We start from the raw sequence: 57671 nt of genomic DNA, 5'->3' as shown, positions 1-57671 counted from the left end.
CCAGAACAGCAATTACTTCCAACCAGAGTGAATCATTTCACTACTGATTCGACTTCTTCTTCTGTTAAGAATCGGTAATCACCCGGCTCAAGCGATTCATCAAGCACAATTGAACCAATACGCTCACGGTGAAGGTGTTCAACCTTGTTGCCGAGCGCAGCAAACATACGCTTCACTTGGTGGTATTTACCTTCCACAATCGTTAACAGCACTTCGTTTTCAGCTTCGTTTACAATTTCAAGGTGGGCAGGCAATGTTGGTTCGCGTTCATTACGTAACTCAATACCTTCGGCAAACTTTTCAACGTAATCAGGTTGAATCGCATCCACAAGCCATACGCGGTACGTCTTTTCACATTTGTGTTTTGGCGACGTAATACGGTGGGACCATTGACCATCGTCAGTGATCAACACAAGACCAGTAGTGTCCACATCCAAGCGACCAGCAAAGTGTAGGTTTTCTACCTTTGGCTCATCAAGCAACACGAATGCGGTTGGGTTATGCCCATCTTCATGTGAACACACAAAGTCCGCAGGCTTGTACAACATAATGTAACGAGGACCAGGAGCACCAACTTCGCGCCCTTCCCACTCAACCACACCACCTTCTGGCACTTTGAAAGCACCACTCTTTTGTACTTCGCCATCAACGGTCACTTCGCCACTTTTGATGATCTTCGTTGCCTGCTTGCGAGTCGCACCCAGCCCATCACACAAATATTTATCTAAACGCATGAATACCTCTAATGTTTAAGGTCGGGTATTATAGCGATCCTAATTCGAATAGTTGAGCAATTTCACAGATTTTCATGTACACCCTTCGACCATACCAAGCCGACTCTGTTAAAGCGGTGATTCACTATTTTCGTAAACACACCACACCAGCAGTCATTGTGCTGCCTACAGGTGCAGGTAAAAGCTTGGTCATTGCAGAGCTAGCAAGACTTGCCAAAGGGCGCGTCCTAGTACTTGCTCATGTAAAAGAGCTGGTGGAACAGAACCACGCTAAGTACGAAGGCTATGGACTGAAAGGCTCAATATTCTCAGCGGGTCTTGGACGTAAAGAAACCGATCAGCAAGTGGTGTTTGCTTCTGTACAATCAGTAGTGCGCAATCTGGACTCTTTCAAGAATCAATTTTCCTTGTTAGTGATTGATGAATGCCATCGCGTGCCAGACGAAAAAACCAGTAGCTACCAAAAAGTAATCACGCACCTAAGAGAACTCAACCCAGGCATTAAAGTTTTGGGGTTAACCGCAACCCCATACCGCTTAGGCATGGGCTGGATCTATCAGTATCACACCCGTGGACAAGTTCGCACGGAAGAGTCACGCTTTTTCCGTGACTGTATCTTCGAACTCCCTATCCGTTACTTACTGGATGAAAACTTCTTAACACCCGCTCGCATGATGGACGCGCCAGTCCTATCTTATGACTTCTCACAACTCAAACCAGCAAACACAGGTCGATACAAAGAAGCTGAGATGGACATGGTGATCGACAAAGCTAAGCGAGCGACACCACAGATCGTTGAACAAATCATTCAATACGCCAAAGAACGCAAAGGCGTAATGGTATTTGCAGCTACAGTTCGCCATGCACAAGAAATCCATGGTTTATTGCCTGAAGGCGAAACCGCGATTGTGATTGGTGACACGCCAACACCAGAGCGCGATGCCATTATTCAGTCGTTCAAGAATCGTGAGATAAAGTACTTAGTTAACGTGTCCGTTTTAACCACGGGCTTCGATGCACCACATGTGGATTTAATCGCGATTCTGCGCCCAACCGAGTCGGTCAGCTTGTATCAGCAAATTGTTGGTCGTGGTTTGCGTCTGTCGGAAGGCAAATCAGAATGTCTCGTACTGGATTACGCTGGCAACAGCTATGATTTATATCAGCCTGAAGTGGGCGATCCGAAGCCAGATTCCACTAGCGAAATCATCACCATCCCTTGCCCCGCTTGCGGCTTTAATAACAACTTCTGGGGAAAACTGGATAGCAATGGCTTTTTGCTGGAACACTTTGGTCGTCGTTGCCAAGGATATTTTGAGGACGATGAGACCGGAGAACGTGAGCATTGTGGTTATCGATTTAGAGCTAAATATTGCGGCGAATGTGGCGCTGATAACGACATTGCAGCGCGTATTTGTCATGAGTGTGATGCCACGCTGGTTGATCCAGACAAAAAGCTCAAGGAAGCATTGAACCTAAAAGATGCGCTGATCTTTGAATGTACCGAGATGGACTTGTCAGTATTTAAGTCCAGTGATGGCAAATCACAGTTGAAAGTGACGTATTCCGGTGAAACCTATCAAGGAGAAGGAAATGCATTGGTTCACGAATTCTGGTCACTGAATACCAAAAAACAGAAGCAAATCTTCAAAGACCAGTTTGTACGCCCTCACCTTGCTGACAAACATCGTCCATTTGAAGAGGCGTCGCCAACCAGAGTCGTGGCAAACCAGCATCGTTTCCGTCTGCCACAATTCGTGATTGCTAGAAAGTCAGGGCGTTTTTGGAAACTGCGCGATAAGATCTTTGACGACGAACTAAGATAAGCGAATGCTCACGAATTCACTTTCTGTTCATGTACAGCACGATATAATCGTCGTAACTCATTGAAAAAGGCTTTGCTATGTCTACCTCCTTCACTCCGCGCAAACTTCCCGTGCTGCTAGGCTTAGTGCCACTTTTATTGTCAGCACCAAGTTTTGCATCTCACCATGATCATCATGATGAAAAAGATGGTCATGCCATCGTTCGTGACGTTGAGAAACCGGGAACTCGAATTGAATTCGATGAAGATCAAGATGAAGTCTATCGTGCCGTTCAAAAAGGTTATATTCGCCCATTCTCCGATATGTACGCAGCAGTGGAGAATGATTTGTATGGGCGTATTATTAAAGTTGAACTTGAAGAAGACGATGACGAATGGGTTTACGAGCTGAAAATCTTGTTCAATGACAGTGTGATAAAAGTGGAATACGACGCTGCCACACTAGAGATGCTCGAGATCAAAGGGCGTAACTTCAATAAAGCTCTTAAGCCGCAGTAACCGATATCCAAACATAATTAGAAGAAAGAATATGAAAATACTTGTTGTCGAAGATGAACCTCGCCTAGGCGAACAGATTTTAGAAACGTTGGAAAACAATGGCTGGGTACCAGAACTTTCCCAAGATGGTATCGACGCGCTTTACCGTGCGACCTCTGAAGAATGGGATGCAATTGTGCTCGACCTAGGTTTACCAAAACTAGATGGTCTAACGGTCCTTAAAGGTATTCGAGACGAAAACATTAATACGCCAGTTGTTATTTTGAGTGCCCGTGACACATTATCTCAACGTGTTGAGGGTTTGAATGCCGGAGCCGACGATTATCTAACCAAGCCATTTGAAATGGTTGAGCTAACGGCTCGCCTTCGCGCTCAATTACGCCGTGCTTCAGGTAACGCCTCACCTGTCATGCAGATTGGTGATTTAAGTTTAGATACGCGCTCATCAAAAGTGCTGTGGCAAGGGCAAGCAGTAAGCTTAACCGCGTTAGAATATAAAGTGGTCGCGTACTTCATGCACAACCCAGAAAAAGTCATTTCTCGTACCGAGTTGGTAGAACACATCTACAAGCAAGACTTCGACCGTGACTCAAACACCATCGAAGTGTTTATCGGTCGTATTCGCAAGAAGATCGCCCCAAAAATCATCAAAACCGTCCGCGGTTTAGGGTATCAATTGAATGCGGAATAGAAGCAAACTTCCCATGCACATTCTTAAGCGGCTGAGCATCAAAAGCCGCTTAGTGCTAGCGGCGGTCGTTTGGCTCACAGCGATGATCCTCGCGGCGGGCGTCACGATCCCAACCCAAGTTTACAGCTATATGGTGGACGACACTCGCTCCCAATTGAATGTCTACATGGACGAGATTGCCGCCCAGCTCGAAGTCGACAGTAAAGGTCAACTCACCCTTCCTACTCAACTTTCCGACCCAAGATTTAATCGTCCATACAGTGGTCTTTACTGGAGCGCATCAACGGACACAAGCCTAGAACGTTCGCGTTCACTATGGGATAAGAAAATTGAGTACAAAGGATTGGATAAAGACGCCTTTGGCGCACGTGATGAAAAACTTATCACGTTGAAAAAGACCCTTTATCTACCGGATTACGATGGTCCCATTGATGTCATCATCGGCATTGACGAAGATCCAATTGAAGGCACGATTCAGTCTTTAACTGGGCAGCTTTGGATCATTTTAGGATTGCTCTTTGCTGGTGTTCTTGCGGTTATCTTGCTGCAAATCGCCTGGTCATTGAGTCCGCTAACCAAGCTGCAAAGAGAGTTAGCCGAACTGAAATCAGGCAACAAGAAAGGCTTGGAAGAAGACTATCCGAAAGAAATCTCACCTTTGATTTCTGACCTTAATGCCCTGCTCTTTCACTATCAAGAGCTACTTGAACGTGCACGCAATCATGCAGGAAACTTATCTCACGCGCTGAAAACACCACTTTCGGTTTTAAAAAACGAAGTACAAAACTTCACGCCTGAAGAACAAGAACGCTTGAACGCGCCAATCACACAGATCCAACAACACATCGATTACCACTTAGGTCGCGCTCGTATGGCTGGTTCAATGAACATTCTTTCGGTGAAATCGAACCCTTCAGAGCGCGTTGATGCCATATCCATGGCGTTTGACAAGGTCTACGCACATCGTGACGTCACACTGATTAACGAGCTTGATTCTGAATTGAACGTCGCCGTAGAGAAAACCGATCTGGATGAAATGGTGGGAAACTTACTGGAAAATGGCTACAAATGGGCGAACAGCATCATTCGTGTTCATTCAACGTTAGATAAAGACAACATTCATATCATTGTTGAAGACGATGGTCCGGGTATTCCTCCTGAGCAATTATGCCAAGTAATAAAGCGTGGCTACCGTCTGGATGAAACAACGCCAGGATCCGGTTTAGGTTTAAACATTGTCAGTGAAATGGCGCACAGTTACCGCGGTCAACTTGAATTATCAGAGAGTAAAATGGGAGGGTTAAAAGCCACCTTGATTCTGCAAAAGAGCCGCGCTTAAGTCAGCTTACATCAGTCACTCACAGTATTACTTTAAAATGGCACTTATCGATTTATTCGCTAGGTGCCATTTTTATATACCCAAGTAACCTCAAGATGCTTGGGTATATCTAAATAGCGCTTTGATTGGGTAAGTTTAATGCTAGTGATGGTTCACTAATCAACAGCACATTCCCATCCGAATAATAGTCGTGCTTACTATCCATTGCGACAGGTTGCGCTAACGAATGTAACTCTCCGACTAGCGCTAAATGACTGACTTCAATTTGATTCGCTAGACGGTCTCTTTCGCTGTCCACATTAGGATCTATTCGATGCAACACCGTCACAATACCCGAGTAATGCGCCAACTTGAGACCGTCATCGTAGCTAATCGCTCCAACCCAAATCGGTTGACCAGACTTTGATTCTAACCCTGCTTGCCACCAGCGAACATGAGAGCGTTTTAACAAACTTCCGGGCTCTTGGAATGCCATCGACTGTGGCTTGCCATTCCAAAACAAATCAGAAACGGGCGGCAGCTTCTGCTTCAATAAGCTCACATAGTCTGCCAATTCAATGTCGTTTCTTGAAAAGGTTTGATTCTCTAGCCAGCCGAGCTCTTGCATTAGGCTTCGCGGGGATGCTCCGACGTACACCAAGTTGACTGCCTGAGCGTCAAACACATTCGAGCGCCCCGGATAAACCTTAAAGCCGATATCATTAAGGACTATCGATTGATTTTCAGTAACGCCGGGTTGTTCAATATTGTCATCTGCTAGATAGAAAAAGTGTCCATAATTCGCAGCAACTAAACATAACACTAAAGCCGTTAGGGATTTTGTCCATTTACGTGACCAGTTTTTCTTCCAAGCCACAAGAGCGAATACAGAAGCGATGAGTACTGAGGCAATAAGAAGCTTATGCTCAACAAGGATGAACTTTATGGAATCAAGTGGAATCCATGTGTTAAGACCCGCAGCAAGCAAATACCCAGCAACGACAAATTGCCCAACACCAAGTATCAATCCAATTGATGAACAGACAGTAAAACGCTTCCAACTAACATTCGCAGTACCCGCCATAAATGGCACGACCCAAGCAACAGGTCCGAGTAAGCGTGCAAAGATCAAAATGGCATTGCCGCGTTTTTTCATCAACAAACGACAACGAGCGATTGGACGCCTTGTCTTGGCTTGCCAACGAATCAGCTTCTTCTGTGCTTTAGAGCCAGAACGCTTACCAATAAAGTAACTGAGTTGATCGCCAACCCAACCGCCCAACAAAACGGCGACAACGCCCCAAATCACACCTTGGTGCAATTGATAGCCCGCAGCGAGCAAAAACGGCTCGCCCGGGACAAAGAGATTAGGTCCAATCGTCGCATCCAGAAATGCTCCGAAAAACAGACTGATTGCTTCCAGCATGCAGCCTCCGACGATTACGAATGTTGATCTTTGTAGTGACCGAATTTGTATTCCATTTCGTTGTTACGCATCTCGCCAAAGAAGAATCGACGTACATTGGCTTTGAAATAGGTCATGCCCATCTTAAAGAAGCCGTCTTGCTCAAGGCGGCGCGGATCGAATTCAAACGTCATCGGTAAGAAGCGGAAACGCCATGTTTTAGAAGCGCGTTTTACGTAATCACAATCTTCGCAAAGTGTAATAGACTCATCAAAGCCGTTGATCTCTTTGTGTGCGCGTTTGGTAGAGAAAATACAAGCACCTACCGCCGTTGGGAATGTGTACTGAGTAATAAACAGTCCCGCGTTAAACATGCCATAACCCAACTTATGTGCCATTGGCAGATTTTTTGAGCCCATGTAAACACCAGCAACTTCCAACTTCGCATCCTCAAGCTTACTCATTGCACGGCTCAGAAAATCACTTGGTAAGCGCACGTCCGCATCTAAGAAAAGAATACGTTCATACTTCGCCAGTTCTGCACCTGTATTACGACCTAAGCTGACACCACGCGTATCCATGCGGTGCACTGTCAGTTCTGGCAATGAGCTTTCGTAAGCTTGTGCAACTTCACGTGTCGAATCTTCGCTGTTCGAATCCACCACGATCACTTCAAAGTTCTGGTGGGTTTGTTTGGTTAAGTCTTCAAGTAGTCGACCAATACGTTTTTCTTCATTGAGGGTAATAATCACGATACTGATAGGATTCATAATGTGCTCCATTGAGGTTGTCCGTTTATGTACGATGGAGAATAGAACCGACTGACTTAACGGTTACTGAGGTCAACATTCATTTTGCGTTCATTTTGTGAATAACAGATGTCGTTAATGAATGAATTAACTTGGAAAGAGGATTGAGTCCTAGGCAAATAAAAACGTACTGACAAAAAGCCAAATAGGTTAAAATCAGCGCAATGCGGACAAAGTTTTGCCGACACCACAAAACAGACACTCTTCTTGACGAAGAATTACTGGCTTTTTGGTGATTTAGGTACAATTTTGGTTGCTGAATGTAGAGCAGGATGATAGTATCCGCGCTCGCTTGAACAGTTCCTGTTTCAAGCTTTACTACGAACACAAGGTCGCATTGTGTTTGTAAAGTTTTATTTTTTACTAATTTGAGAGTAAATACTATGAAATTCGAAGCAGTAGTACGTACTGAACTAGGTAAAGGTGCGAGCCGCCGCCTACGTCACGCTGGCAAATTCCCTGCAGTTGTATACGGCGGTGAAGAAGCAGCAGTTGCTATCGTTCTTAACCACGATGACATCGTTAACCAAATGGACAAGCCTGAGTTCTACGAAGGTATCGTTCTAGTGATCGACGGCGCTGAAGTTAAAGTTAAGCCACAAGACGTTCAACGTCACGCTTACAAGCCAAAAGTTGAGCACATGGACTTCATCCGTATCTAATTCCCTACCAAGGAATTAACGGATAAAATCCAAACCTTTTGCATAAAGATTATCGGACTTACCAACCGAGACATCTAAAAAATTTCAAAACCCCGGAGACTTACCACCTCCGGGGTTTTACTATTTAGGACAGAAGTAAATCTCCCCAATTCTCTTTTCATTATCGATAGTGCTTTTCTGCAAACACCGCATTAAACACTCTCATCAGTAAGTTATGTTCGTGCTATGTACTTCACCAGCGTCACGTCGTTGAGCGTCATATCATCGATAACCTCCGACTCTTCCTCTCCAGATCGCACAAAGCCACACTTCTTATAGAAATTAAGCCCTTGTTTATTGGTGTCTAACGCCTTAAGGCTAATTTGCATCACTGGTGTCGAGAGTAAGCGAGTTTCTAATTCATCAATCAGAGCACTGCCAGCGCCCTGCCCGAAGTATAAAGGCGAAACATAGCAACAAGTAACCGTTGCCGTCTTGTCTTCGCTGGTGTGATCAGGCAGTTCATAACTTAGAAAGCCAACGATCTCTTTCTGTTTCTCAACAACAATGAGATTGGCCAGTTGCTCCGTCATTACTCGCGTCCACATACGCTCTCGACGTTCTCGAGTAAATTGGTCAATGTAACTCTGCGGCATTAATCCTCGGTAAGCGACTTGCCATGAATCAACGTGTATTTTGGCGATCTGATCCGCTTCATCTCTCACTGCATTTCTAACTGTATATCCCATTGCTTGCCTTTCTCATTACTCCGGAGTAAACACTCTTTGACGACTGTACGCTTCAAACCCCAAAGACTGGCAGAGCCTTATTGAAGGCGTATTTTCACTATTTACTCGATACCTAATTTTGCGCTGCCTCGATTTCACTTCATTGATTAAATGACTGAGCAGGCGTTTTCCATACCCTTTTCCTCTTGCTTCAGGAGAAACCAATATGGATAAAGACTCAAACGGCTCTTTCCCTTTATAACAATAAGAAGCAAGCACAGCGACCAGCTCATTTTTGTCAAATATGCCGTAAAAAAAATGGCTATCGAGGTCAAAGTCCGCTTTAAGGATATCTTCTTCGCTCATTCGGCTGACAAAAGATTCAAGTAATTCGAGATCAGATTCGATCGAGAGAGGAATTATCCCATCGTCTTTGTTGACGTTGTCGTCATTAAATAAATAGTAGTCGACATCATCATATTCACAGAACATTTGTTTATTATTGAGTTTTCTCTCCAGCTCACTTGGTTGAAAATGTTTAATTCGTTCCCATAATTGAGGGGGACAAGATATAAACGTAACGGCGTCTGATTGATATAAAAATACAGCACAAAGATCGGAGAACTTTTGCCAATAGTGAGGGTCATAAGAATAGCCATTGTACAAATTACAGCTCACACTGAACTGCTTTTGCCATGAGCAATCGATTTCCGCGGCAAGTGCGGTTGTTTTTTTGAGCATCCTTACTCCTCAACACAGCGTACAGAAAAATCTTAACTATTTGTTTCGTAGAGAGTAAGAAGACATTAATCTGGCAAAATAATCACCAAAGTTTGCTCCATATCTCACCAAAATGCGTATTGATTCACATTAGAAAATTGAAATCAATTAAGCGACTCACAAATTTAACTAGTAAAAACATTAAATCCTTTCTAAATACGGTTTCTGTTTATTTGTCGACGCGGTTTGCAGCCCTGTTATTTCCTGTATTCAACAAAACTGTAAATAAGATATAGATCACTAAAGTTTCACATTATTTCCGTATATTTCACGCCGTAATAAAATCAAAATCACAAAGAAAGGATCCCTTATGAAGTTTTACAAATCCCTTTTGGTACTTTCAGTCGGCGCTGCGCTAGCAGGATGTGGCTCAGACAGCGACAACTCTCCAGTCACTTGTGACACTGCAGATTCATGTACCAAGTTCACAATTCTACATACCAATGACAACCACGGTCGCTTCTGGCATAACGAAGACGGCGAGTATGGTATGGCTGCGCGTAAAACACTGATTGATCAAATGCGCCAAGAAGTTGCAGCAAATGGCGGCTCATCCCTACTACTCTCTGGTGGTGACATCAACACTGGTGTTCCTGAATCAGACCTACAAGATGCAGAGCCTGACTTCTTAGGTATGAGCGATATTGGCTATGATGCTATGGCAGTTGGTAACCACGAATTTGATAACCCTCTTAGCGTTCTTGAAAAGCAACGTGTTTGGGCAAACTTCCCAATGCTTGCTGCCAACATTTATGATAAAAATGGCGACCGCTACTTCAAACCTTACAAAATCTTTGAGCTTGGTGACCTTCGTGTAGCTGTTGTAGGTATGACAACAGAAGATACAGCAAAAATCGGTAACCCTGAGTTTATCTCTGACCTGACATTTACCAAACCAACAGAAGAAATGCCGAAGGTAATTGCAGAAATCAAAGAAACCTACAAAGATGACCCTGTCGATTTCATTTTCGCTACGACACATATGGGTCACTATGAAAATGGCCAGCACGGTTCAAATGCACCTGGCGATGTAGCGATGGCGAAAGCAGTCGAAGAAGGACAGCTTGCAGCTATCTTCGGTGGTCACTCGCAAAACCCTGTTTGTATGGAACCAGATGGTTCTGGATACGCTGACTTCGAACCTGGTGATGACTGCAAACCAGACCAACAAAACGGTACTTACATCATGCAAGCGCACGAGTGGGGTAAGTACGTTGGTAAAGCAGACTTCGAATACTACGACGGTAAACTTCACCTTGCTGGTTATGAGCTAGTTCCTGTAAACCTAAAACGCAAAAACGAAGCTGGTGAGCTAGAATTCATTGGCACAGAAATCAAGCCAGACCTTGCTCTTCAAGGACGTCTTCAATACTTCCAAGATAAAGGACAAGATGAGCTAGATAAGGTAATTGCTACCTCTGATGACAAGCTGGAAGGTGACCGCGCAGTAGTTCGCTACCAACAAACTAACTTAGGTCGTTTGATCGCAACTGCTCACCAAGAAAATCAAAAAGCCGATTTTGCGGTTATGAACTCAGGTGGCGTTCGTGCATCAATTGAAGCAGGTCCGATTGCTTACCGCCATGTACTAACAGTTCAACCATTTGGCAATATGGTAACTGTAGCCACGATGACTGGCGCTCAAGTAGTCGATTACTTGAACGTGGTTGCTACAATGCAACGTGGATCGGGTGCGTACGCACAACTGGCAGGTCTAAATATGACTGTAGACTGTACTGCCAAGAAAGTTGAAATCAGCAAGATCAATGGCAAAGATTTCGACACAGCGGCAACTTATAAGTTTACCGTACCAAGCTTCAACGCGGCGGGTGGTGATGGTTACCCTGCACTTAACGTAATTAACACTGGTAACGTTGACGCAGAAGTAATGTACAGCTACCTAGAGACTCTTGGTACAGTACAAGTAAGCAACTACGAGCCACAAGGCGAAATCGTCTACACTAACTCAGACAGCCCACTTGGTTGTGAAATCGCAGCTGAGTAAATAAAAGGCGTGTCAGACTGACTCTAAGACCAACCGGAGCCCAAGTGGCTCCGGTTTTTTTATTTGCGCTAAATCTCTGATAAAACGCCACCTTCACAAATCGTTCAAAAAATGTTCATTTACGTTGTTGACGACCATGTGTAGGGCTTCTATGTTTGATAAGGTCTTTCGAATATGAAGATTCATCAACTGTGTTTGAGCAATTAACTTTTATTCACACAGTCAATGATTCTGAGAAAGATGCGAATGGCGTTACAAACACTGCTCTCAAACAATTTGTCTCTCAGACTTCAAACGAAGGCGATGGGCTTCTACGCTCCCGCCAATGAGCAGCGATCTGAACGCCAATGTGTTCAAACTGCTGCCATCGAGTTCTGGAGGTCAAAAATGAAACGAGCCAGCAACAGCTATAGACTGCAGATAATTAAAGAAGTGGTCACTCGCAGAGAGCGTGAAGCATGTACTGATCCAATGGCAAGATACATTCATCAAATGATGGATGAATTACCCACCAGTAAATTAGACGTGGAACAAAATCACCGCTTTGCCGGTAGTCACTTCGACGAACAAGCAGGAGGCTGGGTAAGCGACCAATGGTCTTTAAAGTAACGCCAAGTGCTCATCACTTTGAGCACGAAAATGGATAGGAGCTTCCCGGCTCTTATGGATAAGTAGTTCAGACTGGGCCGGGAATAGTTAGTCATAAGTAATAAAGCGTAAACAACACTAAAACAAATCCTGTTGCGGGGATGAGTCATCTTGAGGCAGTTCTGCTTTCCCCTTCCCTGCTAGCACCTTTCTTCTGTACCTCTGACGACACAGCTTAATCACGTGCAACTGTTGTGCAGGAGTAAAACTCAGCCAATTAAACCGCTCTTCTCGTTTACGCATGCATCCCTTGCAATAGCCCTTTTCGTCAGAAGTGCACACTCCGACACAAGGACTTGGGACGGTAAAAAACTCCAGTTGCTCCATGCTCAACCCGTTCTTTGGTTATCTCATCAAGACCCGATTCACTTATAGTCGAATAACTGTAAGAAATTTCGAAGTTTTCGCTGAATTTTAGTACCTGGAATGGGATCTCTGTTATAAAATACGCCGTGTTTAAAAACATACGAAACCATAACCGTATGCTGACAAAAACACTGTTTTATTACCTATACTTACCACGTTTTCTAAAAACGGAGTCAATAAAATGAAGCTTAGCCTAAAAACGTTAGTAGCAGCAATCTCACTTCCAGTTCTAATGACTGCATGCGCTAGCAACGGTGACAATGTGAAAGAAATTACGGCTCAAGATCTACAGCACCACAACTGGCAGCTGGTTCAAATCGATGGCAAAAACATCGCAGCAGAAGAACGCCAAGCACCTCGCTTAGAAATTGGTGAAAACCTAACAGCGAACGGTAATGCAGGTTGTAACAACTTCTTCGGTCAAGCTGAACTAAAAGATAACCAACTACGCATCGAGAAAATGGGCATGACCATGAAGATGTGTATGGAAGACCAAATGAAGATTGAAAAAGTAATGTCTGAAACGCTTTCTGATTGGAGCGACATTACTCTGACTAACGATGGTCTAGTACTGAAAAACGCAGATCACGAACTAACGTTCACACTGCGTGACTGGGTAAACTAATCCCACATTTGTTTCTGAGACAATAAGTCTCTGAAAGAATCTCTAAAAAAGCAGCCCTTTGGCTGCTTTTTTTGTTTCTAATGCCCCATACCTTGCTTAGCCAACTTTTCAGGATCATCATAAACCGCGTGGCGATCTATCATATCCAAGGTTGCTTCATTCATTCCGGTTACAGCAACAATAGAGCCGCCTTTACGAAACTTAATGATGGCTTTATCCAAAGCTGATATTGCTGTGATATCCCAAAAATGCGCATCGGATAAATCAATTGTGATGTATCGCGTCGCATTATCGAAATCAAACATATCAGTGAAACTATAGGCGGAAGCGAAAAAGATTTGCCCATGAACTTTGTGAATCGTATGGTCGTTATCAACAATGACTTCATCCGAAACCTTCATTAAAGTCCGGCTCTGATTCACATAAAAGACACACGCTAATAAAACGCCCACCAGCACACCAATAGCAAGATTGTGGGTGGCAACAACCGAAATCACCGTCGATAGCATGATAAGGTTTGTCGATAAACTGTGTTTACTCATTTCTGCAATGGAGTGCCACGAGAAAGTACTTATCGCAACCATGATCATCACTGCAACGAGCGCCGCCATTGGGATTTGTTTGAGGTAATCCCCCAAAAATACCACCATGATCAGCAAAAACACACCGGAGCAAAGCGTCGATAAACGTGTTCGACCGCCAGACTGGATATTGATCATCGACTGACCAATCATTGCGCATCCTGCCATACCGCCAAACAGCGATGCGACTATATTCGCAATCCCCTGTCCTTTGCACTCGTCGTTTTTCTCACTCTCTGTATCCGTCAACTCATCGACGATAGATGCGGTCATCAGTGATTCAAGGACACCGACAATGGCGAGAGCTAATGAATAAGGGAAAATGATTTGGAGTGTTTCAATGTTGAAGGGAATATTGGGAATCATGAATACGGGAAGCGAATCGGGTAGCTGCCCCATATCGCCAACAGTACGAATATCGATATCAAACATCAACGCAACCACTGTCACCGTGATAATGCATACCAAAGGGGACGGTAGCATTTTTCCGATTTTCGGCACATATGGAAACAAATAGATGATGGCTAGTCCTAAAACGGTCAATGCATAAACGGACCAAGAAACGTTGGTCAGTTCAGGCAGTTGCGCCAAAAAGATTAAAATTGCCAACGCATTTACAAATCCAGTCATAATGGACTTAGACACAAAACGCATTAAATCCCCTAGCCTTAAGTAGCCAATCAATAACTGCAGTACACCAGCGAAAAACGACGCGGCGAGCAAATATTGCAGACCATAATCTTTAACTAAGGTGGTCATCAATAGCGCCATCGCTCCGGTTGCCGCGGAAATCATTCCGGACCTTGAGCCAGTAAACGCAATCACGACACAGATGGAAAACGAGGCATACAAACCCACTTTGGGGTCGAGTCCTGCGATGATAGAGAATGCAATAGCTTCTGGAATAAGTGCCAGTGCTACAACAACTCCTGATAAACAATCTCCTTTAACGTTGTTAAACCAAGTATCTTTTGTAAATTTAAACATAAATCTCTCATAAACGTATTGCCTTAGTTGGTGCATTGCGCACGGTGAAGGGAGTGATGCAAACGCATCTGAGAGATCGTTCTAGGGCGGACTAATGAGCAAAAAGCACCTTCCTTATTCGTCAATTGAAACGTCACGGTTTTTCTCGATAAGAGCCAGTCAAAAACAAAACCAGCCTCATCGAAGGTGTGCTTTATATCACTTTAAAAATGCAATTTGTAATAAATTCTTACAAAACCAAGTAAATTTGCCTACAAGTAACCATAAAAAAGCACCTCTAAAAGGAGGCGCTTCTTCATTCATAACATCTACTTAAGTGACTTCAAAATGACTACTGAGAATAAGATTGTCCATCAAAACCACTTAATTGCTCGTACGCTTTAGACAAAATAGCAATCCCGATGATGGTCACTAGAAAGCTTAATAAACTCATTAGGATTGGCAGTTGTAAATACGCCAGAGGTGATATTGCGATACCACACAGAAGCGGTACCAAGATCACCACACCCATCATGTACCACGTGTACCCTTTGGTTAAGTTCCATGCATAAGGGAATGACACACCTTTACCAATAGCAATGGCGGGAAACACCAACACCAATCGACAACAGATCACACCAAGTGCGAACAGTACGATTGCAGCAAGCGCAACGTTAATCATCGCAAAGATGGCGGCAACGGCGACTACTGCAACTGTCATCACCAAGTAATGACCGATGAACCACATTTCGATCTTGCCAAGGGTGAAACGCCCCCACTGAGGGACAGATTGAGGACCTTTAAGGATAATACTGTGCACGTTAATCGCGACGATCGCAGACAATAGCGCCATCAAGATTTGTACGAAGATAGCAGCACCATCGCCTTCACTTGCACCTAAAAGGAGATCAAGAATAACAGAAAAGAGAATCGGTAAAGCGGTCGCTTTCGCAATCGCTTGTTTATGCGTGTTTAGTGAAGCAAAGGCACTTTTAACGGTATCGACAAACATAGTTAGGTTCTAGCCAAGATTAAGATTCATTTCATTTTGGGTACTGATGTTATCTTCCTGATACCGGTTGAGCAAACCTTTCCCAAAATATCATTAGGTTACAGTGATTAATTCGACCTAAATAGCTCAGTTCGTTGCCCCCAAAAACATAAATCAATTAGATCAAATGCCCGACTTTGCGAATCAATACTGCAAGGCTTTCTGCTTCAAGTTTTTTCATCACATTAGAGCGATGTACCTCAATTGTTCTTAGAGAAACACACAACGAATCGGCCATCTCTTGGTTTTTCATCCCCTTGACTACCAATCCAAGTACTTCTTTCTCGCGCTTGGTGAGATTCTGTAATACCTGTTTCGCACTCAACTTTTCACCGTTTTTTAATGACTGTGCCATAGCATTATCCACTGCAACCACAAGCGCGTTTCCATCAACAGGCTTTTGAAAGAAATCTAATGCGCCATCTTTTAGTGCATCGACAGCCATAGGTATGTCGCCATGACCAGTTAGGTAAATCACGCTGATCGGGCTGAATTTCTCATTCATTACATGATGGACATCTTGTCCCCGCATCTCGGGCATACGGCTATCAAGCAAAACACAACCCGGAGCGGACAATTCAGCGTTGTTGAGAAAATCTATCCCACTAGAAAAAGCTTCAACCTCGTAACCATAACTTTCCAACATAAACGCCATGGATTCTAATACTGGCTCTTCATCATCAACGATGTAGAGTGGACAAAGGTTACGACTCATAACAAGCCTCCTGATACGGTAAAACAATGGTCACCTGACACCCAGTGGGCTCTATGGACCTAAATTGCATGCTGCCTTGGTGCGCATCGAGTACATCACGACATATTGCCAGACCTAGCCCTAATCCATTTTCCTTCGTGGTGTAGAAAGCTTGGTCTAATGGCGTACTTTCCTCTTCAATTCCAATGCCATTGTCCGTCACGTCAATGATGACCACCTCATCACAGAAACTCACGTGCAGATCCACGTACAAATCTCTACGTTTCGGCGAATGGCTCAAACACGCATCTTTGGCGTTATTTAAAACATTGAGAATGACCTGCTGCAAACCTGTCACATCTGCAAAGACTTTTTGCGGCTCACCAGAGTAAAGCACGCCAAGTTGGATTCGATGACGTTGGAATTCGTAATCCACCAGCTTCATCGCTTCTTCAATCAAACAAGGTAGATCCACCCAGTTTTTTTCAATCGGTGTTTTGTTTATCAAGCTACGAAGGCGCTGAATGATGTCGCTTGCAGAAGTCACCTGTTGCTGGATTTTATCGAGGATTGGCGCCATTTCTTCGGCAGTCGCGCCATGTTCCATGCGCATTTTCGCCCCTTGACTGTAGTTTTTGATTGCTGCCAATGGTTGATTAATTTCATGCGCAATACTGCTACCAAGTTCACCGACAATGGTGATACGTTGGGCATGCTCCAACATTGAGCTCTTACGGCGTAAGTCGTTCATGGTGGTTTTTAACGTTTCACGACTACGTTGAAACTTCCATTCCAACCAGAAGTGATATCCCGTCAATAGCAGCAAAGTCAGTAACGACGCCATTGCGATCGCTTGGTTCTTATGCAGCCATTCTTGTGCTTTTTGTCCCCAAGACTTTTGCAACGGATGCATGTCTAAGTGCTTGTAGACTTTATCAACGTTGATGCTCGGCGCAGGCAACATCCAGCCAACGTTGTTCGCCGCAACGGCTGCTGGATGATCTTCTGGCATTGCGAAAAGGGTTTGCGCCACCATTTGCCCCACATCCGTCGGCGCTCGCTCTGTCATAGCCATGGTCCAGTTTGGATACAGTGGCGTGCTCACCGCACAAACAGAATCAGCAGGGCGCTTCTCATTCAATACACGCAAGCTGTGCAGTTGAATACGCCCCTCCTTCGCCATGTTCTCCAGAGTACATGCAGGGACGATCGCGACATCGAGATCGTTCTTGATCACGTCCAAAATCAACTGGTCAGTTGGTGGACCAGTAAAATGAATTTTTTCGAAGAAAGAGGAATTGAAATAGCCGAGCTTATCGAGCTCATAACGCAGCGCGAGAAAGCCGCCAAAGGCTTTTTCCGATACCGCCGCGACATTAGCTTTATTGATGTCACGCAGCGTTTTATAAGGCGACTCTTCACGCACCACTACCACCGAAGCAATCGACTTATTTGGTAAGTTGCTATAGGCAGTTTTTTGCGTTGCTAACCAGTTGATTGGGTATTCACGTGCCAACTTAGTCGCCTGCCCTGGACTAGTTAGAATGAAGTCAAGCCAACCGTGCAAAAATGCATCTTCAAGTTGGTCGAAATCGTAAGTATGTAGGTTGAATTGATAGCCAGGATTCTGAGTCTCCAACCAATCCAAAGTTGGTTGCCACGCTTCACGAGCATGTGCGTGTCCACGCAGCGCTAAAACGCCAACATCGTAGTCTTTTCTCGGTACTTCTTGATCATTAGCAGAGGCAAAAGAGGTAAAGAAAAAGGAGAGAGCAAAAATGAAAAGAATTAACTTTTGAGAATAATTATCAATCACTTATGAAATACTACCAAAACTCGGTTGTGGCACATTTTAGCACCACTTCCCCCTTCTACTTTGTTGCTTTAGATCAATCCCACATCATTATTGTGGGAAACCACAATATCGTCATTTAAACGATTTCCTCAGAATGCCTTACCCATAAAGGGGTAGAGCGCATTTCCGCTTTTTTTAAGCCATGAACACCAAAAATGATTAAGAAACGTTCATGTCAGCACTGCCCCATCAAAAGCATTCTATCTGTCGAAACATCGAGGATTCGGCAGCAAAACTTTAAATTAAAATATGGAAGCAACTCATGAAAAAATCGACGATTGCGTTGGGTGTGTTAGCAGCTGTCACAGCGGTTGGCTACTCAGCTTACAATACGATGTTCTCAGCTGAGGCTGTGATTGTGGATGCCGCTGCTCAAGAGCAGAAATTCGCAGAATACGCTCATCCTGAGCACTTCATTTCGGCACAACAACTTAAGTCGCTGATGGACGGCGACAAAGATGTGGTTGTGATCGGTGCGCTAAACCCTATCAAACCAGATAGTCCTATTTCTGGCTCTTACACTATGTGGCGTAACGATTACTCGGCGGCTGATGGTCAATACGACTTCGGTGGTATGAGCAATAACACCGAAGAAATGGAGACCATTCTGGGCAGCTTCGGCGCAACAGCTGACAGCACAATCGTGGTTTACGCAGCAGGCTCTCACCACGATGCCGCTCGCCTTTACTGGCAAATCCATAACCTTGGTCATCAAGACGTTCGTTACCTAGACGGTGGCTTGAACGCTTGGATGGGCGCTGGTTACCCAACTGGCTCTGCAAACCCAAGCGTTGCCGCAGTTGAATACAAAGCACCGAACACAAAACAAGACAACAACACGCTAGCGACACTGGATATGGTTATCGCAGCGCAAAACAACCCTGATTGGGTGATCCTAGATACTCGCGGCAACGACGAGTTCAACGGTGACGTTGCGGTTTCTGGTGCGTACGGTCCGGGTACTATCCCAAGCAGTGTTCACATTAACTGGACCAAAGCGTTAAACGAAGACACAACGCTGAAATCTGCACAAGAACTGCAAGCTCTTTATGGCGACATCATCAAAGGCAAAAAAGTGATCGCTTATTGCCAATCCGGTGTTCGTTCTGCCCACACCACCATGATTCTTACTGAAGTACTTGGCGCAGAAGGCGTCTACAACTATGACGGTTCATGGATCGAGTATAGCCATGCTCACTATGAGCAGAAAAACCCTGAAGTGAACGTTATCAACGGCAAGAGCTAATCAACACGGAAATAGCAGTTAATGAACAATGTAATTTTTAGTCAAAAGCTATTCGACACCGCTCAAATGATTGTCGATGGCTGTATGGGTGATGCCGATCCGGCATGTCAAACCGCATGCCCAATGCACACAGACGTAAAGCAATACGTTCGCATGGCGGGTGAAGGTGATTTTCAAGGTGCTCTGGATCTGATCCGTAGCAAACTATTCCTTCCTCAAACACTAGGTCGCATCTGCGCACATCCGTGTGAAGCGTCTTGTCGCCGTAATTCTGAGTTTGGTCAGCCAATCAGCGTAGCTGGGATTAAACGTTTCGTCGCAGAGAAAATGGATAACCAAGATCACTGGGATCTAAACATTGCGCCCCTAACTAACAAGCACATCGCGATCGTAGGTGCAGGTCCTGCTGGCGCTCAAGCGGCAATCGAACTGCGTCGTCAGGGTCATGAAGTCACCATCTATGAAAAGCTGGACGTTTACGGCGGTATGATGCGTGTTGGTATCCCTGAATACCGCCTGCCACGCGATGTTATCGATTTCGAATACAGCTACTTAGCGATGCTGGGAATCAAAACTCAGTTTGGCGTTGAGATCGGCAAAGACATCAGTTTCGAAACACTACGCAACGAGCATGATGCGGTGGTACTTGCACATGGTGCGCACGTAGGTTCGATCATCCCTCTGCCGGGTCATGACAACGATGGCGTGTTCTCTGCGGTTGAATACCTAAAAGAGATTTCTGAAACTCGCCAATTCCCACGAGCAGGTAAGCGCGTAATGGTTATCGGCGGTGGTGACGTAGCGATGGACTGCGCACGCTCTTCATGGCGTATCGGCGCAAGTGAAGTTTACCAATGTTCACTTGAGAGCCTTGAGAACCTGCCTGCAAGCCAAATCGAAATCGATGAGTCACTAGAAGAAGGCGTTGAATTCCATGCGGGTTGGGGACCTGTCGCTATCGAGCACGAGAGCGGCAAAGTAACAGGCATTACTATCAAGAAAGTGCTGTCGATCTTTGATGAGCAAGGCAACTTTGCACCTCAGTACAGCGAAGAAAGCAAAACTATCTCTGTGGATACCGTTGTTTTCGCTACGGGTCAAATCGTGGCAGATATTACTGACGGTGCACTAGAGCAAACTCGCGGTGGCCGTTACGTTGTCGATAAACAAACACTAGCATCTAGTCTAGAAGACGTATTCGTAGCTGGTGATGCGTGTGGCGGGAACATCGTAATTGAAGCGATGGCATTAGGTCGTAAAGCAGCAATGAGCGTTGAACGCTTCCTAACGACTCGTCCACTAACTGAAGACCGCGACTTCGAGCAAGAATACAGCTACTCATCTCGTCTAGACGTACCACTACCAAAAGGTACGGTAGATACCCCTCGCCTACACGGTGAATTGCGTGACGCTGAAGAGCGTAAGCAGGATTTTGCACAAGTGGATTTAGGCTTTACTGAAGCGCAAATCAAACTAGAAGCTTCTCGCTGCCTGCAATGCAGCTGCAAGCTATGTATGACCGAGTGCATCATGATGAATGACTTCAGCGACTGTCCGAAGACCATCTTCTCCGACTTTGTGAACAACAAGTCGATGGATCCACTGATGGCTTACTCATGCAACGCGTGTGACCAATGCACCATCGTGTGTCCGAAAGACTTCCCAATGAAAGAGATGTTCCTAGGGGCACGTGCTGACTTTGTTAAAGCAAACAACGGTGAATCTCCAATGCCGGGTCATAAAGCGATCAACATGCACCAGAAGCTTGGCTTCTCAAAAATCTTCACTATGGCAAAACGAGCGGTATCGACAAAATGAGTAATAAAGTATTTATGCCAGGATGCAGCTTGCCATCCTATTCACCTGAAGGTGTAGCTGCCATTGCTAGCTACCTAAAGCAAGTATTTCCAGACATGGGCGCAGTCCAAAAATGCTGTGGCAAACCGACTGCAGCTATCGGTCAAACGGAGAAGTTTAAAGAGCGTTACGGTCAGCTACAGGCTGATTTTGACAAGCTAGACGCACAAGAAGTGATTGTGGCATGTCAAAGCTGCTACGGCATGATCAAAAAATCTGGCGGCACACAAAAACCAGTGTCTTTGTGGAAGCTACTTCCTGAAATTGGTTTACCGGAAGAACTGCGCGGCAAAGCCAAAAACAGCGACGTGGTGTTTACCATTCACGACTCTTGTTCAACTCGCTACGAGAAAGAGCTGCAAGACGGTATCCGTTGGATATTAAACGAACTTGGTTACAAAACCTCTGAGCCAGAACACACACGAGAAAACACCCGCTGCTGTGGCTTCGGCGGCATGGTTGTACCTGCAAACCCAGATGTGGCAACGCGCGTAATTAAGCGCCGTGTTGAAGAGTTTGAAACCGACTACGTAGTGGTTTATTGCTCGGCATGTCGTGCATCCATGATGGGTGTTGGTACAAAGTCTTGGCACATTCTGGATCTAATGTTCGGTCCTGTGATCAAGCAAGGTGATGAGCCGCCAGTAAACGTACTTGCAAGCCCTGTAAAATCTTGGTTCAACCGCTACAAGTCAAAAGCGGGCCTGATCAAGTGTATGTCAGTGTAACTGTCTCTGTGTCGCTATCTCTTTTTAATTATTAGGTTTAAGTGAAGTTGAACTTATGAAACTCGTAAAAATCGCTCTTATCGTCGCTGTTGTAGCTCTCGCTCTGTTCGCGGCAAAACAAACTGGCATTCTTGAAATCATCACTGACATCAAGAGCCTACAAGATTGGATCGCAAGCTTTGGTGTGTGGGGTTACGCCGTATTCGTAGCAGCATTCGTATTTGCGTGTGTTTTCCTACTACCGGGCAGCGCATTTACCATTGTGGCAGGTATCGTATTTGGTCCTATCAAAGGTGGCGTATTGGCGCTCTTTTCTGCAACGCTTGGTGCAGTAGCAGCCTTTATCGTAGCGCGCTTCCTACTGCGTAACACCATCATGAAGAAGTTTGGCGACAACCCAATATTCAAGAAAATCGATGACGGTGTAGCAGCAAACGGCACCAGCTTCTTGATTCTGACTCGTCTTGTGCCTGTATTCCCATTCAGCCTACAAAACTACGCTTACGGTCTAACCAGCCTAAACCTTGGCACTTACGCTCTGGTTTCTCTGTTGACCATGGCGCCAGGTGCTTTCATTTTTGCTTACATGGCTGGTGACATCGCAACAAACGGTGTGTCTGCAATGTTGTTGGTAAAATTTGCGGTTGCGGGTCTTGTGCTGTTTGGCATGTCTTTGATTCCAAAATACATCGCAAAGAAAAAAGGCATCAACATGGAAGAATTAGCGAAGTAATCCGGTCTATCCATTATTGAAGCCAAAATAGTGCGACTTATCGAGAGTCGCACTATTTTCATTGCTACTGATTTGCTCACACTTTGCCCTTAAATTGGTGACTTTTAAGACCAAAAACTGACGTGGATTGGTATCACCTCACAAGGCGAGTAATTCTATGAATCTATTATCAAATTCGCGTTGATAATAGAGCAAGATAGATTACTATCCATCTAGAGGGAACGGAGCTTCCAGCGTGGTTTATCCCCAATTCAGAGTACCAAAACAGCCGTTTGTACCTCATGGGAATATAAAGCTCCAAAATGAAAACAAAGATAAAGAAACACGGATTACGTATGAAAAAGCTACTTAGCACCATTGGCATTTTAGCCACCACATTCGCGACCTCCTCTTTTGCATCTTCGACCGCTGAAGAATGGCAAAAAATAGAACAGCAAGCCGACGGTCAGACCGTTTATTTTCATGCTTGGGGTGGTAGCCAAGAAATTAACCGCTACATCCAATGGGCAGGCAAAGAGCTTAAATCTCGCTACAACGTGACACTTAACCACGTCAAGGTCACCGATATTTCTGAAACCACCACTCGTCTTATTGCTGAAAAAGCCGCAGGGAAAAACAGCGGTGGCAGTGTTGATATGGTTTGGATTAATGGCGAAAACTTTAAATCGATGAAAGACAACCAACTGTTGTTTGGTCCTTTCGTTGAAGGTTTACCAAGCTGGCAGTTTGTGGATAAAACCCTGCCTGTTGATGTCGATTTCTCTGAACCAACAGATGGTCTAGAAGCGCCTTGGGGCGTAGGTCAATTGGTGTTTATCTACGATGAAGAAACCCTGCACAACCCACCAAGCTCATATGCTGAAATGCTGAGCTACGCAAAAGCGTTTCCAAATCGTCTGACATACCCTCGTCCACCGGAGTTTCATGGCACCAGTTTCATCAAATCTCTACTGATCGAACTGAGCAATAACGACCCTGCATTGCAAAAGCCAGTGACAGACGAATCATTCAAAACCGTCACGCAACCTCTATGGGCTTACCTAGATGAATTTCACAAAGTCGCATGGCGTGGCGGTAAGCAGTTTCCGGGTGGCACAGCGGAAACGGTACAACTACTAGATGATGGTCAGATTGACTTAGCCGTCACTTTTAACCCAAATGCGGTTTATTCAGCACAATCTAGCGGCAACCTTGCAGATAGCACCAAAGCGTATGCGATGGATGCGGGTGCACTTTCTAACATTCACTTCTTAGCTATCCCTTGGAACGCAAACGCCAGTGCAGGGGCTCAAGTTGCTATAAACTTTTTATTAAGTCCTGAAGCGCAATCTCGTAAAGGTGATATCAACATCTGGGGTGATCCTTCAGTGCTAAGCAGCCAATACCTGACTGGTACGGCTAAAAATACTCAACAATTCAAGTCTATTGCAGAGCCACATCCAAGCTGGCAAGCCGCACTAGAAAAAGAATGGTTGAAACGCTACGGGAATTAATAATCACCCATGTTAAGAGCGCTGTATCTAGTTATTATCGCAGTTTGTATATTACCAACCATCCCGGGTCTACTCGGGGTGGTGGTCTCTGCGCTCGGCTATGTTCCCCCTATCGGCTTACATCATTTTTCACTTGATGGCTTTGATGCTGTGTTTGACTGGGAAGGCGTGTGGACATCTATTGGTCTAACGTTCTACTCTGCCATTTTCAGTAGCTACCTTGCTTGTTTGATGACGTTTGCGATTCTGCAAGCTTCTTGGGGAAGTAAATTCTGGCGTAAAATCGAAGTCAGTCTTTCTCCGCTTCTTGCCATGCCACACGTGGCATTCGCCATTGGTTTTGCTTTCCTATTTGCACCAACAGGTATGGGCGTTCGCGTACTCAACCAAATGTTTGGTTACGATCCAAATGCGCAAACGGTGAATGACTTAGCGTTGCTGATCAAAGACCCATACGCACTGGGTTTGATCATCATGCTTGCCATCAAAGAAGTCCCGTTCCTTTTGTTGATGAGTATTCCGACTCTTCAACAATTGAAGGTCGAGAAGATAGAAAAAGTCAGTCATTCGATGGGGTATAGCTCGGCTCAAGCTTGGTGGAAATGCGTTTTCCCTCAATGGTTAGCAAAACTGCGCTTCCCAATGCTAGCCGTGCTGGCTTACAGCTTATCCGTTGTCGATGTCGCGCTAATTATCGGTCCAACCAACCCTCCTACCTTTGCAGTATTGGTATGGCAGTGGTTTAACGATCCTGATTTATCCCTCCTACCAAGAGCGGCGGCGGGTGCAGTTGTGTTGTTTGCGATTGCGAGCCTATTGATTGGCTTTGCTCGACTCGTAGAGTGGAGCGTTACTAAAGGCTTTAAACGCTGGCAATACTCCGGTCGTAGTGGTTTCCGCTTACCAGGAAAGACCTTGTTCTCTATGATTGCTCTACTCGCACTGTTAATGGTGCCTTTGATGGTGGTGTGGAGCTTTGCACAGCGTTGGCGTTTCCCTGACTTATTGCCAAGCCGTTACAGCTTACGTTTTTGGGAATACGAGTGGCAAAGCATTCTTGGCACGCTAGAGCAAAGCATGTTGATTGCGGTAATCAGCGCATCAATTGCTCTGGTACTTGCTCTGATTGCTCACGAATACCGACTGCGTTACCGCTGGCAAGTCCCAGGGTACATCATTGCCGTGCCAATGTTAATTCCGCAGCTTTCCGTTTTGTTTGGAATGCAAGTCGTCACGCTGTACCTCGACAGCAGCGCGTACTTGTTCTGGGTATGTTGGGCACACGTCTTCTTTGCTTTCCCGTTTGTTTACCTATCACTCGACGGTCCATGGCGCAGCTTCGACAATGGTCTGACTCGTGTCGCCTTAAGCCTTGGTAAATCACCGATGCAGGCTTGGTTAAAAGTCAAACTGCCCATTCTTTTGCCTGCGATTGCTTTTGCTTGGGCAGTTGGCATTAGTGTCAGCTTAGCGCAGTACCTACCAACACTCGTGCTGGGAGCTGGTCGCATCAGCACAATAACAACAGAAGCGGTCGCCCTATCAAGTGGCTTTGACCGTCGTGTCACTGCGATTTACGCAATTTGGCAAGCTCTCTTGCCGTTAATGTTCTTCTCTTTTGCGATTTTACTTAGCCGCTTACACGTTAAGTATCGCCGGTTGTCTATTAAAGGTTTACTACCGAATGAGTCTCTGTCTCGAAAACCTCGCCATCCATAAAACCAATGGCGACACGCTTTTCTCTGCCTTCAACATGACGGTAGAGAAAGGTGAAATTGTTACCCTGATGGGTCCAAGCGGCTGTGGCAAATCCACTTTATTGGATGCCATTGCTGGTCACCTATCTTCCGAGTTCGACTATTCAGGCTCAATCACTCTCGATAATGAAAAGTTGGATGCTTTGCCTGCGCATAAGCGTCAGGTAGGTATTTTGTTCCAAGACGATTTGCTCTTTCCGCACCTCACCGTATGGGAAAACCTTGCCTTCGCTCTGCCTGATTCAATCAAAGGGGCTGAGCGTAAAGAACGTGCGATGCAAGCATTGAAACACATCTCGTTAACCAAGCTCGCGGAATCTTTCCCAGATCAAATATCAGGTGGTCAGCGCGCCCGTATCGCTCTGACTCGTATGTTGTTGGCGAAACCAAAAGTTGCCCTACTCGACGAACCATACAGCAAACTCGATAAAGATTTGCGCGTGCAGTTTCGTAACTGGGTCGTGGAACAGCTTCAACTCGCTAATATCCCCGCGTTGATGGTGACGCACGATGAAGACGATATCCCTGCAGGCAGTCGTTGTCTAAACTGGCCGTGGGAGACAAGTCATGCTTGATAGCCTAAGCATCAAAATCATTAAGTGGCCACTGGCACAAAGCGCAAAGCTGATCGACAAATGTGGCGTGACGGCTAACCAAACCACACTGTTCGGTTTTGCCCTTGGTTGCTTTGCTCTACCAGCATTGATGGCAGAGCAATACACACTCGCATTAGCGTTTATCCTGCTGAACCGAATTTGTGATGGATTAGATGGTGCGTTGGCAAGAATCCAAGGCATTACCGATGCCGGAGGCTTTCTCGATATTAGCTTGGACTTCTTGTTCTATTCTTTGATTCCATTTGGTTTTGTGTTGGCAAATCCAGAACAAAACGCCGTCGCGGGCGCATTCTTGATCTTCTCGTTTATTGGCACGGGGAGCAGCTTCTTAGCTTTCGCGATCATGGCAGGTAAACGCGGTATCGATAACCCTGTCTACAAACACAAATCTCTGTACTACATGAGCGGTCTAACAGAAGGCACCGAGACCATTGGTTGTTTCGTGTTGTTCTGTTTGTTCCCACAACATTTTGCCGTGATTGCGTATATCTTTGGTGCGGCGTGTTGGTTTACCACATTTACACGTATTTACTCTGGGTTTCATACGTTGAAACCGTAAACAAAACTTAAAGGGAGATTCCTGATTGCTACGAAGGAATGCAGCCGGGAATCTCTTTTCAATCTTCCCTCAATAAAGCATCCCACTCACCACCAGCGTCACCACAATCCCAGAGACAAAACTCGGCACATGCCACTTCTGCTGCTTAGCTCGAAAATACTCTTTTTGTCGCTCTTCTTGATAGCTCTTCACCGCTAGTTCTTTAATGTAATCGTTTTGCATAACCTACCCTCCTGACGTTTTTCAAATCGAGGATAGAAGCTCAAGTTAACTTGAGGTCAATGCTGAAGTTCCAATTTAGGATATGTTCCTTAGAAGTGGAGCGATCCTTGCTCTCAATTCATTAAACTCAACCAGTTGCATTTATTTGTATCACAGTTCTGGCGTGTCACTTGATCGTCGTCAATGGAACATCAATCTATTTCACCTTTCGATGTTCAAATGACATCAAGTTGCTAGCATGAGCCCATTCAAGATAACTCTGGGCTTGTTATGACTCCTACTGTTGACCATGTACTCCTCAATATCGCACTCAATTTGAGCTCAAATCGCTCTCATGAGCAGCAATACCAAAACCTGATTGATGGGGTCGCACAAGTCTTCCCTTGTGATGCGAGTTGCTTGTTCATATTCGATGAGGATGGCTTTCTAACGCCGGTTGCAGTAAAAGGCTTGTCAAACTCAGTACTCGGTCGCCGTTATTTTCCTAAAGCCCATCCGCGCTTAGACGCCATTATCCACAGCCGTGAGCCTGTTCGCTTCGATGCCGACTGTGCACTGCCCGACCCATTTGACGGGACATTATTGACCGAAGACCAATGCATTGATGTCCATGACTGTATGGGTTTTAGCTTATATGTTGAAGGGCAACTTGTCGGGGCATTAACCATGGATGCACTTGCGGTTGGCGCGTTTGATCATATCGACCCAGTAGCTATCGAAACCTTCGCGGCACTAACGGCGGCAACACTGCGCAACATTGCACAATTAAAAGCCCTCAAAGCACAAAGCCAAAAGCAAAAAAGCGTTACACAAACCCTGATTCAACAAGCGCGATCACAACATGGTGACATGGTTGGCTTAAGTCCACAGATCAATCAGTTACGAAATAATATAGCAACCGTTGCACAATCGGATTACGCGGTATTGGTATCTGGAGAAACCGGTACGGGTAAAGAACTTGTCGCTCATTCGGTTCACGCTCAATCTCATCGCAACGATAAGCCGATGATCTACGTGAACTGTGCCGCTCTGCCCGAGGGCCTGGCGGAGAGCGAACTGTTTGGCCATGTGAAGGGAGCTTTCACCGGAGCCAATAATCACCGTGCAGGTAAGTTCGAGCTAGCTGATGGCGGCACAATCTTCCTAGATGAAGTGGGTGAATTGCCTTTAGTTTTACAAGCAAAACTACTGCGCGTTATTCAGCAAGGCGAGCTGCAACGTGTGGGCAGCGATCAGCATTTGATGGTGAACGTACGTATCATCGCAGCCACTAACCGACAGTTAGAAAAAGAAGTGGAAACTGGCACATTCCGCGCTGATTTGTTCCATCGATTGAACGTGTTTCCCATCAAAGTGCCACCACTGCGCGCGCGTGACGGCGACATTCCAGTTCTTGCGGGATACTTACTGGAAAAAGTGCGCCAGCAATTTAACGCACCAAACCTTCATGTTCACCCTAAGGTACTGACTCAATTAGAGTCTCTGCCTTGGTACGGTAATGTTCGAGAACTTGAGCATACCTTAACGCGAGCGGCATTACATGCCATTCAGCAAGGCGATAGCACCATCATGCTCAATCACTTTGACACTTCACTCGCGTTAGATGATGTAAAAAGCACATCGCATTACTTGCCTAGAGAGAGCCAGCCGATGCGCGAGTTGGTGGAGCGCTATCAACATGACTTGATTGAGCACGCATTGAGCCAATCTGGCGGTGTTTGGGCAAAAGCAGCGGAGTTTTTACAAATGGATCGAGGCAACTTATATCGCATGGGTAAAAAGCTCGGCATTAATAAATAGAGGCTCCCGCTTCGCCCTTGTGAAACAACGATTTACTTTTATCGATAGCAAACATCTCGATAGCAAACAAAGAGATTCCGGATGACTCACTCTGGCTCGTCCGGAATGACACCCAACACCAATGTACTTGGGCTAACTGTCCCATCTGGTTTCTCGTATTTCACTTACTCTTCCTCATTCGTAATAATTAAACCGCTCAAGTCTCAGCTTTCTTATAACTCTTTAAACTCATCAAGTTTTCAGTTGCCTTATTGCGTCATTCCCGACAGCGACTAAGGAGCGCAATCGGGAATCTCTTGCCTTCACAAAACCGCAATAACTTATCTCCTGTTTAACAAGCACTTCTACTATCGCCCGTTAAAACGTTTCTCGCGCGTCGCTTTTATCACCAATTCAAATACACCGTTGTTATTTACACATCAGTTACGTTGTAAAAATCACATCAGCGACATACTCAAAAACACATAAAGCCATTAAAAATCAAAGAGATAATTATTGGCACGCATTCTGCTCTATTGGAGAAAACAAAACGACTATTACTACAATCACTGGAGAACCCAATATGTTCTGTATTCAATGTGAACAGACAATCCAAACCCCGGCTGTAAAAGGCTGTTCTTTCGCACAAGGTATGTGTGGCAAAACTTCAGAGGTATCCGATCTACAAGACGTGTTGGTTTACACTTTGCAAGGGGTTTCTTTTTGGGCAGCACGCGCGCTTGAATTCAATATCATCAATGATGAAATCAACCAGTGGGCTCCAAGAGCATTCTTCTCTACGTTGACCAACGTAAACTTTGACCCAGAACGTATCCTTGAGCTGACTTCTCAAGCAGCCACTTACAAAGCGCTGCTAAAAGACCAAGCGATGACAGCAGCAGCTCTTACAGATGAAGTGCTAGTGAACATTCCTGATGTAGCGAACTTCGAGTTGCCAAACAGCGCAGAGGAAATTTTGGCGTTTGCTCCTCAAGTTGCAGTAAACCGCGGTAAAGACCAAGTACACGAAGACGTTATCGGTCTACGTCTGCTTTGCTTATACGGTCTAAAAGGTGCAGCTGCGTACATGGAACACGCACGCGTACTTGAGCAAACTAACAATGACATCTTCGCCGAATACCACGAAATCATGGCTTGGTTGGGTACTGACCCTGAAGATCTAGGCGAACTGCTAGATTGCTCAATGCGTATTGGTCTTATGAACTACAAAGTGATGGAAATGCTGGATCACGGTGAAACAGCAACGTTCGGTCACCCAGAGCCAACAACCGTTAACGTTAAGCCAGTCAAAGGCAAATGTATTCTTGTTTCTGGTCATGACCTTCACGACCTAGAAAAAATCTTGCAACAGACCGAAGGCAAAGGCATTAACGTATACACTAACGGTGAGATGCTGCCTGCACACGGCTACCCAGAGCTGAAGAAATACCCTCATCTAGTAGGTAACTACGGCAGCGCGTGGCAGAACCAACAGAAAGAATTCGCCAACTTCCCTGGCGCGATTGTGATGACCTCAAACTGCCTATTGAACCCGAACGTGGGTCAGTACGCAGACCGTCTATTCACTCGTAGCATTGTCGGTTGGCCAGGTGTCGCTCACCTAGAAGGTGATGATTTTAGCCAAGTAGTCGAGTGTGCATTGGCACAAGAAGGCTTCCAACACGACGAAATCGAGCACAACATCACGGTTGGTTTTGGACGTAACGCACTGATGAACGCGGCTCCTGCGGTTATCGACCAAGTGAAACAAGGCAACATCAAACACTTCTTCCTAGTAGGTGGTTGTGATGGCGACAAAGCAGAACGTAGCTACTACACAGACTTCACTGCAGAAGCACCAGAAGATACGCTAATCCTAACGCTGGCTTGTGGTAAATACCGCTTTAACAAAAATACATTTGGCGACATTAATGGCATCCCTCGCCTATTGGATGTGGGTCAATGTAACGATGCATACTCAGCAATTCAGCTGGCATTAGCCCTTGCGAAAGAATTCGACTGCGACATCAACGAGCTTCCTCTTACGCTTGTTCTTTCTTGGTTCGAGCAAAAAGCGATTGTGATCCTACTTACGCTATTCGCACTAGGCGTGAAAGGCATCTACACAGGTCCAACAGCGCCTGCATTCTTGACGCCAAACCTGATTGCAATTATCCAAGAGAAGTTCGATATGCGCAGCATTGGTAATGTTCAAGATGACCTTAAAACTATCCTAGCAGCGTAATCACCTTGCTTATCACGCGCCTCCTTAATTGGGGGCGCTTTTATCTATTGAGTACTCGACAACCAAAGAGATTGTTATGTTTTTTGAATGGCAAGGCAGTCAACCTGTCACCTTACGCTGTGTAGATAAATATCACGAGACTGCCGATGCAGTGAGCCTCAAGCTGGCAGACTTATCTGAATCGCTTTTGTTTGAATTTAAAGCGGGTCAGTTCATAAATCTTGGCATTGAAATCGATGGCAAGATGGAATTCCGTGCCTATTCACTCAGTTCCCTTTCCGGCGATGATTGCTTACAACTGACCATTAAACGCGTCGACGGCGGGAAGGTATCAAACTACATCATCGATAAACTGTTGATTGGAGACACAGTTCAAGCTCTTCCACCAACGGGTGATTTCAATTGTGTTGACCATCCACCAATCACGCTAGATGGTAAAAAGAAAGCCCTGCTGATCAGTGCTGGATGCGGCATCACTCCCGTATTCGCGATGACAAAACAATGGCTGAGCAATGATCAAGAAGTGGATATCGAATTTCTGCATATCGCTCGCTCTCAACCAGAAACGATTTACTTTGATTTGCTAGAGACTTACCACTCGGTTTACCCAGATTTTAACTTGAAGCTGTTACTAAAAAATCGCGGTGAGACACAGTACCCTGAAGGTCGACTCAGTAAGGAATGGCTTCAGGAGTTGGTCCCAGATTTTAATCAGCGCACGGTTTATCTATGTGGTCCAAACCAGTTCATGCTCGATGTTCAAGGTTATTTGACCGAGCTTGGCTTTGATATGGCTAACTTCTTCCAAGAAAGCTTTACACCAGCAGCAAGTGAAGAAGCTGAAGTGTCAGATGAAACGGCAAGTGTGTCAGTCCCCGACTTTGCTCAAACGATTGATGCACAAAAAGGTCAAGTCCTTGCTGATGTGTTGGAAGGCGCAGGGTTACCGTTGATCGTCGCTTGTCGAAGTGGCATTTGTGGCTCTTGTAAGTGTAAGGTTCGCAAAGGCAGTGTTTCTTCAACCAGCCTTGAAACATTAACACCGGAAGAAATTGAACAAGGCTATGTACTCGCCTGTTCTTCGACGATTGAATCCGACCTCGAAGTTCAGATTGGTTAAAGCGGTTGATACAAACATTAAAAAAGCGCCGTGCTCGGCGCTTTTTGTTTATCGCAGACTGTAATTCTACCAAGACGCGAAGCATTTGATAGAGATTCTCTATAAGGAAAAACGACTGAGCTGGGAACCTCGCTTTAAACTCAGCTAAACAGCAGAACCTTCAGTGCAGCTTCGCTATCTACATCCATAAACTCTGGTGGATTGTCCAAACGCTCTCGGAATGTCAGCTCAGGCGCTTCTTCCTTCATGCTTTCAATCAAGAAATCGCTGGTCACCGATGGCGAGTTTACACATGCGAGAACTTGTCCACCTTTTGCTAGCAAATCTGGCAAACGGCGTAGAATCTTTTTGTAGTCTTTCGTTAACGCGAAGCTGCCTTTTTGGAATGATGGTGGATCAATGATGATCATATCGTACTGACCTGACTTCTTGATCTTCCCCCACGACTTAAAGATGTCGTGCCCCATAAAGCTCACTTGGTTGATGTTATGACCATTCAGTTTATGGTTCTCACGACCTTTCGAAAGCGACGCTTTTGCCATATCCACGTTTACGACTTTATCGGCACCACCAGCAATAGCCGCCACAGAAAAGCCGCAAGTATAAGCGAACAGGTTAAGTACATTTTTGTACTTGGCATTTTCACGAACCCAATCACGACCGTAGCGCATATCAAGGAACAAACCGAAGTTCTGGTTACGACCGATATCTAGCTGGTACTTCAAGCCACTTTCTTCAACCACAGGTCGAGCATCTAGCTCACCCAACAGAATTTCTGAAGGTGCGCCGTCAGCATAACGGTGTTGAATCACGATAGTGCGACCCTGTTTCTCTGCCCACAGCGCAGATTCAGAAAGCGTATTTAAACCAGCTTTTAATTCAGAAACAAACGTCTCATCGACTTCTTTAAATAGGTTAATGATCAACTGACCTTGTAACCAATCACATGTGATTTGCTCTAAACCTTCGAAGCGGCGACCGCGACCGTGAAACAGTCGGCGGATTTCATTGGGAGCTTGTGTTAGCTCCGCTTCTAGATGCTGGAAAAACAGCGGAAGTTGTGATGCTTGCATCGAATTCTCTTATTCGTTTTCTTTGTAATGGTTATTTGATCGTAGGCCAGTTCAGTTCCCACGGAGAAAGCCAAGTGTCGATACCTTGGGATACAATTTCATTGTGCCATTTACTGCCAAGCGCTTTATGCTCGCGTGGATCGCAAACAAAGCAGTGTGTTTCATCTTGATACGGGAAACACAATGAAAATGCATGCAAGTAACCACGGTCAGCGTCATTACCTGCATTATAAATAGAATCACCAACAATACCCGAACCAACGGATTTTAATGCCACACGAATTTGGTGTGTTTTGCCAGTATGCGGCTTGCATAAAAACAGGCGCTCTCCCGGCTCTGCAGCGAGAGAAAAGAATTGGGTAATCGCTGGATTCGTTTTGCTGTTTACCAGTTTCCATGAAGAACGACGAGAGCGTTCCATGTCACCCACTACCAGCCCTTGCTTCTTCTTAGGCTTTTTCGAACCAATCGCAAGATAGAACTTCTCGACTTGACGATCTGCAAATGCTTGCGACAACGCGCTTGCTGCTTTTACGTTGCGACCCAAAAGCAAAATTCCAGACGTCATTTTGTCGAGGCGGTGAATAAGATACAACTGCTCATCACCACTTTGTCTCGCTACTTCTTGCAGCAACATAGTTTCACCATCGTCCTTATGTACTGAGACGTTGGGATGTTTATTGATGATCAGAAAATCTGGATGGGTGTGTAGAATGTCGAACATAAAAAACTGGCTCCACGTTTGGAGCCAGAAGTATACCGATTCTAAGCAATTAGGCGAGCTTAAACTTACCCACCAGCGCTTCCAATTCTTGAACTTTACGGTTCAGACCTTCTACGCTTTGCGAGCTGTCATTCGCTAATTGTAATGAACGGTTTGAGATGTCGCTGATCGATGTAATGTCAGCAGCAATTTCTTTCGTCACTGCGGTTTGCTCTTCCGCTGCTGTCGCGATTGAGTTAACCATGCTTTGAACATGAGCCGCACCAGAAACGATTTCTTCCAGTGAGTTCACCGCTCCCGAGCTTTGACTCACGCCAATTTCAACCAAACGACAGCCATCTTCCGTGTAAGTCACTGCCTCTTGAGTGCCGACTTGAATCGCTTGGATGATCTCACCGACCTCTTGTGTTGCCTTCGTTGTGCGTTCAGCCAGAGCGCGTACTTCATCGGCAACCACAGCAAAGCCACGACCAAACTCGCCTGCACGTGCCGCTTCGATTGCCGCGTTCAATGCCAGCAGGTTCGTCTGCTCGGCAATGTCTTCAATCACTTTGATAACCGCGCCAATTTTCTCGCCATGAGAACCTAGGCTGTTCATCTGCACCGACATATCCGACATTTGCTGTGATACCTGTTGAATGCTCTCCACCATCTCAACAATCACGGTGCGACCTTGTTCAGCGGTTGATTCCGACTTGCGTGCTTCTTCAAACGTCGCAGCACCTTGCTCTGCAACTTGAGAAATGGTCAAGCTCAACTCTTCTGCCGCAGTCGCAATCAAGTTTGCTTTATCAGATTGGCTACTTGCACCCGACACAATATCTTGGCTCACAACTGACAGCTCGCCGGTAACCGATTTCACTTCTTCCGATACGAGCGAAATCGAGCCAATAAGGCTAGTCAATGATGCTTGCATCTTATTTAGAGAAGTCGCTAGGTTAGCCAACTCGTCACCCGATTTATCTTCAATCGGTTCTACCGTTAAATCGCCTTCCGCGACACGTTGCGCTAACTCATCGAGCTTACTCAAACGGTGAGTAATTGAGTTGGACAACAAGTACGCAATAACGGCTGTTGCAATCAGCGCAATCGAACCAAGCACATAAATCGTCAGTTCAATGCTATTAAACGAATCCGAAAGGTCCAGTAGCGCTTCACTGGTACTTTGGCGACCATCCGTTGATGCCGCATCAAGGATAGATTCAATCGGCGCTAGGTTAGCGTCATAAAGAGAGCGAAGGCGCGCCACGTTCTCTTCAACGTTTTCTAGACCAAGATTAGTCAAAATTTGCGACTCAAAGTCACGAGTGAAATTACTCATGTAACGTTCAACTTTTTCAACATTACGGTAATCTTCGCCACCAACCGTTTCCAAAAGTTTGACTTCAGCAATCGCTGCTGCAAATTCTTGTTTATTTACTTGGTACTCCGCCTGAGCACCCGATACACCTACGATGCTACCTAATGCATCACGATAAACATCACCAGCTTCATCGATCAAAATTAAGTACTGAACAGTTTCAGGAACATCGTCCGTTCTTACCTCGTCAGCCACTTCGTGCGAGTTCAATACTTCTAATGTGATAATTCCAATCATCACCAGCATGATCGCTAAGATTGCACCAAAACTCGCGTACAGTTTTTTACGAACAGACATTGTCACTAATAACCTACCTTACCCTTGTCTTCTATTTTCTAACTTAGTTCATCCACATATTTACACATGCTTTGTAAGGCTTATCGGAACGTTCAACTGCAACTTTAACACTTATTTTTGTGATCCAGCTCTCTTTACGAGTCGTCTCACAATTAATACCCATTATTAATATGAATTCACTCAATCCTATAAATAATGAATATAAAAAACGGGAGCCTGTGAAGACTCCCGTTTATTAGTTTTTGAATTTAGCTGAATACTTCTCGCTTATAGCTTCTTAGAAAAGATACCTGCGAGGGCAATGATACCAATACCAAGTAGCATGATTTCGCCTTTACCGCTGTCGAAACCAGACTTAATGCCCATGAAAGCTACGATTGCGATAGCGACTGGGATTACGTATTTAACTAGGTTGTACCATAGACCAAATAGAGGGAAAGAAACTTTACCATCGTTAGTGATCTCTTTTTCAAGGTCAGCACGGTTTAGACGCCAACCTGCAAAGATACATACCAACATACCGCCGACCGCTAGGAAGATCTTATCTGTTAGTAGGTCGAAGATATCAAATGCGCCCGTACCGAATAGAGTTGGACCAACACCACCAAGTGACAGCGACGCGAACACACATAGTGTTGCCATTACGACGCTCGCAGACAGTACTGCTGTTGAACGCTTCAGACCTTTCTCATCGATTAGGTAAGAAACCACAACCTCTAGTAGAGATACAGAAGACGTCAGTGCCGCAACAGTAAGACCAATGAAGAACATCAGAGCAAATAGAAGACCAATTACGCCGCCCATTTCAGCAAACAGTTGAGGTACAACTACGAAGACTAGACCTGGACCTGCTGCTGGCTCCATACCAAATGCGAACATTGCAGGGAACATTGCTACACCCGCTAGGATTGCAACACCTGTGTCCATTGCCGTAACCATACCGGTTGTTTGAACTAGGTTCTCTTTCTTCTTCAGGTAAGAACCGTAAGTCATCATACAACCCATACCCAGACTTAGAGAGAAGAATGCCTGACCTAGCGCAGCTAGAACGACATTGCTGTCTACTTTTGAGAAGTCTGGCATGAACAGGAACTCAAGACCTGCCATTGCGCCCGGTAGCATCAGACCTTTCACTGATACAACGATCAGGATAAGGAATAGAAGAGGCATTAGGATTTTACCCGCTTTCTCGATACCGCCAGAAATACCTTTCATTACGATAACGATGTTTAGGAACAGGTAAACACCCATCCACATTAGCGGTTGAACTGGATCAGAAATGAAGCCGCCGAAGCTGTCACCAATTGCTTCAGGAGCACTTAGTAGACCACCGCCTACTTTAAAGATGTACGCTAACGCCCAGCCACCTACTACAGGGTAGAAACCCATGATCAATAGACCACTCAGTACGCCGATAACACCCGTAAATGTCCAACGACGATCAGTCGATTTGAAAGCACCTACTGCTGAAAGACCTGTCTTACGACCAATAGCGAACTCAGTAAGCATGACGCTAAAGCCGATAAAAATAACAAACAAAAGGTAAATTGCAACGAACGCACCGCCGCCGCTCTCACCAGCTGTGTAAGGGAATTTCCATATATTGCCTAAACCGACAGCGGAACCCGCTGCTGCCATTACGAAGCCTAGTTTAGACCCCCACGTATCACGTGGTGCTGCTGTATTTGTAGCCACGCTTTTTCTCCAAAATGTTTTGTTGTGTTTGCATAGAGATAGGCGTCTAGAATATGTTCGTGTAAATATTAATGTACACTTTATAAGATGTTTGTGTGACGCTCTATGTATGGCAAGTAAAGCAGTTTAACTTTAAAATTGGAACCCCGAATAGCACATTTATCGCGCAAATGTATCATTGTTCACGCTAAATGCTGCTTTTTTGCGCAAAAGTTAAAGTTTCATCCAACTTTTCACACCTTAGTAACACATTACCCCGTTATAAAATCTATTTCACAACATAAAATCACCTAACCGTGTTGGTATGAAAATAGTTTCCCGTTACGTCATTTCCGCTTAATATCCATGTTGGGCTTATTACTTTTGGCGTATATGGACAAGTTCTATCACTTTCTCACCCTAGCTAGCATTGGGCTTTATTGGTTCCTAGTGGCTGGTGTTACTATTCGTGTCGTATTAAAACGTCGCGCTGTTAGCGTCTCTCTTGCATGGCTGATGATCATCTACATCCTGCCAGTGCTTGGTGTTGCCTGTTATTTCTTATTTGGTGAGCTTAACCTTGGTCGAAAACGTGCAGAACGGGCTAAAGTGATGTTCACACCGTTCCAACAATGGTTCACTCAGTTAAATGATTGTAACGCACATGTTCCAGAAGCAATGGGGCGTCATATCTATCGCATTGACGAGCTATGTAACAACCGTTTGGGTCTTCCTGCATTAAGTGGTAACACACTTTCACTTCAGCAATCACCGGATGAAATCCTTCATTCCATCATTGAAGATATCGAAAACGCACAACACAGCATTCGAATGGTGTTCTACATTTGGCACCCAGGAGGCTTAGCCGATTCAGTCGCTTCTGCACTGATTCAAGCGGCAAAACGTGGCGTAGACGTAAAACTGCTTCTTGACTCTGCTGGTAGTCCGCGTTTCTTCCGCAGTCATTGGTATAAGATGATGAAGGATGCGGGCATCGATGTAGTACAAGCATTGGAAGTTAAAATGTGGCGTATCTTCCTGCGCCGTTTGGACTTGCGTCAGCATCGTAAGATCATCGTGATTGATGACGAAATTGCTTATACAGGCTCAATGAACTTGGTCGACCCTGCTTTCTTTAAACAAAGCAGTGGTGTTGGTCAGTGGATTGACATCATGGTGCGAATTACCGGTCCTACGGTCAACGTGCTAAGTGCCATTCACTGCTGGGATTGGGAAGTTGAAACAGGTGAACGTCAGTTACCTAAACACCCAGAGTGCCGCATTGACAACAGCGATGAGTTTCAACATCCAATTCAGGTGGTTCCGTCTGGTCCGGGGATGCCGGAGTACTTGATTTACCAAGTACTGACTTTGGCGATCAACCAAGCGAATCGCTCGGTGAGGATCACCACGCCTTACTTCGTACCAAGCTCTGATTTACTCGAAACATTAAAAATGACCGCACAACGTGGCATCGATGTTGAGCTGATCATCCCGCACAAAAACGATTCCATGATGGTGCAATGGGCATCGCGAGCTTTCTACAGTGAGTTGATGGCTGCTGGTGTGAAAATCTACGAATTCTATGGCGGTTTATTGCACACTAAATCGGTGGTGATTGATGATCAATTCTGTCTGGTCGGCACGGTAAACATGGATATGCGCAGCTTGTGGCTCAACTTTGAAGTGACTCTGGCAGTAGATGACGAAGAGTTCACCAAGCAAATGTCGTGGCTGCAGGACACCTACATCCAACAATCACACACTGTTGATAAAGAAGAATGGGAGAAGCGCAGTATCTTCTCTCGTTTCTTGGAACGTGTTTTCTATCTATTTAACCCATTGCTATAACAAATGAGTTAAAGCTAATAAATCTCTACAAAACCGACAGTTCTATGCTGTCGGTTTTCTTTATCTGTTGCACTTTCTCACTGTTTTTCGCTCTATGCTCTGACGAGTCGTTTCATTTCTACTTTTCCCTTGCAAACCACCCTTGGTCCATGTTTTAAATATTGAAAATCGTAATTTAGACAGGGAATTTTTATGTCAGAAGGCAAAAAGACCAAACTCGTTACCGCAGGTCGTGATAAGAAGTGGACAAATGGCGTGGTAAACCCACCAGTGCAGCGCGCTTCTACTATAGTGTTTGATACCGTCGCAGAAAAAAACCAAGCGATGATCAATCGTACGAATAAAACCCTGTTTTACGGACGCCGTGGTACAAACACACACTTTGCCTTTCAAGATGCCATGGTAGAGGTCGAAGGCGGCGCAGGGTGTGCCCTTTACCCATGTGGCACGGCGGCGATTTCTAATGCCATCTTGTCTTTTGTTGAAACGGGCGACCATATCTTAATGGTGGATACCTGCTACGAACCTACTCGCGATTTCTGTGACACCATCATGAAGAAGATGGGTGTAGAGACAACTTACTTCGATCCTATGATCGGCGCAGGCATTCGTGACCTTATTCAGCCGAATACTAAAGTGCTTTTCCTTGAGTCTCCTGGTTCCATTACCATGGAAGTGATGGATGTCCCTACCCTAGCAAGCATTGCACACGAACAAGACATCATTGTAATGCTGGATAACACATGGGGCGCGGGGGTGAACTTCTCACCATTCGAGCACGGCGTGGATATCTCTATCCAAGCAGCAACCAAATACATTGTGGGTCACTCAGATGTAATGCTGGGTACGGCGGTTGCGTCTGAGAAGTACTGGGATCAGCTACGCGAGCAGAGCTACCTAATGGGTCAATGTGTTTCTCCTGATGATGCATATCTCGGTCTGCGTGGTATTCGCACACTTGATGTACGCTTACGCCAACACGCGGAAAACAGTCTAAAAGTCGCGCAATGGTTAGCAGCTCGTCCTGAAGTTGACCACGTTCGTCACCCTGCTCTAGAGAGTTGTCCGGGTCACGAATTCTATAAACGCGATTTTACTGGTGGTAACGGTCTGTTCTCATTCGTGTTGAAAAGCTCGTACCCGAAAGCCACCACAGCATTGTTGGATGGTATGAAGCACTTCAGCATGGGTTATTCATGGGGTGGGTTTGAGAGTTTGATTTTAGCTAACGAGCCAAAGAGCTTTAATAGCTTGCGCACAGTGGCGAATCCAAATTTCGAAGGTACATTAGTACGTCTACACATTGGTTTAGAAGATGTAGAAGACTTAATCGCCGATCTTGAAGCTGGCTTTGCTCGATACAATGCATTAGTGCTAGAAAAAGAAGCCTCTTTATAAGCATTCAGAACAATTATTAAATAGCCTCGTACTGCGAGGCTATTTTTTTACCTCTCATTATAGAGTTACTAACTCATTGTCTTAATTAGAATTAACTAACATTCTAATATTCATCAATCCAATGTTAATTGAATCTGTTGATTTTCTTTTGAGTAATCACAGATTAAAACAATGTGCCACAAACGAACTTCTCAACCGCAAAACTTATCTCCTATTTTATAAAACTCATAAGAGGTCATACCACAAGGAGATAGTTTTGAAACTCAGATTCATAACAACAATGCTTTTCGTTTTAAGCACCCTACCTTTTGCATCTGCCAACGCCAGTGGTTACACAGAAACCAAATACCCCATCGTACTTGTCCATGGTTTATTTGGTTTTGATTCCCTTGCCGGAGTCGATTACTTCTATGGCATCCCACATGCTCTAACGAAAGATGGCGCGACGGTTTATGTCGCTCAAGTTTCCGCAACCAACAGCAGTGAAGCACGTGGAGAGCAGCTCTTGGCTCAAGTAGAAACGTTGCTTGCTGCAACAGGCGCGGAAAAGGTCAATTTGATTGGGCACAGCCATGGTGGACCAACAACACGTTATGTTGCTTCTGTACGCCCAGATTTAGTGGCGTCCGTTACCAGTATTGGAGGGGTGAACAAAGGATCAAAAGTAGCTGATATTGTGCGTGGAACGGTCCCTGAAGGCTCCATCAGTGAAGGTGTCGCGGTGAAGCTAGCAGAAGGGCTAGTGACTCTCATTAATCTACTTTCCGGTGGCACTGATCTCGACCAAGACCCACTAGCTTCCTTAGCGGCACTAACCACCGAAGGTTCTTTGGCGTTCAACCAGCATTACCCTGAAGGCATTCCAACCAGTGAGTGTGGAGATGGAGACCTATTGGCGTCTAACGGTGTGCATTACTACTCATGGACTGGCTCTTCCAACTTTACCAACCTGTTTGATCCAACAGACGGCGCAATGGTGGTTTTAGGTTTGGCGTTTGATAGTCCAAATGATGGTCTCGTGGGCACGTGCAGCACTCACTTGGGGAAAGTGATTCGTGATGATTACAAGATGAATCATCTGGATGAAATCAACGGGCTGCTAGGTATCCATCATTTGTTCGAAACGGATCCAGTCACATTGTATCGCCAACATGCAAACCGCCTAAAACAACAAGGTCTATAAGAAGGAAGCCATTATGAAGAAAGTCGCTCTCATCACCTTATCCATCGTATCACTCATTGGTGTAGGAGCGGCTTATCTGTTTCCATCGTCTCCACCTTCACAACTTATAAAATCTCAGTCACAACAGGACACCAGTATTGATCTCTCTTCTCAAAAAGACTTCTTTGAATACACTCTGAGCGGTCTAGGAGAACAAAGCCTTGAAGAAATCAAAGCCAACGTAAAAACTGGTGAATCACAACTAGATTCACTGGGTATCAGCGCAGAACTGTTCGAGACCTATCTTGCATACAAAGAAGCACTATCCAAGCTAGAACCGTTCGAAGGAAATTCGTTGCCATTAAACGAACTGAAGCAGCTAAATGACACAATCTTAGCGATGCAAAGCGCGTTTTTTACTGACGAACAAATTGCTCAACTTTTCGATGAAGAAAATCGCTTACGCCAGTTAGCAATAGATAAACTCGCCATTCGAGAAACCGAATTAGACGCTGATTCTCAACAACAAATGCTTGAAGAAAACCTCGCCTCTCAACCTAAGTACATTCAACAAAGTGAGCGCAACAACGCGCTAGTGATTGAACTAAATCAGACCTCGGAAATGTCTGCACAGGAGAAGTATTTGGCTCGTGTTGATTTGGTGGGTGAAGAAGGCGCGGAACGACTACAAGCTCTGGATGAACAACGAGCCTCGTTTAACGCATCACTCAACGATTATTTAGAGAAACGTGCGGAGATCATCAACAATGATTTCCTCGGCGAAGAAGAAAAGAAAACAGAAATCGCCGGATTAAGAGAACAAAGCTTCGAGCAAAACCAATGGCGTCGCGTCGAAGCTTTAGAACGGATTCATGATAGTGAATCTAAAAACTAATTCAGTTTTTTAGGACAACCAACAATATGGTCATCGACCATACCTACTGCTTGCATGAAGGCGTAGCAAATGGTCTCACCCACAAACTTAAAGCCTTTCTTTTTAAGGAATTTGCTCATCGCTTTGGATTGTTCTGTCGATATTGGCACTTGGCTCATGTCTGTCCAGTGATTCACGATTGGTTTGCCATCAACAAATTGCCATAGCGCCGCTGAAAGGCTTCCGTATTCTTCTATCAATTGCTTTGCCGCTTTGGCATTACTGAATACCGAATTAATTTTGCCGCGATGCTTAACCACGTCGAAGTTTTCAACGATGAATTCGGTACGCACTTCATCGCGTTGAATCAGCTTATCTAAGTCATAGTTTTCAAATGCTTCTCGATAACCTTCACGCTTTTTCAAAATCGTAATCCAGCTTAAACCGGCTTGCGCACCTTCTAGCGTGATGAATTCGAACAATACCGTATCGTCGTGTACAGGCACACCCCATTCAGTATCGTGATATTCGCGTTCAAGTGGATGGTTCATCGCCCATGCACACGTATTCTGTTCCATATTTAATCCTTATAAAAACGCCCCTGACGTTAGCCAGAGGCGCTCTAGAACGTTACTTAAACTAAGTCGTTACTTCGGCACTGCCACCTTGTGGAATAGACGATACAACACTGGCACGACAATTAGTGTCAGTACGGTCGCAAAACCTAAACCAAACATGATGGTTACAGCCATTGGTTTAAAGAAGATATCCGGTAGTAGAGGAATCATACCTAGAATGGTTGTGATTGCAGCCATGCATACTGGACGCACACGACTTACTGCGGCATCCACCACTGCGTCGTACGCTTCTTTACCCGACTTCATTTCAATCTCAATCTGATCAAGCAGTACGATACCATTTTTCAGTACCATCCCCGACAGACTCAAGAAACCCAGTAATGCCATAAAGCCAAACGGCGTATTCAACACCAATAGACCGGTTGTCACACCAATTAATGCCAAAGGTACTGTTAACCAAACAATAAGAGGCTCTTTGATTGAGTTAAACAAGAAGATGGTGATCAAGAACATAAACAAGTAACCCATCGGCATCGTGGTAAACAACGACGCCTTCGCATCACCTGATGACTCATACTCACCACCCCACTCTAGTGAGTAACCTGGTGGCATTTCGATCGCTTCAATCTGCGGCTGTAGACGTGCTTGCAATGTTGCCGCTGTCTCTTCACCTAGGATATCTGGATCTGCCATTACCGTTAGCATGCGCTTACGGTTCTTACGCACAATGATTGGGTCTTCCCAACGCATGTCGTAACCCATAGTTACTTGTTGTAGAGGAATAAATTCACTCTGCGCTGGGCTCCAAATTTTCATGCCTTCGATGTTACGAATGTCGATACGCTCATCTTCCGGAAGACGCGCAACAATCGGCATCAGAGTTGTACCATCGCGGTATAAACCAATATTCATACCAGAGAAGGACATCGATAAGAAATCATCCACATCCGATTTAGTGATGCCGTAACGACGAGCTTGACTTTCATTAAACTGAGGCTCAAGCACTTGTGTACGTTCACGCCAATCGTGACGAATGTTCGTTGCTCCCGGGTCGGCGTACATCACATCCATCACTTGTGCAGCAATAGTACGCAGCACCGTTGGGTCAGAACCAATAATGCGCGCTTCAATCTTCGCACCGCCACCAGGACCCAATTCAATTTGCTTCAATTTGTAATTGATTTCTGGGTAGTTGGATTTGATGTGCTCTCTAAAGCGCTCCATAAGTGGTGCTAACGCTTCGTAGTTCTCAACACGCGTAGTGATCTCACCATAAGCCGCGTAGCTTTTCTCTGGGGCATAAGTCAGCATGAAGCGCTGCAAACCCTTACCTGCGGTGGTAGTGATATGTTCAACGTGATCTTGCTCAGCAAGCCAGCCTTCCAGTTCTTTCAGCGTATCATTCGTAGCTCGAATATCCGTACCCTCTGGCAACCAAACATCCAACTGGAAAATAGGGGTGGTTGAAGATGGGAAGAAGGCTTGTTTCACATAGGTGAAGCCGTAAACACTCGCCGCTAGACCTGCCACCAAGACAACAACAGTAAACCACGCTCGGCGCATACAGAAGCTTAAGAACTTCTTATACATAACGAAGATGATGCCATTGTATGGGTCATTGTCTTCGCCTTCACCACTCTTAATTTTCTGACCTTTGAAGAAAATATCAGCGAAGAAAGGCGTCAACGAAATAGCGGTAAACCAGCTCAGCATTAACGAGATAAGCAGTACGGTAAACAAGGTACCACAGTACTCACCCGTCGAGTCTTCTGATAGACCGATTGGTGCAAAAGCAGTAACAGCGATAACCGTCGCGCCTAAAAGCGGCCATTTGGTTTGCGTGACGATATCCGTCGCAGCTTGAAGTCTCGTTCGTCCTTTTTGAGTCCCGATGAGTATCCCTTCCACGACGACGATGGCGTTATCCACCAGCATACCCAGAGCAATAACCAATGCCCCAAGAGAGATACGTTGTAAATCGATGGCTAAGTACTTCATAAAAATGAAGGTACCTAGTACAGTCAGTAGCAAGATCAGACCAATAAGCAGACCTGAGCGTAAACCCATAAAGAACAACAGAACGATGATTACGATACCAACGGCTTGAGCCAAACTGATAACGAAGCCACTCACCGACTTATCTACTTCTTTTGGCTGATTGTAGATTTCTGAAATTTGAACGCCTACTGGCTGTTGGTACTTCAGTTCTGCAACTCGACGATCAAATGCCTTGCCAACTTCAACAACGTTGACCCCTTGAGCAAATGAAATCCCCAAGTTCAGCGCCAACTCACCATTGTAGTTAATGATGTTGGTTGGAACTTCTACATAACCTCGTTTAATTTCGGCAACGTCTTTTAAGAAAATCAGACCTTGTGCACCAGACTCGGTGATCAATAAGTCACCTAGCTCATCTACGCTTTGAAACTCACCGGTAGGTTGAATACGAATGTACTCATCACCGATACGGATCGCACCTGCATCAGAAACTACGTTTTGGGTCGAAAGTAAGTTAAAAACGGTTGTCGGAGATAGCCCCAAACTGCTTAGCTTTTTCATCGAGATTTCGATGAACACTTGCTCTTGCTGTTGACCAGATACCGAGACCTTACTTACCCCATCAACCAGTTCAAGTTCACGCCTTAAATAATCAACGTAATCGAGCAACTCTTTATAACTGTATCCGTCACCAGTTACCGCAAGCAAAATCCCGTATACATCGCCGAAGTCATCAATCACCGATGGGTCATTGACACCCGGTGGTAATGTACCTTTTAGGTCATTAACCTTACGACGTAGTTCATCCCAAATCTGTGGTAAATCATCCGGACCATAGTTGTTTTTCATGGTCACTGTAATTTGAGATAGACCACGGCTGGAAATGGAGTTCACTTCATCCACGTAGGTTAATTGCTGAATCGCTTTCTCTATCGGATAAGTAACTTCTTCTTCCACTTGTTGTGGCGTTGCCCCCGGATAAGAGGTCACTACCATTGCGTCTTTAATAGTAAAGGCTGGATCTTCAAGACGCCCTAATCCAAAGAACGCTGCAACACCACCAATCAAGAAGATCAGCGACACCATCCAACTGATTACGCGGTTTCTAATGAAATACGCCGCAATACCCGTTACGTTTTCATCATCTTGTTGAGGCGCAACGTTATTTTGTTCACTCATTGAGTTGCCTCCTGCTTAACCACTTCCACTTTCATGCCTTCTCTCAATCGAGCCACACCTGCAACAACGACTTTGTCATCAAGCTCTAGACCATCAAGAATTTGAACCGATGTTTTTGATGCTTTGCCCGCTCGTACTTGCTTGCGAGTGACGGTATTGTTGTCATTTAGCACCCAAACAAATTTGTTTTCTCGGCTTAAATCATCGCCATCAGCATTGAAAATCGCTTCAATCGGAACATTGATACCAACATTCAATTCCAAGCCAACATTCTCATCTTTAGACGTCACATCAACGGCCATACCGTCAAGAATGTACTCTTGGTCTGGCATAGGCAGTGATAAGGTGACGGTAAATGTGCCAGTATCTGGATCTGGTTCGGTCGTGAATTCTTTGATGTGGGCTTTGTATTCATTACCACTTGGTACACGAACTACCGCATCAATTTTGGCAAGATTTTCCGACGTCGGCGGCTGTTTGACATAGAGGCGATCCGGAAGTTGGATCAGCACTTCAACACGATCAACACTATGAATGTTCACGATGTACTGCCCAACTTGAATATTCTCAAACTGGTCAACGTTGACGCGTGAGATGATGCCGTCAACAGGCGCTTTAAGTTGAGTAAAAGACAGTCGAAGTTTGGCTAACTCCAATTCAGCCAGTGCGATTTGACGTTGTGCTGCAATCTCATCGAATTGAGATTTCGCTAATAAACCTTTTTTCACCAAAGGTGCAGAGCGACGATACTGGCTATCGACGACGGAAAAACGTGCAGAAGCATTATCAACATCAAGCTGATAATCCGTAGGATCCAGTGTGGCAATGACATCGCCTTTAATGACTTTATCACCCTCTTTCACCAGCACTCGGCTCACCTCACCCGCAACACGGAAACTCAAATGCGAACGGTCAGCCGCATTGGCAATAGCAGGGAAATAAAGATTATCATCGACTCGCTTTCCTTCCAGAGAAGCGACTCTCACACGAGGTGTTTCTAGTTCTCTTTCAGGTCCTTTGTCACCACAACCAGCGAGCAATACCGCAGAGCAAAGCGTCGTTAAAGCTAAGATTCCTTTCATGTTACAGCCCTCGCTCCTTAACCCATTCTCGAACCTTAATACCCGGTTCGATCACGTTCACGCCAGAGATAATGATTTGATCACCATCTTGCAGTCCTTCCTCGATTTGCTGCTTATCGTTTAACGCGACGGACACTTTCTCAACAATACCTTGGTCATTGACACGCCAAACACAGGTTTTGCCATCTTCAGTAAATATCGCGGAGCTTGGAATTCGGGTGGCACCTGCATTTTCAGAAACTAAATGCACGTTACCGGACATACCCGGCAATATCCCCACCCCTTCTGGTCGTTCCATTACCATGGTGACTTTGTAACTACCAGTTTTAGGGTCTGCTTCAGTATCAATTTCTTGGAAGGTTAACTCGAAAGAACGCTCTGGGAATGCATCAAACGTCATGGAGGCGTACGCATTTGCACCTTGAGTAAATTTACTTAACAAGTGATCAGGCAGTTGGAACAGTACCTTCATTACTTGGTTGGTCTGAATATTCATGACGCCTTCTTTTGCCGCCACATACTCATGGTTTTCTGCTGGGAGATAAGAAATCGTGCCGTCATAAGGGGCAACAAGTTTGGTGTATCTTAGGTTTGCTTTTGCCTGATTCCACTGGGCTTTGGCCGAGTTGTGATTGGCTTTTGCTGCATCAAAATCTTGTTCCGAGACCACTTGTTCTTTACGAAGCTTTTTCGAACGCTCGTATTGAACGTCAGCAAGGGTGTAATTTGCACGGGCTTGTTTTTCGAGTAGTGAATACTCATCGGGGTTGAGCACGGCAAGCACATCGCCTTTATTGACCATTTGACCTGCGTTTACTTCTATCGATTGAAGCAAACCAGGGACACGAAATGCGAGTACTGCTCGATCACCAGCTTCTGTAGTGGCAGGAAAATGTCTTTCAAACTGAGCATTGCCTACAGAAACAGTGAAAAGTTTGGCGGGCCGAGATTCGGGTTCAGGGACTGGTGGCAGCTCTTTACCACACCCCGAAAGAACCGTCATGACAGCGATTGGAATGAGCGCTTTTCTCATGTGAATTCATCCATTTAACATCCATTCTTTTTAAGGTAGATGAATTTATGACATTCTTCTAGAGCATCTGAATCTAATTTTTCTTTAAAATGAGCTATTTGAGACAAAAATAAAGCAGACCGAGGTCTGCTTTATCAATACATTCATAATTAATTATCAGAGCTTATTAAATTCTCTGTTTACGCGATAGGCATCAGAGGTGACATACGCTTCCATACTTCGAATCTTATTATCAAGACGACTGAAGTCGTTTTCTAGCACACTGAGCAACTGATCTGGGCTTTGCCCTTTTTGCCACGGTTTGCTCTTCAATGTATGTTCCTGTTGCGACTTAATGTTTTCGGTATAAGTCATTGGCTGCTTTTCTAACATGAAGGTCATCGCAATGTATGCCAACAAGACAAGGAAAGTACCACCAAGCAAGGCTGCGGAAATCACAACGATACGAATCAACCAAACTTCTGCACCAAAGTAGTTTGCCACTCCGGCACACACGCCGGAGATTTTACCGTTTACAGGGTCACGATACAGTTCTCGTTTACTCATACTTGCGTCTCCACGTTGGGGATTCTGCATCTAGGATACGCTCCAATGTATCAACTCGAGACTGCATCGCTTCCGCTTTCTCAGACAGCACCTGAAGACGCTCTAGATCTTGGCTCGACAGTGCACTATCTGCTTTGCGTTTGCTGCGATAGTGTAAGAAGAGCCATAGTGGAGCGACAAAGATTAAAAAGACAATCAATGGTCCAGTAATAAAAAATGTCGACATAAATGGCTCCTTTCTTATTTATTGTTTGATGACATCTGTTCTTTCAGTTTTGCCAACTCTTTTTCGATTTCATCTTGTGCTTGTAGCTCGGCAAACTCTTGGTCTAAAGATTTTGCGTTGCCAGTTTTTGCGTAAAGATCTGCTTCTGCTTCCATCTCGTCAATTTTACGAGAGTACTGTTCAAACTTTGCCATCGCTTCGTTTGTGCGACCTGCATGCAGTTGTTTTTGAACATCACGACGGTTAGATGCCGTTTGGTTGCGAATTGCTAATGCTTGTTGCTTAGCGCGCGTTTCAGCAATTTTGTTTTCTAGTTTACCGATTTCACCGGTTAGCTTCTCGATGGTTTCTTCAACCAACGTTTGCTCAGTATGAAGACCTTTAATGACTTGCTCTAGCTTTTGCTTTTCAATCAGAGCTGCGCGAGCCAAATCTTCACGCTCTTTCACTAAAGCTAGGCTTGCTTTTTGCCCCCACTCAGTGATTTGCTCTTCTAGAGCTTCGACTTTGCGAGCCAACTCTTTTTTATCTGCAATCGCTTTAGCCGAGTTAGTACGCACTTCTACAAGTGTGTCTTCCATTTCTTGGATGATAAGACGGATCATTTTTTCAGGATCTTCCGCCTTGTCTAGCAATGCACTGATGTTTGAGTTAACGATATCTGCAAAACGAGAAAAAATACCCATAACGGAACTCCTCTTTTTTCCTATTAAAACTCGACAAGGCGGTTATTCACCTTGTGTCTCCATTTAGATATTACAAGTAGCGTGCCAACTTTTATTTCCCTTAATAAACAGCAAGTTAAGCATTTTGTTGTTGTTGCATACCGTTATGCTATGATGGTTTTTACCAACTGTTGGTAAATTTCACCAACTCCAATACTGTAAATCATGGCAAGATAGAAAATAAGAAGGATTTTATGAAGCAAAACCTCATCGGTGAATCGCCTGCTTTTCTCGCCGTATTAGATAAAGTATCACAACTTGCGCCAATTGAGCGCCCTGTCCTCATAATTGGAGAGCGAGGCACAGGTAAAGAACTCATCGCGCAACGTTTACACTATTTATCAAAGCGTTGGGATAAACCACTGCTTTCCCTAAACTGTGCGACATTAAGCGAAGGTTTGATTGATTCTGAGCTTTTTGGTCATGAGTCCGGCTCATTTACTGGCTCTAAAGGCAAGCACAAAGGACGTTTTGAACGCGCAGAGGGTGGCACACTATTTCTCGATGAATTGGCGACCGCTCCTCTCCTCGTTCAAGAAAAACTTTTGCGTGTGATTGAATATGGGGAATACGAGCGCGTTGGTGGGCATACTGCATTAAACGCCGATGTACGTTTGGTGTGTGCAACCAATGCAGACTTACCAAAGTTGGCGGAACAAGGCGATTTCCGAGCGGATTTACTCGATCGCTTGGCGTTTGACGTCATCATGCTTCCTCCTTTACGTGAAAGAAAAGAAGACATTCTCTCTCTTGCCGAGCATTACGCGATCAAAATGTGTCGTGAACTCCAACTTGAATACTTCGTCGGTTTTACGGAGCAAGCGCAGCAATCGCTCCTAGACTACGAATGGCCAGGTAACGTACGTGAACTTAAGAATGTCATTGAGCGTGCCATATACCGTCATGGATTGAACTCAGAGCCGATTGAACACTTGATCTTTAACCCATTTGAAACGGGTTGGGAGAACGCATTGGGTCACTCTGCGAGTCAAGAAGAACCAGAAACAACACAAGCCGCACAAAAAGCAGAAATACACTTCCCGTTGGATTACAAGCAGTGGCAAGAAGACCAAGATATTGAATTGCTCAACCGTGCGTTGGAAGAAGCCAAGTTTAACCAGCGTCAAGCCGCAGAGCTGTTAGGTCTGAGCTACCATCAACTAAGAGGCATGGTGAGAAAATATGGCTTAGTTGGTCAAGGATAAACGTCCTTGCACCAAGTTAACTATCATTGCTCTCTAGCGATGTCTCACTCTATCAATTGATCACTATACCCAAGTGACTTCAAGATGCAGGATTCAGAGCGTTATCTCTGGTTCCCTGTTTAATGAAAGTAAGCAAGGAAGACAACGCTGGATAATAATCGGCTCTTTCCTAGCGGTTTGACACAGCAGCCAGGTCAATAGCACGCTCTCGAAGGGCGAGTTGACTTGGGTATATAATGATAAAACGAACCGCGGTGCGAAAGGCGCTATTGCACGTACGTTGTGAGCAATTTCAAGAGGCAAAACAGGTCAACGACCAGAAATGATACGGTAATTTGATCTAACACCCTGCAGCTCAACGATTTTATGTTTGGAGCGAGTTGGCAAAAGTGATAAATTAGCGAGATCATTTTCGCTTGTCATACCCGGTGCTATAACGCGCTGGGAGCAAGCAAAGTCCAATGACCATTTCATATTATGAATGCTTTTATAAGACTATCGCTGAGCCTAATTGGTATTAGCTTACTCACCGCCTGTGGTGACGAAATCGATCACAATGATATTCGAGAGAATGGCTTTGTGTTTTGTGGGCAAGGTAAGCCAACCACATTCAACCCTCAGCTAATTGACAGCGGCATTACAGCCGAAGCATTAAGTCCTCAGCTTTATGACACGCTGCTCACGCTCGATCCTAAATCTCATCAACCCATCGCGAACCTTGCTGAGAGCTGGTCGGTGAATGAAGAAGGCACCGAATATACGTTTAATCTTAAGCGTGGTGTTCAGTTCCAAAAGACTTCATGGTTCACACCAACTCGACCATTCAACGCGCAAGACGTGGTATTTAGCTTTAAGCGAATCATTGATGTAGACCATCCGTTTCACGACGTCGGTGGTGGTTTTTATCCATGGTTTGCAGGTTTAGATTTCCAAAACCTAGTTAAAGATGTGATTGTGCTGGATGACCACACGGTTAAATTTGTTCTGACTCAACCTAACTTTGCTTTTTTGGCAAACATTGCCACCAGCCATGCTGTGCTTCTCTCTGCAGAATATGGTCAGCAGTTAGCAGCAAAGGATGAGAAAGCACAAATTGATATGCTGCCTATCGGTACCGGTCCATATCAACTAAAAGAGTATCAAGTGAACGACTTGATTCGTTTAGAGCGCCATCCTAAATACTGGAAATCGCCGGCAAAAATGGAGCAAGTCGTATTCGATATTTCCCACCGTGGTACGGGCACACTCGCTAAGCTACTGAGAAATGAGTGCGATGTCTTGGCTTCACCGATCTCTAGCCAAATCCCGATCATCCAAGAAACAGAAGAGCTGGAATTAACCGCAACACCTGCTAACAACGTGTCCTTTATTGCGATTAATACTGAGCACCCTGCTCTGCGCGATGCTCGAGTTCGCCAAGCCTTGAATCTGGCGATCAACCGCCAGAACATTCTTGACTCGGTTTATTACGGTACGGGGACCCAAGCTTATACACTGCTTCCACCAAACTCTTGGGCTTACCAAAAAGACAGCGTGAAAATACGTTATGACCGTAATTATGCTTTAGCCCTACTTCGAGAAGCAGGTTACGAGAAAGGTCTGCAACTGACGATGTGGGTCCCATTAGAGCCTCGCGCTTTCAACCCTAGCCCGCGTAAAACCGCAGAGCTTATCCAAGCTAACTTTGCCGATATCGGTGTTGAGTTACGCCTACTGACCGATGATCGCTTTGAACGCACACAGCTCGAAACCATCAACGATGTTGATTTGCTCTTAACTGGCTGGATTGGTGATACTGGCGATCCTGACAACTTCTTCCGTCCGCTGCTTTCTTGTGAATCTGAGCGGGTGGGTTTAAACGTTTCAATGTGGTGTAACGATGATTTTGACTTCCTGCTCGATCTCGCATTAGAGACACAGCAGCAGCGTTACCGCTTGAACCTATACCGCCAAGCGCAGAATATTCTGAATGAAGAGTTTCCAGTTATCCCATTAGCTCACGGCGTTCAGTTCCGTGTTCACGATAAATCGCTGAAAGGTTTTAAATCGAGCCCTTTCAATGCGCAACCTTTTGATAGAGTTGAGAGAATTCATTAATGTTTTGGTACGCCGTAAGACGTCTTAATCTATTTGTCATCACTTTGATGATTCTCACTTTGGTGGGCTTTTCACTCTTGCGTTTGGATCCAACATCTCATTGGGCAAATGTAGAGTTTTGGTCGGGCTGGCAAAGCTACCTAGTTGAGTTGTCTCAGCTCAATTTCGGTATCAGCAAAAATGGCAACCCAATCTATGAAGAGTTAGCGGTGGTGTTCCCTGCAACGCTAGAGCTATGCTTTTTCGCCTTTGTTGTGTCACTGCTGATCGGTATTCCACTCGGTACAATAGCGGGCATGAAACAAGGCAAATGGCTAGATACCAGCATCTCGTTCGTTTCTATGTCTGGTTATTCCGCCCCAATTTTCTGGGTTGCGCTGATGTTGATTATGGTCTTTTCACTTCAATATCATGTCTTCCCTGTCGCGGGACGCTATGATCTTCTTTACGAAATTGACCATGTGACAGGCTTCGCCATTATCGATGCATTTATGGCAAAAGGTGAATACCGAGCTCATGCGCTACAAAGCGTTATTGAGCATATGGTTCTTCCTTGTTTGGTTCTAGCTCTAACACCAACCACACAGGTCATCGGTTTGATGCGTGCATCAGTGGCAGAAGTGATGAGCCAAAACTACATCCGTGCGGCACGAATCAAAGGTTTATCAAACCGTGAGATCGTGACACAACACGTATTACGCAATGCGATTCCACCCATCATTCCAAAGGTTGGGGTTCAGCTTTCAAGCATGATTACGTTAGCTATCATTACTGAGTCTATCTTCAACTGGCCAGGCATTGGACGCTGGTTGTTGGACGCTCTTTCGAATCAAGACTATGCGTCAATTCAAGCTGGTGTCATGGTTCTGGCGACCCTTGTTTTAACTGCCAACATCCTTTCGGATTTGATTGGTGCCATGATCAACCCTCTGGTGAGAAAGGAATGGTATGCTAACAAATAACGTCTATCAGGAAGAGCGCATTCCGACTCAGTTCGAACGATTCTGGCGTAGCTACCGCGCGAACAGCTTGGCAATGTTTGGCTTGTGGTGCTTGATCTTCATTGTGCTGATCACCATTTTTGCACCTTTAATTGCCCCTTATGATCCTCAAGCTCAATCTGGCGAATTGCTTGTGCCGCCATCATGGGCACCAGCTGGCACGGTTGATTACTTCCTGGGGACTGACGATTTAGGTCGTGACATTCTTTCGCGCCTTATTATGGGCTCTCAACTGACGTTCGGTGCTGCAGTTGCAATTACGGCGATAGCAGCGTTGATCGGTTGTTTCATTGGTGTTTTAGCGGGCATGACTAAAGGCCTGCTCTCCAGTACCTTAAACCACTTGCTCGACACCGTGATGTCTATTCCATCACTACTGCTTGCGATCATTTTCGTGGCATTCTTAGGCTTTGGTGAGTTCAATATTCTTCTGGCCATCTGCTTAGCTCTGATCCCACGTTTTATCCGTTCGGTCTATATTGCAGTGCATACCGAGGTTGAAAAAGATTACATCATGGCAGCACGTCTGGATGGTGCGAACGATTTTTATCTGCTGTGGAACTCTATTCTACCTAACGTATTAACGGTTATCGCAGCTGAAATTACCCTTGCACTGTCAGTTGCTATTCTAGATATCACTGCGCTTGGTTTCCTCGGCTTAGGCGCTCAAGCACCAAGTACTGAATGGGGAGCAATTCTAGGTGACTCTGTTGAGCTCATTTACATTGCGCCATGGACAGTAACACTACCAGGTCTCACCATTATGTTTACCGTGGTTGTTCTAAACTTAGTGGGTGAAGGTGTACGCCAAGCTCTCAATGCGGGGATCGAATAATGCCGTTATTAGATATTCGACATTTAACCATTGAAATTGAAACGCCCTCAGGTTTGGTGAAAGCGGTAGACCGCATGAGTATTACCCTGAATGAAGGCGAAATCCGTGGTTTAGTAGGCGAATCAGGCTCAGGCAAAAGCTTGGTGGCCAAAGCCATTGTAGGCGTTTGTAAAGACAACTGGAAAGTGACCGCAGACCGAATGCGTCTTGGCAATATTGACCTGCTTCAACTGACGCCAAAAGAACGCCGAAGAGTGATTGCGCGAGACATCGCCATGATATTCCAAGAGCCTTCGACGTGTTTGGATCCCTCAGAAGAAGTAGGACGTCAGTTGATAGAATCGATCCCGTCTCGCTCTTTTGAAGGTAAATGGTGGGAACGCTTTAAGTGGCGTAAAAAACAGGCCATCGCCCTACTCCATAAAGTGGGTATCAAAGATCATAAACGCTTAATGGGCAGTTACCCTTACGAGCTAACCGATGGTGAATGTCAAAAAGTCATGATCGCAATGGCTATTGCGACTAAGCCAAAAATCTTGATTGCCGACGAACCGACAAACGACCTTGACCCAATTACACAATCGCAAATCTTGCGTTTGTTGAGTCGTATGAACCAACTCAACAATACCACCATTGTGTTGATCGGGCACGACTTGACGACCATTACACAATGGGCAAATCGCATTACCGTAATGTACTGTGGTCAATCGGTGGAATCAGCAGATACCGATAAACTCATCGAAGCACCTAAACACCCTTATACTGCTGCGCTGCTAAAAGCGATGCCCGATTTCAATGATTGGATTCCTCATAAACAGAAACTACAATCGCTGCCAGGCTCAATCCCTCCGTTGCAGCACTTACCGATTGGTTGCCGTTTAGGACCTCGTTGTCCTTATGCACAAAGACAATGTGTCGAAATTCCGCATACCAAACGAATTAAGAACCATAAATTTAACTGCCACTTCCCATTGAACACGGAGAAACATTCATGAGTGCGTTGCTTGAAGTCGATAACCTATCGAAACAGTTTGTCACGCGCTCAGGTCTGTTCAAACGCACAGTCAAAGAGGCAGTAAAGCCGGTCAGCTTCAGTTTAGAGCCGGGGCAAACTATCGGCTTTATCGGACAAAATGGGTCAGGCAAATCGACGCTAGCACGTATGTTAGCTGGCGTTGTTGAGCCGAGTTCTGGTGAGATTCGAGTGAACGGTGAACGTCTCGAACACAAAGATTACTCGACGCGCTGTAAGCTGATTCGCATGATTTTCCAAGACCCAAACACCTCTTTGAACCCACGAATTCAGATAGGTCGAATTTTGGAAGGTCCGTTAAAGCGAAACACGAACATGCCGCCAGATGCACGTATGAAGCGTGTGAAAGAAACCTTACTTCGAGTTGGTCTGCTGCCGGAACATGCGTACTTCTACCCTCAAATGCTCGCAGCAGGTCAGAAACAACGCGTGTGCCTTGCTCGTGCATTGATCCTTCAGCCTTCGATCATTGTGGCTGACGAAGCACTCAACGGTCTCGACATGGCGATGCGCTCTCAGATCATCAACCTCTTCTTAGAGCTGCAAGAAGAGATGGGACTGTCCTTTGTTTATGTATCTCAGCATATTGGGATCGTAAAACACATTACCGACAAAGTGATGGTGATGCACGAAGGCGAAGTTGTGGAGTTTGGTGAAACTAACCAAGTACTTACCAATCCAGAGCACGCTATTACTCAACGATTGGTCGAGAGTCACTTTTACAAAGCGCCAAGCCACTAATCCTTGTCTCTCAGAAAATCGTAAATTACTGACAAAAATAACAAAGCCTGCATCAACGCAGGCTTTTTAGTATTACTGGATATCAAGACGCGACTCGACCCAATTAGCGACGGCTTTCTTGTTTGCGCAGTTCAAAATCAAATTCGTCAGGAAAAAGAACAACACCTTCTTCATTCTGGTTTGGGAAAACCACGACAGAGAGCTCATCGTCTTCTAAACCGGACGTCCAGCGGCTGTGCCACTTGTTCAATGAAATAGCTTCCGGCTCACATTCTTCCCAGTCACCCGTTGCCCATTGCTGTGCAAACTCTTCGTTTGGCCAAACTGGTACACAATCGTCATCTTCTGTGTTTAGCATGACACAACCGTGTTCGTCTTTCAGAATCCACACTTTGCGGTTCGC

The 57671-nt window shown here is 45.2% G+C and carries 52 protein-coding genes (1 of these 52 only partly in view); 29 read left to right on the top strand and 23 right to left on the bottom strand.

All coding sequences use genetic code 11. The annotated features are described in order from the left end of the window. Positions 1-32: 32 nt before the first annotated feature. Positions 33-734 (bottom strand): 16S rRNA pseudouridine(516) synthase RsuA, encoded by a 702-nt coding sequence (gene rsuA / locus AACR11_RS05480; RefSeq protein WP_009698137.1) that lies wholly within the window; start codon positions 732-734, stop codon positions 33-35. Positions 735-808: 74 nt separating this feature from the next. On the opposite strand from rsuA, the gene AACR11_RS05475 reads away from it, so the two are divergent. The 4 genes from AACR11_RS05475 (at position 809) to AACR11_RS05460 (ending at position 5087) form a co-directional block, all read left to right on the top strand. After that, positions 809-2560, top strand: coding sequence for a DEAD/DEAH box helicase (locus AACR11_RS05475; protein ID WP_009698138.1), 1752 nt, complete (start codon positions 809-811; stop codon positions 2558-2560). A gap of 77 nt (positions 2561-2637) precedes the next feature. Continuing rightward, the gene (locus AACR11_RS05470; protein ID WP_005450617.1) at positions 2638-3057 is read left to right on the top strand and encodes a PepSY domain-containing protein; all 420 of its coding nucleotides are present in this window, start codon (positions 2638-2640) and stop codon (positions 3055-3057) included. A gap of 31 nt (positions 3058-3088) precedes the next feature. Next, complete coding sequence (locus AACR11_RS05465) at positions 3089-3748, top strand: response regulator transcription factor (RefSeq protein WP_005442273.1); 660 nt, start codon at positions 3089-3091, stop codon at positions 3746-3748. Further along, positions 3738-5087, top strand: coding sequence for an ATP-binding protein (locus AACR11_RS05460; protein WP_029789443.1), 1350 nt, complete (start codon positions 3738-3740; stop codon positions 5085-5087). The genes AACR11_RS05465 and AACR11_RS05460 overlap by 11 nt, the downstream gene beginning before the upstream one ends. A 109-nt stretch (positions 5088-5196) precedes the next feature. Here the strand turns inward: AACR11_RS05460 and AACR11_RS05455 are convergent, their stop codons facing one another. Further along, a complete protein-coding gene (locus tag AACR11_RS05455) occupies positions 5197-6492 on the bottom strand; it encodes an LssY C-terminal domain-containing protein (protein WP_029789444.1) in 1296 nt (431 codons plus the stop codon). Between the two features lie 14 nt (positions 6493-6506). After that, complete coding sequence (locus AACR11_RS05450) at positions 6507-7241, bottom strand: glycosyltransferase family 2 protein (RefSeq protein WP_005450620.1); 735 nt, start codon at positions 7239-7241, stop codon at positions 6507-6509. 422 nt (positions 7242-7663) lie between these two features. Here AACR11_RS05450 and rplY point away from each other — a divergent pair, with 422 nt between their 5' ends. Beyond that, positions 7664-7942: a 50S ribosomal protein L25 gene (gene rplY / locus AACR11_RS05445; protein ID WP_005450622.1), complete on the top strand. Its 279-nt coding sequence runs from the start codon at positions 7664-7666 to the stop codon at positions 7940-7942. A gap of 212 nt (positions 7943-8154) precedes the next feature. Here the strand turns inward: rplY and AACR11_RS05440 are convergent, their stop codons facing one another. Both AACR11_RS05440 and AACR11_RS05435 read right to left on the bottom strand, forming a co-directional pair. Next, on the bottom strand, positions 8155-8670 hold the full coding sequence (locus AACR11_RS05440) for a GNAT family N-acetyltransferase (protein ID WP_005450623.1): 516 nt from the start codon (positions 8668-8670) through the stop codon (positions 8155-8157). A gap of 15 nt (positions 8671-8685) precedes the next feature. After that, positions 8686-9390 carry a GNAT family N-acetyltransferase gene (locus AACR11_RS05435; RefSeq protein WP_029789447.1) on the bottom strand — a complete coding sequence of 235 codons (705 nt, stop codon included), beginning with the start codon at positions 9388-9390 and terminating at the stop codon, positions 8686-8688. A 349-nt stretch (positions 9391-9739) separates the two neighbouring features. Here AACR11_RS05435 and ushA point away from each other — a divergent pair, with 349 nt between their 5' ends. Then, positions 9740-11434 (top strand): bifunctional UDP-sugar hydrolase/5'-nucleotidase UshA, encoded by a 1695-nt coding sequence (gene ushA / locus AACR11_RS05430; RefSeq protein ID WP_017188176.1) that lies wholly within the window; start codon positions 9740-9742, stop codon positions 11432-11434. A 387-nt stretch (positions 11435-11821) separates the two neighbouring features. After that, a complete protein-coding gene (locus AACR11_RS05425; protein ID WP_005450627.1) occupies positions 11822-12043 on the top strand; it encodes a hypothetical protein in 222 nt (73 codons plus the stop codon). A 117-nt stretch (positions 12044-12160) separates the two neighbouring features. On the opposite strand, the gene AACR11_RS05420 is transcribed toward AACR11_RS05425, so the two are convergent. Continuing rightward, positions 12161-12409: a DUF1289 domain-containing protein gene (locus tag AACR11_RS05420; protein ID WP_005450629.1), complete on the bottom strand. Its 249-nt coding sequence runs from the start codon at positions 12407-12409 to the stop codon at positions 12161-12163. A gap of 220 nt (positions 12410-12629) precedes the next feature. Here AACR11_RS05420 and AACR11_RS05415 point away from each other — a divergent pair, with 220 nt between their 5' ends. Then, entirely contained in the window at positions 12630-13073 is a 444-nt protein-coding gene (locus AACR11_RS05415; protein ID WP_005450631.1) for an META domain-containing protein, read from the top strand. Positions 13074-13150: 77 nt separating this feature from the next. Here AACR11_RS05415 and AACR11_RS05410 read toward each other — a convergent pair whose 3' ends face one another. From AACR11_RS05410 to AACR11_RS05395, 4 genes are all read right to left on the bottom strand, one after another. Continuing rightward, on the bottom strand, positions 13151-14641 hold the full coding sequence (locus tag AACR11_RS05410; protein ID WP_029789448.1) for a SulP family inorganic anion transporter: 1491 nt from the start codon (positions 14639-14641) through the stop codon (positions 13151-13153). A gap of 331 nt (positions 14642-14972) precedes the next feature. Then, positions 14973-15632, bottom strand: a complete 660-nt coding sequence (locus tag AACR11_RS05405; RefSeq protein WP_029789449.1) for a hypothetical protein — start codon at positions 15630-15632, stop codon at positions 14973-14975. A gap of 157 nt (positions 15633-15789) precedes the next feature. Then, the gene (locus tag AACR11_RS05400; protein ID WP_009698147.1) at positions 15790-16386 is read right to left on the bottom strand and encodes a response regulator transcription factor; all 597 of its coding nucleotides are present in this window, start codon (positions 16384-16386) and stop codon (positions 15790-15792) included. Further along, positions 16376-18181, bottom strand: coding sequence for a sensor histidine kinase (locus AACR11_RS05395; RefSeq protein ID WP_029789453.1), 1806 nt, complete (start codon positions 18179-18181; stop codon positions 16376-16378). Before AACR11_RS05395 ends, AACR11_RS05400 begins: the two co-directional genes overlap by 11 nt. Positions 18182-18482: 301 nt before the next feature. Here AACR11_RS05395 and AACR11_RS05390 point away from each other — a divergent pair, with 301 nt between their 5' ends. From AACR11_RS05390 to AACR11_RS05355, 8 genes are all read left to right on the top strand, one after another. Further along, complete coding sequence (locus tag AACR11_RS05390; protein WP_009698149.1) at positions 18483-19466, top strand: sulfurtransferase; 984 nt, start codon at positions 18483-18485, stop codon at positions 19464-19466. A gap of 21 nt (positions 19467-19487) precedes the next feature. Further along, positions 19488-21284 carry an FAD-dependent oxidoreductase gene (locus AACR11_RS05385; protein WP_005450642.1) on the top strand — a complete coding sequence of 599 codons (1797 nt, stop codon included), beginning with the start codon at positions 19488-19490 and terminating at the stop codon, positions 21282-21284. Continuing rightward, positions 21281-22051 carry a (Fe-S)-binding protein gene (locus tag AACR11_RS05380; protein ID WP_079325588.1) on the top strand — a complete coding sequence of 257 codons (771 nt, stop codon included), beginning with the start codon at positions 21281-21283 and terminating at the stop codon, positions 22049-22051. Before AACR11_RS05385 ends, AACR11_RS05380 begins: the two co-directional genes overlap by 4 nt. A gap of 55 nt (positions 22052-22106) precedes the next feature. Continuing rightward, positions 22107-22784 (top strand): TVP38/TMEM64 family protein, encoded by a 678-nt coding sequence (locus AACR11_RS05375; RefSeq protein ID WP_005450645.1) that lies wholly within the window; start codon positions 22107-22109, stop codon positions 22782-22784. Positions 22785-23119: 335 nt separating this feature from the next. Then, positions 23120-24277, top strand: coding sequence for an ABC transporter substrate-binding protein (locus AACR11_RS05370; protein ID WP_026138393.1), 1158 nt, complete (start codon positions 23120-23122; stop codon positions 24275-24277). A 9-nt stretch (positions 24278-24286) separates the two neighbouring features. Then, positions 24287-25996 carry an ABC transporter permease gene (locus AACR11_RS05365; RefSeq protein ID WP_029789455.1) on the top strand — a complete coding sequence of 570 codons (1710 nt, stop codon included), beginning with the start codon at positions 24287-24289 and terminating at the stop codon, positions 25994-25996. Then, positions 25962-26609 (top strand): ATP-binding cassette domain-containing protein, encoded by a 648-nt coding sequence (locus tag AACR11_RS05360; RefSeq protein ID WP_005450651.1) that lies wholly within the window; start codon positions 25962-25964, stop codon positions 26607-26609. Before AACR11_RS05365 ends, AACR11_RS05360 begins: the two co-directional genes overlap by 35 nt. Then, a complete protein-coding gene (locus tag AACR11_RS05355) occupies positions 26602-27210 on the top strand; it encodes a CDP-alcohol phosphatidyltransferase family protein (RefSeq protein ID WP_005450653.1) in 609 nt (202 codons plus the stop codon). The genes AACR11_RS05360 and AACR11_RS05355 overlap by 8 nt, the downstream gene beginning before the upstream one ends. A gap of 69 nt (positions 27211-27279) precedes the next feature. On the opposite strand, the gene AACR11_RS05350 is transcribed toward AACR11_RS05355, so the two are convergent. Beyond that, on the bottom strand, positions 27280-27432 hold the full coding sequence (locus AACR11_RS05350) for a hypothetical protein (RefSeq protein ID WP_017188183.1): 153 nt from the start codon (positions 27430-27432) through the stop codon (positions 27280-27282). A 270-nt stretch (positions 27433-27702) separates the two neighbouring features. On the opposite strand from AACR11_RS05350, the gene norR reads away from it, so the two are divergent. The 3 genes from norR to AACR11_RS05335 all read left to right on the top strand — a co-directional run bounded on the left by norR (position 27703) and on the right by AACR11_RS05335 (position 32576). After that, entirely contained in the window at positions 27703-29232 is a 1530-nt protein-coding gene (gene norR / locus AACR11_RS05345) for a nitric oxide reductase transcriptional regulator NorR (protein WP_029789456.1), read from the top strand. Positions 29233-29794: 562 nt separating this feature from the next. Beyond that, entirely contained in the window at positions 29795-31456 is a 1662-nt protein-coding gene (hcp, locus tag AACR11_RS05340) for a hydroxylamine reductase (protein ID WP_005450663.1), read from the top strand. A gap of 76 nt (positions 31457-31532) precedes the next feature. Then, positions 31533-32576 carry a hybrid-cluster NAD(P)-dependent oxidoreductase gene (locus AACR11_RS05335; protein WP_029789457.1) on the top strand — a complete coding sequence of 348 codons (1044 nt, stop codon included), beginning with the start codon at positions 31533-31535 and terminating at the stop codon, positions 32574-32576. A 140-nt stretch (positions 32577-32716) separates the two neighbouring features. Here AACR11_RS05335 and AACR11_RS05330 read toward each other — a convergent pair whose 3' ends face one another. The 4 genes from AACR11_RS05330 to AACR11_RS05315 all read right to left on the bottom strand — a co-directional run bounded on the left by AACR11_RS05330 (position 32717) and on the right by AACR11_RS05315 (position 37725). Then, entirely contained in the window at positions 32717-33649 is a 933-nt protein-coding gene (locus AACR11_RS05330) for a class I SAM-dependent methyltransferase (RefSeq protein ID WP_029789458.1), read from the bottom strand. Between the two features lie 31 nt (positions 33650-33680). Next, on the bottom strand, positions 33681-34373 hold the full coding sequence (locus AACR11_RS05325) for a TIGR01621 family pseudouridine synthase (RefSeq protein WP_029789459.1): 693 nt from the start codon (positions 34371-34373) through the stop codon (positions 33681-33683). Positions 34374-34422: 49 nt separating this feature from the next. Continuing rightward, positions 34423-36036, bottom strand: coding sequence for a methyl-accepting chemotaxis protein (locus tag AACR11_RS05320; protein WP_026000108.1), 1614 nt, complete (start codon positions 36034-36036; stop codon positions 34423-34425). Positions 36037-36297: 261 nt separating this feature from the next. Continuing rightward, a complete protein-coding gene (locus AACR11_RS05315; RefSeq protein WP_005450673.1) occupies positions 36298-37725 on the bottom strand; it encodes a sodium-dependent transporter in 1428 nt (475 codons plus the stop codon). A gap of 372 nt (positions 37726-38097) precedes the next feature. On the opposite strand from AACR11_RS05315, the gene cls reads away from it, so the two are divergent. From cls to AACR11_RS05295, 4 genes are all read left to right on the top strand, one after another. After that, complete coding sequence (cls, locus tag AACR11_RS05310; protein WP_005450675.1) at positions 38098-39555, top strand: cardiolipin synthase; 1458 nt, start codon at positions 38098-38100, stop codon at positions 39553-39555. Positions 39556-39747: 192 nt separating this feature from the next. After that, positions 39748-40953 (top strand): cystathionine beta-lyase, encoded by a 1206-nt coding sequence (locus AACR11_RS05305; RefSeq protein WP_005450676.1) that lies wholly within the window; start codon positions 39748-39750, stop codon positions 40951-40953. Between the two features lie 280 nt (positions 40954-41233). Beyond that, positions 41234-42136, top strand: a complete 903-nt coding sequence (locus AACR11_RS05300) for an esterase/lipase family protein (RefSeq protein ID WP_009698161.1) — start codon at positions 41234-41236, stop codon at positions 42134-42136. Positions 42137-42149: 13 nt separating this feature from the next. Continuing rightward, positions 42150-43010, top strand: coding sequence for a lipase secretion chaperone (locus AACR11_RS05295; protein ID WP_029789461.1), 861 nt, complete (start codon positions 42150-42152; stop codon positions 43008-43010). Here the strand turns inward: AACR11_RS05295 and AACR11_RS05290 are convergent. The 7 genes from AACR11_RS05290 to pspA all read right to left on the bottom strand — a co-directional run bounded on the left by AACR11_RS05290 (position 43007) and on the right by pspA (position 50317). Next, positions 43007-43567: a DNA-3-methyladenine glycosylase I gene (locus AACR11_RS05290; RefSeq protein ID WP_029789462.1), complete on the bottom strand. Its 561-nt coding sequence runs from the start codon at positions 43565-43567 to the stop codon at positions 43007-43009. The genes AACR11_RS05295 and AACR11_RS05290 overlap by 4 nt on opposite strands. Before the next feature lie 69 nt (positions 43568-43636). Further along, positions 43637-46744, bottom strand: a complete 3108-nt coding sequence (vmeI, locus tag AACR11_RS05285) for an efflux RND transporter permease subunit VmeI (RefSeq protein WP_005450688.1) — start codon at positions 46742-46744, stop codon at positions 43637-43639. Beyond that, a complete protein-coding gene (locus tag AACR11_RS05280; RefSeq protein ID WP_029789464.1) occupies positions 46741-47826 on the bottom strand; it encodes an efflux RND transporter periplasmic adaptor subunit in 1086 nt (361 codons plus the stop codon). The genes vmeI and AACR11_RS05280 overlap by 4 nt, the downstream gene beginning before the upstream one ends. A 1-nt stretch (position 47827) precedes the next feature. After that, complete coding sequence (locus AACR11_RS05275) at positions 47828-48859, bottom strand: efflux RND transporter periplasmic adaptor subunit (protein WP_005450692.1); 1032 nt, start codon at positions 48857-48859, stop codon at positions 47828-47830. Positions 48860-49015: 156 nt separating this feature from the next. Further along, positions 49016-49405, bottom strand: coding sequence for an envelope stress response membrane protein PspC (gene pspC / locus AACR11_RS05270; protein ID WP_005450693.1), 390 nt, complete (start codon positions 49403-49405; stop codon positions 49016-49018). After that, positions 49398-49631: an envelope stress response membrane protein PspB gene (gene pspB / locus AACR11_RS05265; RefSeq protein WP_005450695.1), complete on the bottom strand. Its 234-nt coding sequence runs from the start codon at positions 49629-49631 to the stop codon at positions 49398-49400. The genes pspC and pspB overlap by 8 nt, the downstream gene beginning before the upstream one ends. A gap of 14 nt (positions 49632-49645) precedes the next feature. Next, positions 49646-50317 carry a phage shock protein PspA gene (gene pspA / locus AACR11_RS05260; RefSeq protein ID WP_005450697.1) on the bottom strand — a complete coding sequence of 224 codons (672 nt, stop codon included), beginning with the start codon at positions 50315-50317 and terminating at the stop codon, positions 49646-49648. A gap of 233 nt (positions 50318-50550) precedes the next feature. Between pspA and pspF the strand changes: the two genes are divergently transcribed. From pspF to AACR11_RS05230, 6 genes are all read left to right on the top strand, one after another. Next, complete coding sequence (gene pspF, locus AACR11_RS05255) at positions 50551-51561, top strand: phage shock protein operon transcriptional activator (protein ID WP_029789465.1); 1011 nt, start codon at positions 50551-50553, stop codon at positions 51559-51561. A gap of 477 nt (positions 51562-52038) precedes the next feature. Further along, positions 52039-53658 (top strand): ABC transporter substrate-binding protein SapA, encoded by a 1620-nt coding sequence (gene sapA, locus AACR11_RS05250; RefSeq protein ID WP_029789466.1) that lies wholly within the window; start codon positions 52039-52041, stop codon positions 53656-53658. Further along, on the top strand, positions 53658-54620 hold the full coding sequence (locus AACR11_RS05245) for an ABC transporter permease (protein WP_005450705.1): 963 nt from the start codon (positions 53658-53660) through the stop codon (positions 54618-54620). The genes sapA and AACR11_RS05245 overlap by 1 nt, the downstream gene beginning before the upstream one ends. Beyond that, complete coding sequence (locus AACR11_RS05240; RefSeq protein WP_005450707.1) at positions 54607-55494, top strand: ABC transporter permease subunit; 888 nt, start codon at positions 54607-54609, stop codon at positions 55492-55494. Before AACR11_RS05245 ends, AACR11_RS05240 begins: the two co-directional genes overlap by 14 nt. Further along, positions 55494-56489 (top strand): peptide ABC transporter ATP-binding protein, encoded by a 996-nt coding sequence (locus tag AACR11_RS05235; protein WP_005450708.1) that lies wholly within the window; start codon positions 55494-55496, stop codon positions 56487-56489. The genes AACR11_RS05240 and AACR11_RS05235 overlap by 1 nt, the downstream gene beginning before the upstream one ends. Further along, positions 56486-57268, top strand: a complete 783-nt coding sequence (locus AACR11_RS05230; protein ID WP_005450710.1) for a peptide ABC transporter ATP-binding protein — start codon at positions 56486-56488, stop codon at positions 57266-57268. Before AACR11_RS05235 ends, AACR11_RS05230 begins: the two co-directional genes overlap by 4 nt. Positions 57269-57371: 103 nt before the next feature. On the opposite strand, the gene AACR11_RS05225 is transcribed toward AACR11_RS05230, so the two are convergent. Further along, a protein-coding gene (locus tag AACR11_RS05225) for a DUF2750 domain-containing protein (protein ID WP_005437260.1) crosses the window boundary here: on the bottom strand, positions 57372-57671 show its 3' portion. 90 nt of this gene lie beyond the right edge of the window; the window shows 300 of its 390 coding nt (coding positions 91-390); its start codon lies off the right edge, out of view; the stop codon is at positions 57372-57374.

This window comes from Vibrio sp. L85 (genome assembly GCF_963871815.1).
Classification (GTDB): Bacteria; Pseudomonadota; Gammaproteobacteria; order Enterobacterales; family Vibrionaceae; genus Vibrio; species Vibrio harveyi.
The sequence above is the reverse complement of the archived record's forward strand: the minus strand, read 5'-3'. Positions and strand labels throughout refer to the sequence as shown.

Bases quoted from the DNA above. Each gene is read 5' to 3' on its own strand.
- rsuA (WP_009698137.1), bottom strand. From the start codon at position 734: ATGCGTTTAGATAAATATTTGTGTGATGGGCTGGGTGCGACTCGCAAG.
- AACR11_RS05475 (WP_009698138.1), top strand. From the start codon at position 809: ATGTACACCCTTCGACCATACCAAGCCGACTCTGTTAAAGCGGTGATT.
- AACR11_RS05470 (WP_005450617.1), top strand. From the start codon at position 2,638: ATGTCTACCTCCTTCACTCCGCGCAAACTTCCCGTGCTGCTAGGCTTA.
- AACR11_RS05465 (WP_005442273.1), top strand. From the start codon at position 3,089: ATGAAAATACTTGTTGTCGAAGATGAACCTCGCCTAGGCGAACAGATT.
- AACR11_RS05460 (WP_029789443.1), top strand. From the start codon at position 3,738: ATGCGGAATAGAAGCAAACTTCCCATGCACATTCTTAAGCGGCTGAGC.
- AACR11_RS05455 (WP_029789444.1), bottom strand. From the start codon at position 6,492: ATGCTGGAAGCAATCAGTCTGTTTTTCGGAGCATTTCTGGATGCGACG.
- AACR11_RS05450 (WP_005450620.1), bottom strand. From the start codon at position 7,241: ATGAATCCTATCAGTATCGTGATTATTACCCTCAATGAAGAAAAACGT.
- rplY (WP_005450622.1), top strand. From the start codon at position 7,664: ATGAAATTCGAAGCAGTAGTACGTACTGAACTAGGTAAAGGTGCGAGC.
- AACR11_RS05440 (WP_005450623.1), bottom strand. From the start codon at position 8,670: ATGGGATATACAGTTAGAAATGCAGTGAGAGATGAAGCGGATCAGATC.
- AACR11_RS05435 (WP_029789447.1), bottom strand. From the start codon at position 9,390: ATGCTCAAAAAAACAACCGCACTTGCCGCGGAAATCGATTGCTCATGG.
- ushA (WP_017188176.1), top strand. From the start codon at position 9,740: ATGAAGTTTTACAAATCCCTTTTGGTACTTTCAGTCGGCGCTGCGCTA.
- AACR11_RS05425 (WP_005450627.1), top strand. From the start codon at position 11,822: ATGAAACGAGCCAGCAACAGCTATAGACTGCAGATAATTAAAGAAGTG.
- AACR11_RS05420 (WP_005450629.1), bottom strand. From the start codon at position 12,409: ATGGAGCAACTGGAGTTTTTTACCGTCCCAAGTCCTTGTGTCGGAGTG.
- AACR11_RS05415 (WP_005450631.1), top strand. From the start codon at position 12,630: ATGAAGCTTAGCCTAAAAACGTTAGTAGCAGCAATCTCACTTCCAGTT.
- AACR11_RS05410 (WP_029789448.1), bottom strand. From the start codon at position 14,641: ATGTTTAAATTTACAAAAGATACTTGGTTTAACAACGTTAAAGGAGAT.
- AACR11_RS05405 (WP_029789449.1), bottom strand. From the start codon at position 15,632: ATGTTTGTCGATACCGTTAAAAGTGCCTTTGCTTCACTAAACACGCAT.
- AACR11_RS05400 (WP_009698147.1), bottom strand. From the start codon at position 16,386: ATGAGTCGTAACCTTTGTCCACTCTACATCGTTGATGATGAAGAGCCA.
- AACR11_RS05390 (WP_009698149.1), top strand. From the start codon at position 18,483: ATGAAAAAATCGACGATTGCGTTGGGTGTGTTAGCAGCTGTCACAGCG.
- AACR11_RS05385 (WP_005450642.1), top strand. From the start codon at position 19,488: ATGAACAATGTAATTTTTAGTCAAAAGCTATTCGACACCGCTCAAATG.
- AACR11_RS05380 (WP_079325588.1), top strand. From the start codon at position 21,281: ATGAGTAATAAAGTATTTATGCCAGGATGCAGCTTGCCATCCTATTCA.
- AACR11_RS05375 (WP_005450645.1), top strand. From the start codon at position 22,107: ATGAAACTCGTAAAAATCGCTCTTATCGTCGCTGTTGTAGCTCTCGCT.
- AACR11_RS05370 (WP_026138393.1), top strand. From the start codon at position 23,120: ATGAAAAAGCTACTTAGCACCATTGGCATTTTAGCCACCACATTCGCG.
- AACR11_RS05365 (WP_029789455.1), top strand. From the start codon at position 24,287: ATGTTAAGAGCGCTGTATCTAGTTATTATCGCAGTTTGTATATTACCA.
- AACR11_RS05360 (WP_005450651.1), top strand. From the start codon at position 25,962: ATGAGTCTCTGTCTCGAAAACCTCGCCATCCATAAAACCAATGGCGAC.
- AACR11_RS05355 (WP_005450653.1), top strand. From the start codon at position 26,602: ATGCTTGATAGCCTAAGCATCAAAATCATTAAGTGGCCACTGGCACAA.
- AACR11_RS05350 (WP_017188183.1), bottom strand. From the start codon at position 27,432: ATGCAAAACGATTACATTAAAGAACTAGCGGTGAAGAGCTATCAAGAA.
- norR (WP_029789456.1), top strand. From the start codon at position 27,703: ATGACTCCTACTGTTGACCATGTACTCCTCAATATCGCACTCAATTTG.
- hcp (WP_005450663.1), top strand. From the start codon at position 29,795: ATGTTCTGTATTCAATGTGAACAGACAATCCAAACCCCGGCTGTAAAA.
- AACR11_RS05335 (WP_029789457.1), top strand. From the start codon at position 31,533: ATGTTTTTTGAATGGCAAGGCAGTCAACCTGTCACCTTACGCTGTGTA.
- AACR11_RS05330 (WP_029789458.1), bottom strand. From the start codon at position 33,649: ATGCAAGCATCACAACTTCCGCTGTTTTTCCAGCATCTAGAAGCGGAG.
- AACR11_RS05325 (WP_029789459.1), bottom strand. From the start codon at position 34,373: ATGTTCGACATTCTACACACCCATCCAGATTTTCTGATCATCAATAAA.
- cls (WP_005450675.1), top strand. From the start codon at position 38,098: ATGGACAAGTTCTATCACTTTCTCACCCTAGCTAGCATTGGGCTTTAT.
- AACR11_RS05305 (WP_005450676.1), top strand. From the start codon at position 39,748: ATGTCAGAAGGCAAAAAGACCAAACTCGTTACCGCAGGTCGTGATAAG.
- AACR11_RS05300 (WP_009698161.1), top strand. From the start codon at position 41,234: ATGCTTTTCGTTTTAAGCACCCTACCTTTTGCATCTGCCAACGCCAGT.
- AACR11_RS05295 (WP_029789461.1), top strand. From the start codon at position 42,150: ATGAAGAAAGTCGCTCTCATCACCTTATCCATCGTATCACTCATTGGT.
- AACR11_RS05290 (WP_029789462.1), bottom strand. From the start codon at position 43,567: ATGGAACAGAATACGTGTGCATGGGCGATGAACCATCCACTTGAACGC.
- vmeI (WP_005450688.1), bottom strand. From the start codon at position 46,744: ATGAGTGAACAAAATAACGTTGCGCCTCAACAAGATGATGAAAACGTA.
- AACR11_RS05280 (WP_029789464.1), bottom strand. From the start codon at position 47,826: ATGAAAGGAATCTTAGCTTTAACGACGCTTTGCTCTGCGGTATTGCTC.
- AACR11_RS05275 (WP_005450692.1), bottom strand. From the start codon at position 48,859: ATGAGAAAAGCGCTCATTCCAATCGCTGTCATGACGGTTCTTTCGGGG.
- pspC (WP_005450693.1), bottom strand. From the start codon at position 49,405: ATGAGTAAACGAGAACTGTATCGTGACCCTGTAAACGGTAAAATCTCC.
- pspB (WP_005450695.1), bottom strand. From the start codon at position 49,631: ATGTCGACATTTTTTATTACTGGACCATTGATTGTCTTTTTAATCTTT.
- pspA (WP_005450697.1), bottom strand. From the start codon at position 50,317: ATGGGTATTTTTTCTCGTTTTGCAGATATCGTTAACTCAAACATCAGT.
- pspF (WP_029789465.1), top strand. From the start codon at position 50,551: ATGAAGCAAAACCTCATCGGTGAATCGCCTGCTTTTCTCGCCGTATTA.
- sapA (WP_029789466.1), top strand. From the start codon at position 52,039: ATGAATGCTTTTATAAGACTATCGCTGAGCCTAATTGGTATTAGCTTA.
- AACR11_RS05245 (WP_005450705.1), top strand. From the start codon at position 53,658: ATGTTTTGGTACGCCGTAAGACGTCTTAATCTATTTGTCATCACTTTG.
- AACR11_RS05240 (WP_005450707.1), top strand. From the start codon at position 54,607: ATGCTAACAAATAACGTCTATCAGGAAGAGCGCATTCCGACTCAGTTC.
- AACR11_RS05235 (WP_005450708.1), top strand. From the start codon at position 55,494: ATGCCGTTATTAGATATTCGACATTTAACCATTGAAATTGAAACGCCC.
- AACR11_RS05230 (WP_005450710.1), top strand. From the start codon at position 56,486: ATGAGTGCGTTGCTTGAAGTCGATAACCTATCGAAACAGTTTGTCACG.